This window comes from Microtetraspora glauca, from assembly GCF_040656155.1.
Taxonomy (GTDB): domain Bacteria; phylum Actinomycetota; class Actinomycetes; order Streptosporangiales; family Streptosporangiaceae; genus Microtetraspora; species Microtetraspora glauca.
On the sequence record NZ_JBFALK010000013.1, the window covers coordinates 112848 to 169552 of the forward strand.

Sequence of the window (56705 nt, forward strand, 5' to 3'; positions counted from 1 at the left end):
GCTCATGCCGATCTTCGAGACGCTCAAGCCCGAGGGGGAGGACGGCTTCGTCCACGCCGGCGAGGTCGGCGCGGGGCACTTCGCGAAGATGGTCCACAACGGCATCGAGTACGGCATGATGCAGGCCTTCGCCGAGGGCTGGGAGCTGCTTGAGGCGGCCGACATCGTCACGGACGTCCACGGGTCGTTCAAGAGCTGGCGGCAGGGCACCGTCATCCGCTCCTGGCTGCTCGACCTGCTGGTCCGCGCGCTCGACGAGGACCCGGGCCTGTCGGACCTCAAGGGGTACGCCCAGGACTCGGGAGAGGGCCGGTGGACCGTCCAGGCCGCGGTGGATCACGCTGTTCCGCTGCCGGTCATCACGGCCGCGCTGTACGCCCGGTTCGCGTCCAGGCAGTCCGACTCCCCCGCGATGAAGATGGTCGCGGCGCTGCGCAACCAGTTCGGCGGGCACGCGGTCACCGCCCAGGAGGGGCAGACCGGCAAGGGCGCGGACGCTCCCGGCGCCGACGTGACCCCGCCCGTGGAGACCCAGCACTGATCCACAGCCTGTGGACAACCGGCGCGGTCCGGGCCTGAAGGGGGCGCGGTTCTTCGCCCCCCGGACGGGTGCCGGCAGGGACTAGCCTTTCGGGGTGCGTGTGTGCCACCTGTCCCTGACCGACTTCCGGTCCTATCCGTCGGCCGAGCTCGCCCTCGACCCGGGGGTGACGGCGTTCGTCGGTCCCAACGGGCACGGCAAGACCAACCTGGTCGAGGCCATCGGGTACGTCGCGACGCAGTCGAGTCACCGGGTCGCCACCGACGCCCCGCTGGTACGGCACGGCGCCGACCGGGCGATCGTCCGCGCGATGGTCGCCAGGGACGAGCGGCGCGCACTGGTCGAGCTGGAGATCAACCCGGGCCGGTCCAACCGGGCGCGGGTGAACCGTTCGCCGGTCTCGCGGCCGCGTGACGCCCTCGGCCTGCTGCGCACCGTCCTGTTCGCGCCGGAGGATCTCGCCCTGGTGAAGGGCGACCCCTCCGAGCGGCGCCGGTTCCTCGACGATCTGCTGGTCGCCCGCGCCCCCCGTTTCGCCGGGGTCCGCGCCGACTACGACCGCGTGCTCAAACAGCGCAACACCCTCTTGCGTACGGCGGCCGCGACCAAGCCGGGACGGCGGCGCGGCGCGCGCAGGCAGGACGACGAGTCGGGGTTCGCCTCGGCGGGGGCGGGCGACGTCCTGAGCACGCTCGACGTCTGGGACGCCCATCTCGTGCGGCACGGCGCCGAGTTGCTGGCCGCCCGCCTGGACCTGGTCGAGGCGCTTCGGCCGCTGGCCGCCAAGGCGTACGCGACGCTCGCGCCGACTTCGGCCCCGGCGGACCTGGAGTACCGGACGAGCGCGACGTTGTCCACAGGCTGTGGAACATCTCGCGATGTTCTGGAAGAGGCACTGCGCGCGAGTCTCGCCGAGGCACGGCAGGGGGAGCTCGAACGCGGCGTCACCCTGGTCGGGCCGCACCGCGACGATCTGCAGCTGGCACTGGGCGAGCTGCCCGCGCGCGGATACGCGAGCCACGGCGAGTCGTGGTCGTTCGCGCTGGCGCTGCGGCTGGCCGCCTACGACCTGCTCCGCGCGGACGGCGGCGATCCCGTGCTGATCCTCGACGACGTCTTCGCCGAACTGGACACCCACCGGCGGACCCGGCTGGCCGAGATCGTCGGCCCGGCCGAGCAGGTCCTGATCACGGCGGCGGTGCCGGGCGACGTTCCCGCCGAGCTGGCCGGCGCGCGGTTCGACGTCACGGAAGGGAGCGTGTCCCGTGTCCGATGAGCCCGTGGGCGGCCAGTCTCCCCAGGGCGCGGCGGCCAAGGGGGCCGCTCTCGCCAGGGAGAAGCTGGCCCAGGCGAAGGCGGACGCGGCCAGGCGGGGGCAGCTGCCGCGGACCGAGCCGCGGCGCAGGTCCTCCGGGCAGCGGCGGGACGCCGGCGATCCACAGCTTTTCGGAAAGGCCATCAGGGATCTGCTCGCCGACCGGGGATGGGAGCAGCCGGTCGCGGTCGGCGGGGTGTTCGGGCGCTGGCGCGAGATCGTGGGGCCGGATCTGGCCGCGCACACGAAGCCCGAGTCCTTCGAGGACGGCGAGGTGTTCGTGGCGGCGGACTCCACCGCGTGGGCCACGCAGGTGCGCCTGCTCGCGGCTACGCTGGTCAGGCGGCTGAACGAGGAGCTCGGCGACGGCACGGTCAAGCGGGTCAGGGTACGCGGCCCGGGTGCGGGCCCCCGGCAGGGCGGGTTGCGCGTCCGAGGCGGCCAAGGGCCCGGCGACACCTACGGCTAGGCTCCATAATTGCGCCTGAGCGGTTGACCCCCTTCCCAAAGGGGGGGTGCCAGAAAACATGATCGTCGCGCTAGGGGGCATCACAGCGGCCGTCATTGCCACATAAGTGCTCCGAGAGCAGTAGAATGGACGCGGACTCAAGGACACGGTCCGCTTGCGCGTCACCCCGGTTCGAGGCCGGTTTCCTCTGGGTGATCGCACGGGGCTTACTCACGACGGTGACGGGCACGGCAGGGGCAGCCAGCAGGGGTCTCGCTCGCCACGTGTCCTCGGCAGGAGGATTTCGCACTTGTCCTACGACGCTAGCTCTATCACCGTTCTCGAAGGTCTGGAAGCGGTCCGCAAGCGCCCCGGCATGTACATCGGCTCGACGGGCGAGCGCGGTCTCCATCACCTGGTCTACGAAGTTGTGGACAACTCGGTCGACGAGGCCCTGGCGGGGTACTGCGACACCATCGAGGTGACGCTCCTCGCGGACAACGGGGTCAGGGTCGTCGACAACGGCCGTGGCATCCCCGTCGGTGAACACCCTGTGGAAAAGCGGCCCGCGGTCGAGCTCGTTCTCACCACGCTGCACGCCGGTGGCAAGTTCGACAGCCAGTCGTACGCCGTCTCCGGCGGTCTGCACGGCGTCGGCGTGTCCGTGGTGAACGCGCTGTCCACGCGGCTCGACGTGGAGATCCGCACGGACGGCTACTACTGGACCCAGACATACGAGCAGTCCAAGCCGACCGCCCCGCTGCACAAGGGCGAGCCGACCGACAGCACCGGAACCTCGGTCACGTTCTGGGCCGACGACGAGATCTTCGAGACGACCACCTGGAACTTCGAGACGCTCTCGCGCCGGTTCCAGGAGACGGCCTTCCTCAACAAGGGCCTGACGATCATCATCAGGGACGAGCGGCCGGACCACATCGACGGCGAGCCGGTCGTCGCGACCTACCACTACGAGGGCGGTCTGACCGACTTCGTCGGCTACCTCAACAAGAAGAAGGAGCCCATCCACGGCTCCGTCATCGACTTCGAGGAGCACGGCGACGGCATCTCGGTCGAGATCGCCATGCAGTGGAACGCCTCGTACTCCGAGTCGGTCTACACCTTCGCCAACATGATCAACACTGCCGAGGGCGGCACCCACGAGGAAGGCTTTCGCGCGGCGCTGACGAGCATCGTCAACCGTTACGCGCGCGAGCAGAAGTTCCTCAAGGAGGGCAAGGACGACAACCTCACCGGTGACGACATCCGTGAGGGACTCACCGCGATCATCTCGGTGAAGCTCGCCGACCCGCAGTTCGAGGGTCAGACCAAGGCCAAGCTCGGCAACACCGAGGCCAAGTCGTTCGTGCAGAAGGCATGCAACGACCACCTGCGCGACTGGTTCGAGCGCAACCCCGGCGAGGCGAAGGACATCATCGGCAAGTCGCTCCAGGCCTCACGCGCGCGCATCGCCGCGCGCCAGGCTCGTGACCTCACGCGGCGCAAGTCGCTGCTGGAGAGCGGGAGCGGCCTGCCGGGCAAGCTGGCCGACTGCCAGTGGTCCGAGCCGGAGAAGTGCGAGCTGTACATCGTCGAGGGTGACTCGGCCGGCGGCTCCGCCAAGGGCGGACGGGATCCGAAATTCCAGGCGATCCTGCCCCTCCGCGGCAAGATCCTCAACGTCGAGAAGGCACGCATCGACAGGGTCCTCAAGAACAACGAGGTCCAGGCGATGATCACCGCGCTCGGCACCGGTGTGCACGACGAGTTCGACATCACCAAGCTCCGCTATCACAAGCTCATCCTGATGGCCGACGCCGACGTCGACGGCCAGCACATCACCACCCTGCTGCTGACGTTGCTGTTCCGCTTCATGCGGCCGCTGATCGAGGCAGGGCACGTCTATCTCTCCCAGCCTCCGCTCTACAAGATCAAGTGGGACCGTAAGGGCGAGGACGCGTCGTACGCGTTCTCCGACCGGGAGCGCGACGCGATCATCGAGGACGGCATCGCGCGCGGCAAGCGCGACCCGCGCATGCACGACGGCGTCCAGCGCTTCAAGGGTCTCGGCGAGATGAACGCCGCGCAGCTGTGGGACACCACCATGAACCCGCACTCCCGGATCCTCCTCCAGGTGACGCTCGACGACGCCGCACAGGCGGACGAGCTGTTCACCGTGCTGATGGGCGAGGACGTGGAAGCCCGCAGGAACTTCATCATCCGCAACGCCCGTGACGTCCGCTTCCTCGACGTGTAAGGACTGACTTTTCGTGACGGAAGTGAACACTCCGCCTGGACCGCCCGCCGACCGCATCGAACCGGTCGACATCCAGTCCGAGATGCAGCGCAGCTACATGGACTACGCGATGTCGGTCATCGTGTCGCGTGCCCTGCCCGATGTGCGTGACGGACTGAAGCCGGTGCACCGCCGTGTCCTGTACGCCATGTTCGACGGCGGCTACCGGCCCGACCGCGGATATTTCAAGTGCTCCCGCGTCGTCGGTGACGTCATGGGCTCCTACCACCCGCACGGCGACACGTCGATCTACGACACCGTCGTGCGGCTGGCGCAGCCCTGGTCGCTGCGCTATCCGCTGGTCGACGGCCAGGGCAACTTCGGCTCGCCGGGCAACGACCCGGCCGCCGCGATGCGGTACACCGAGTGCCGCCTCGCGCCGATCGCCATGGAGATGCTCCGGGACATCGACAAGGACACCGTCGACTTCCAGCCCAACTACGACGGGCGTTCCCAGGAGCCGGTCGTCCTGCCGTCGCGGTTCCCGAACCTGCTGGTCAACGGTGCCGCCGGCATCGCGGTCGGCATGGCGACGAACATCCCCCCGCACAACCTGCGCGAGGTCGCCGCAGGGGTGAAGTGGTGCCTGGAGAACCCCGAGGCGAGCGAGGAGGAGCTGCTCGAAGCCCTCGTCGCCCGGGTGAAGGGGCCCGACTTCCCGACCGGTGCGCTGATCGTCGGCCGTAGGGGCATCGACGACGCCTACCGCACCGGCCGCGGCTCGATCACCATGCGGGCGATCGTGGAGGTCGAGGAGGACGCCAAGGGCCGGCAGTGCCTGGTCGTGACGGCCCTGCCGTACCAGGTGAACCCCGACAACCTCGCCCTCACCATCGCGGAGCTGGTCAAGGACGGCCGGATCACCGGCATCGCCGACGTCCGCGACGAGACCTCCTCGCGTACCGGCCAGCGGCTGGTGATCGTGCTCAAGCGCGACGCCGTGGCCAAGGTCGTGCTGAACAACCTGTACAAGCACACCCAGCTGCAGACCACGTTCGGGGCGAACATGATCGCCCTGGTGGACGGGGTGCCGCGCACGCTGCGGCTCGACCAGTTCGTCAAGTACTACGTCGAGCACCAGATCGAGGTCGTCGTCCGGCGGACCAGGTTCCTGCTGCGCAAGGCCGAGGAACGCGCGCACATCCTGCGTGGTCTGCTCCGGGCGCTCGACCGGATGGACGAGGTCATCGCCCTCATCCGGCGGTCCCCGTCGGCGGCCGAGGCCCAGGGCGGCCTGATGACGCTGCTGGAGATCGACCAGGTCCAGGCGCAGGCCATCCTCGACATGCAGCTGCGCAAGCTGGCCGCTCTCGAACGGCAGCAGATCCAGGACGAGTACGACGGCCTGATGGCGCAGATCGCCGACTACCAGAGCATCCTCGCCTCGCCCGAGCGGCAGCGGAGCATCGTCTCCGAGGAGCTCGGCGAGATCGCGGCCAAGTTCGGCGACGAGCGGAAGACCGAGATCATCGCCTACGAGGGCGACATGTCGATCGAGGACCTGATCGCCGAAGAGGACATGGTCGTCACGATCACCCGTGGCGGGTACGCGAAGCGCACCAACATGGACCTCTATCGCGCGCAGAAGCGCGGCGGCAAGGGCGTCAGGGGCGCGCAGTTGCGCCAGGACGACATCGTCGAGCACTTCTTCGTGACCACCACGCACCACTGGCTGCTCGCCTTCACCAACAAGGGGCGGGTCTACCGGGTCAAGGCGTACGAGCTGCCGGACTCGGGCCGGGACGCGCGCGGGCAGCACCTGGCGAACCTGCTCGCCATGCAGCCCGACGAGCACGTCATGGAGATCCTCGACCTCCGTGACTACGACGTGGCGCCGTACCTGGTGCTGGCCACGCGCAGCGGTCTGGTGAAGAAGACCCGGCTCTCCGAGTACGACTCGCCGCGCTCCGGTGGTCTCATCGCGATCAACCTGCGCGACGACGACGAGGTGATCGCGGCCCGGCTCGTCTCCGAAGACGACGACCTGCTCCTCGTCTCCAAGGGCGCGCAGTCGATCCGGTTCACCGCCTCCGACGAGGCGCTCCGCCCGATGGGCCGCGCCACCAGCGGTGTGATCGGCATGCGGTTCCTCGACGGTGACGAACTCCTCGCGATGAACGTCATCGGCGACGGCGACGATGTGCTGGTCGCGACCGAGGGCGGCTATGCAAAGCGCACGCCAGCGAGTCAATATCCGGTTCAGGGCCGTGGCGGCAAGGGCGTGCTTACGGCGAAAATCGTCAGCGCTCGTGGCAAGCTGGTCGGAGCCGTCATGGTTCGTCCTGAGGATGAGGTTTTCGCGATCACCTCTGCCGGTGGGGTGATCCGGACCAGTGCCGGTGAGATCAAGCAGTCCGGCCGGCAGACCATGGGTGTGCGCCTGATGAACCTCGCCGAAGGCGACAGCGTCGTGGCCCTTGCTCGGAATGCCGAGTCGTTGGAGACCGAGGAAAACGGGGCAGGAGACGAGGCATGAGCAACTCCAGCGGCGGGAACGCGGCCGGCGCGCCCAAGAAGAAGCCGGGAGGCGCCCGTCCCGCATCTTCTCCGATGCGGGATCAGGTGACCGAGCGGGTCGGCGAAAGCGGTAGCGTCGCTGGGGTGGCGCGCGATGCTGATGATGTGACACCTCCCGGCAAGGACAACAAATCCGGGGACACCGTCCGCGTCCGGCCCGCTGGGCCGGACGCGTCGTGGAAGCCGTCCGGTGACGGCGCTCCGCGTCCCGGCGGCAATCCCGGCGGCGGTAACCCCGTCGGTAAGCCCGGCGGCAATCCCGGCGGCCCGCAGCGTCCCGGTGGCAATCCGGGACCGGGCGGCCCCGGCGCCAACGGCCCCGGTAACTCCTCCTCAGGTAGGCAGGTGGCCGGCCCCGGGCCGACCGCCGCCTACCCCCGGCCTTCCATGGGCGCCCCGCCGAAGCCGGGAGCCGGTGCGGCCACCGCGGCCGGCGGCTCCGAGCCGGTCGTGCGGACCGACCCGGCTCCGGACAAGCCCGGCATCCGCGCCCCGCGCAAGGCCCACCTGGTGCTGCGCCGGGTGGAGCCGTGGTCGGCGATGAAGTTCAGCTTCGTCCTGTCGCTGGTCTGCTTCGTGGTGCTGTTCGTCGCCGTGGCCGTGCTGTACGGCGTGCTCTCGGCGCTCGGCGTCTTCGACACCATCACCGACGCCGTCACCCAGTTGACGTCCGGAGACGGCGGCAAGGCGACGAGTGATCTCGCCCAGAGCATCGACGCCTGGTTCGACCCCGTCCGCATCCTCGGCTACACGGCCCTGCTCGGTGCGGTCAACGTCGTCCTCATCACCGCGCTGTCCACCCTGGGCGCCGTCATCTACAACCTGTCGTCTTCGCTGGTCGGTGGCATCGAGGTCACCTTCAGCGAGGCCGAATAGCCCGCGGTACGGCCGCCGCCCCGGCGGTGGCCGTACTGACCGGAGGCGCGAGCAGCCTTCGAAACACGGTAAGCTTTTCCTCGTTCGAGCAACGGAATTCGCCTCCGTCCAGCGGATGCGGTAACGTTCGTGGCGCGTGCAAGGGGCTATAGCTCAGTCGGTTAGAGCGCTTCCCTGATAAGGAAGAGGTCCCAGGTTCAAGTCCTGGTAGCCCCACCACAGTTCACAGGCCGTTTTCCGATCGTCGGAGAACGGCCTTTTTGATCTCTGCGTGCCTAACTGCGTGACTAATGCTCTCAATAGCAGCGGTGAGGAGAGACATGGTCGGCCTTCCGAAGGACCGACCTGAGCTTGATGGCTCCCCAACCGGGAGCGAGATCACCGAGACAAACGGGCCTCAGCCCCAGCACGTGACACGACATGTGTTCCTTGAAGACAGCGCTACTGCCGAGGAATCCATGGTCATCGACGGTCGAGGTATCGATGGCAGCGCAACCATCCGCGTGTTCCGCAGCGGCGTCGATGGACGAACCGCGAGCGCGGACGTCGATACGAACGGGCTGCTTCTTGATCGTATCGGGGGCAGGGCCTCTCAAAAGGAATATAGGGAACTGCGCGCGGCTCAAGGTCTCCTGCGTCGGCTCAACCAGTTCGGACAGAACTGGCGCGATCCCGAGGTGCTGAGCGCGGGTGCTCGGGATGAGCGGGGCGTGGACTGCATTGCCCATAACGACGCTGGGCAGAGTTTCATGATCCAAGTCACCACGGTAGAGAGAGTGGCGTGGGCTGTGCTGGCACGCCAGCCCTCTTTGGAGCGGATCCGCACTCAAGCAGAGGCCGTCGAGGAGATCCGAGACGCTATCGGAGCCAAGAGAACTCGCGCTGATCGAAGCGTGATCCTTGTCCTGGACGCCACCGACAGCGTGGGAGGCGCACTGCAACCGGTAGTCAACGCCTTCCGCGAGCAGTATGGCGAGTGGGCGGTCGGCATCGGATTCCAGCAGATCTGGGTTGTTGGTCCCACAGTTGACCTTGTCCATCGTCTAGATAGCCCCTAAGACGGACTACTTGAAGATCTGGTCCATCACCACCGCGCCACCTTGGAGAACGGGCCGGATCTGCTTGCGGTAAACGAGTTCCGTCACGGCCGTACTGCTGTGCCCGACGAGACGCCCCGTCCTACCGGTGCGGTGGGCGTGGACCGGCCCGAACGACGGCGCGGTCAGCGTGACCAGGGCGCGGGGATGCTCGCGCACCGAATCCGGGACTCCCTTGTCTCCCCCGAGCAGACCGGCGCGGATCAGGTGGAAGGTGTCGGCCCGGTACACCTCAGCGCAGGCAGGACAACGCGATGCACGGCGGTTGCCGCAGGCGACCAGGAGAACGCCGCCGATCTCACCGCGGGTGCTGTAGACCTTGCGTTGGATGCCGTCGGCACCGACGTGGGACATCTCCCCACGGACGCGGATCGGCTGGACGCAGCCGCCCAGGCGGGCCAGGTCGCGGTATCGGCGACGAAGCCCGCCCGGAAGGTGATGGAAGTACTCGGCCCGCTGCGGAGCGGGATCCAGAGTGGTTAAGCGGCCACCTCCACCGACGAGCGGTGACGCGCGATCAGACGGGGACGCCGGGCGACGACCGCCGCGACAGCCGAGCGGACGCGGGCGAGGAAGCCGGGCCGCGACTGCGGACGGGGGCGAAGACCTGGAGCCAGGCCGTTCGGACGGAGGAAGGTCTGCGGGAGCTGGTCAGCCTTGGCCTGGTTGCAGGCGTAGCAAGGCGCTGTGATTGTGGAGTGAAGACCTTCGCCGCCTCTGTCCTATCGTGTCAGGGAGGTGGAGCCGGGGGGCAGCCTGATCCGGGTGGTGCCGGGAAGGGCGGGAGCAGCCCTGACAAAGCCGGGACGTGCCGGTACCGGCAGATGGTGCGGGTCTGGTGAGAGCTACTCCGCTGGATGAGCGAGGGTGATGCGCTGCTGACGAGTTGCGGCGCTTCCCCGCGCGAGACGGCGTGCCATACCGCTGATCGCGGCCCATCGGATCATGGCCTCGGCTGTGGCTGGCTGGCGCTCATAGTCCCGGGCCAGGCGGCGGTGGGTGGTCAGCCAGGCCAGCGACCGTTCGACGACCCACCGCCGCTCGATCACCGCGAACCCGATCTGCCCGGGGGCCTTGCGGACGATATGCGGCACGGTCCGCAGCACGCGCTGGGTCCAGTCCACCAGCATCCCGGCGAAGCCGGCGTCGGCGAACACGTACCGGACCGGCGTGACCAGGTACATGCTGAGCAGAGTGGTCTTGGCTCGATCGCGGTCCTGGACGGAGGCGGCCATCACGCAGACGACCAGCAGCAATCCGAGGGTGTCGGTGACGATGAACCGCTTACGCCGTTGACCTTCTTTCCCGCGTCGTAGCCGCGGGACCCGCGGCCGACGGTGTCGGCGCCCTTGACGCTCTGGGAGTCGATGATGCCCGCCGTTGGTTCCTCGGCTCGCCCTTGCGCCGCCCGGACCCGACGCCGCAGCACGGTGAGCATCTGCTCGGTGACCTTGGCTTCTTCCCAGCGGACGAAGTACCAGTACACGGTCTGCCAGGGCGGGAAGTCGACCGGCAACTGCCGCCAGGCGCAACCCGTCCGCACCACATACAAGATGGCGTCCACGATGTCCAGGCGCGGGTGCTTGTCCGGCCTCCCTCCCGTGTTCGGCGCGGGTAGCAGCGGCTCGACCAGCGCCCATTGGGCGTCGGTCAGGTCGGAGGGGTAGCGACGTTCGCGGGGCACCCAGTCATGATCGCGATCTGACGGTGGTCACGGCGGCGAGATGCGCAGACCGCTATCGACCCTTCTCAAACACGCTCTGACAGTGGCGGTGAATATGGTCAAAACGGCACTTTCCAACTGGGGAACAGTGTGAAGTCGACCTCGTAGTCAGCGCCCTGGGCCAGGCGTATCCTTGTCTGCACGGGGCTGGTCAAGGGGTCGAGCTTGATGGGCACCCGGACGAGGCGTTCGTGATCGCTGAAGATGTCGTAGTCCCAGATTTCGATGTAGGCCCAGCCGCCGATGGCCAAGAACACCGGCTTTGTATTCAGCTGGCTTGCGGCTGTATTCCCGATAGCGTTAGTGCCCGACGGGCATGGAGCCCCCTCGGTGCTGAAGCAGTCCTTGGCCTTGGCCGTCATCGTAAACCAGCCGTCCGCGCCTGGGGACCCTTGCTTGGGGAAGACAATGACGTCCCGGGGCATTATCGGGAACGCAGTGGGGCCGACCATCCGCACGTACAAGTCGTCACCTCCGCTCTCCGACGGCTGCCAGGAGGTGACCGTGTTAAGGACGATCTGGACCGAGGGGGCGGTCTCGGCGGAGGCGGCGGCAGCGGTGGCGGGGACGACGATCGGCCCCAGGAGGGCCGCCCCGACGAGGACCCGGAACAGGCTCTTTGAGAGGTTCATGCCGCCATCATCATCATGACCCCTTGTGTCCGTCTTGTACCGACTTAAAGCGACACCTCACACACGCCCGAACCGGCTGTTTAGACAGCGTGCGGCGACTGACGGTTGGATGCGCTCGGCACATTGATGGACAACCATGGACGCTTGTGGACGAAAGGAGACGATCCCGGCAGGTGGAGACGCTATAAGACCAGCTCCTACACCCATCGCCGTTGACTGACAAGAAGCGAGGGCAGGGCACAGTCAGGGCACATAAGCGCGAAAAGCAGCGCGAAACGAAGAGAACCAGCGAACGCTAAAAGCCCAGCTCAACGTACAAGGCAGGCAGTCACCGAAGGTCACCCGCCATGACGGAGCAGATCTCGATGATCTGACATGCACAGCGAGGCCGCAGCCAGCTGAACAAAGGTCTGGTGCGTGACGGACTGCGTGACAACGGTGACGGACAACCTTGGACACGTATGGACGGCGATGGACAGTCACCGCAGGTGAAAAGTCAGGAAGGCCAGTTCGGCCGCCTGTCGTCGTTGCCTGATGAGGAAGAGGTCCCAGGTTCAAGTCCTGGTAGCCCCACCACGAAGCATCAGCTCAGAGGCCAGGTCCCACGATCAGGGATCTGGCTTTTGATCGTTTGTTGGCCATTCGTCAGCGGGTCGGCCCCGACCAGGTGACAGAGATCAATTCGCATCGACGGTCGGTCTCGCCGGCGGCAACCGCGGCGATGTCACTCAGCCCATGCCGCTGCTCGACGGCATCCCGCCGGTGCGGGGCAGGCGGGGCCGGCCGACATACGCGAGGAGCGCCAGCTTGTCGGCACTGTCGGTGCCGGGGTCCGGGTGGAGGACGACGAGCGTCTGACCTGTCGCGCCGCTGACGCCCAATCTCTCCCGGTTCAGCCAGAGGCCACCGACCTGGGGGTGGTCGATGTGCTTGGGTGTGCCTTCACACGTGTTCACGTCGTGGCGGGCCCAGAGCCTGCTGAAGCGAGGGCTGGCGAGGGAGAGTTCGCCGACGAGTTCGATGAATCGGGGGTCGTCCGTGTCGGTGCCGACGGACTCGCGGAAGCCGGCGACCATGCCCTGCGCGGCGTCCTCCCAATCCGGGTAGAGGGCCTGCTCGGCGGGGTCTAGGAACACGTCCCGCAGGCGGTTGCCCCCCGCCACGAGTCGCGGCGACAGAGCGGTCGCCAGCGCGTTGGCGGCGAGGACATCGAAGTAGCGGCCCTCCACGTACGCGGGGAGCGGGAGCGTGACGACGAGCTTGGCGACGCCAGGGGGGACGGTTTCCTTCCGGGGTCGCCGTCGCCGCCGGGGTTTTCCCGCCCCGAGGCGTAGCAGGTAGGCCGTCGCGTCATCGTCGAGCAGCAGCACGCGGGCGAGGGACTCGAGGACCTGCGCGGAGGGGTTGCGGTCGCGGCCCTGTTCCAGGCGCAGGTAGTAGTCGGCGCTGATGCCGGCGAGCATCGCGACCTCCTCCCGGCGCAGGCCCGGCACGCGCCGTACGCCCACGGAGGGGATGCCGGCCTGTTCAGGAGCGACGAGCTCCCGGCGGGCGCGTACGTAATCGCCCAGAAGGTTGGATTCGTCCCTCATGTCCCCACTGTAATTCGCGCACTTTCGTGCGTGCCTGGTCCTGTCACCCCCAGGATCGCGGGGGCTCTGGCTCTGTCAGCGGGTGAGCGGAAACCTCGCTTCCGGGACGAACGCTGGCGAAATCGGCTGGTGGTCCCTTCCGCAAACAAGGAGCTACACCATGTCAACATTTTTGCTCGTACACGGGGCCTGGCACAGCGGGCAATGCTGGGAGCGGGTGGTCCCGTTGCTGGCATCGGCCGGGCATCGGGTGGTCGCGCCGTCGCTGACCGGCTACGGCGACAAGGCGCATCTGCTCGGCCCCGAGGTAGGGCTGGACACGCACGTCGACGACATCGTCAGGCTGATCAACGAGGAGGACCTCACCGACGTGATCCTGGTGGGCCACAGCTACGCCGGGCTGGTCATCTCGTCCGCCGCCAACCGGATCCCGGATCGGATCGCCCATCTGGTCTATCTCGACGCGATGGTCCCGGAGGACGGCGAGAGCGCGGTCGATGTGCATCCCGTGACCCAGGCCCTCATCGACCGCGCCGCGGAGTCCGAGGTCGGCTGGCGGATCCCGCCGATGCCCGAGTTGCCGCCGCCCCTGGGCCTGTTCGGGGTCACCGACCCGGCGGACGTGGCGTGGTTGCGGACGATGTTGTCGGATCAGCCGGTGCTCTGCCTCCGGCAACCGGTCCGGCTGGACAACCCGGCCGTGCGCACGATTCCGCGGACGCACATTCACTGCGTCGCCGGCGTACCGGAGGGCATCAAGCGGCGGCCCGTCCCAGAGATACAGCCCAACGGCAGCCCGGCACAGGTGTGGGAACTGGAGACGGGCCACGACTGCATGATCACCATGCCGGCCGAGCTCACCGAACTGCTGCTCAAGCTCGGCTGACCCGCCCACTCGAGCCGCGTGGGCCGCTTCCGGCAGCCCCTGATAAGGAAGAGGTCCCAGGTTCAAGTCCTGGTAGCCCCACCATCGTTGATCATTCAGAAGGCCGCTTCCCGATCATTGGGAAACGGCCTTTGTGATGTTCGGAGTGGCGCCGCAGCGGATGCTCGACCCGCCGGCACGGTGTCGAGCACGGGCTGACCGGGTCCGTCAGCCGGTCCCGGCCATCGCCGCGAGGCGGCGGGCGAGCAGGGCGGCGGCCTCCCGCAGCTCCGGAGGCTCCAGCACCTCAGCCTCGAAGCCCAGCCGGGCCACGTGCACGGCGATCCGGTCCAGGTCCTCCCCGCCGACGACGAGCACGCACCACCCGTCGCGATCATCCTCGACGCGCCCCACCTGGGGCGGCACCAGCTCCCGAACCCGATCGGGCCGGGCGTGCACCCGCACCCGGGCGAGATACCGGTACGGCGCCTCGGTCACGGACCGCTGCACGTAGGCGACCGGGTCCGGATGCTCCCTCGCCCGGAAGCGCCAGGTCGTCGCCGCCACCTCGCGCATCCGGTCCAGCCGGAAGGTGCGCCAGTCGTCGCGGTCGACGTCCCAGGCCATCAGGTACCAGCGGCGGCCGGTGGCGACCATCCGTACCGGATCGACCGTGCGCTCGCGCTCCCCGCCGTCGCGGCCGGCGTACCGGAACCGCACCCGTACGGCGTCGCGACAGGCCCGCGCGAGTGTCACCAGCAGCTCCGCGTCGATCTCGACTCCGGGGCCGAGCAGGGTCTCGGTGGCGCCGTACACCGCCCGCACCTCGGCGCGCAGCCGGGGCGGCATCACCTGGTCGAGCTTCGCGAGCGCCCGCAATGCCGCCTCGCCCGCCCCGGCGACCGTGCCCCCCGACGCCAGCCGCAGGGACACCGCCGTCGCGATCGCCTCCTCGTCGTCGAGGAGCAGCGGCGGCAGCCGGGTGCCCGCGCCGAGCTGGTAGCCGCCGCCGACGCCCGCCGTCGCGTGCACGGGGTAGCCGAGCGCGCGCAGCCGCTCCACGTCGCGGCGCACCGAGCGGTCGGTGACCCCCAGTTCGGCGGCGAGCTCGGCGGCGGTCCAGGACGGCCGGTGCTGCAGCAGCGCCAGTAACCGCAGCACCCGCTCGGTCGTCGCCTCGACTGTCACGCGCTCATCGTTCCACAGATCGCGGAACGATCCTGTCCGCTATATGCGGCAGGGTGGACACCATGACCGACCAGACCTGGAGCCCCGTGCTCCGCGACCTCCACCCGCACACCCACCAGCAGACCCGGCGGGAGGCGAGCTGAGATGGCCCGCGACGTGCAGATCACCTTTGACTGCGCCGACCCGGCCGGGTTGGCGGCGTTCTGGGCCGAGGCCCTCGGCTATCGGCTGCAGGACCCGCCCGAGGGGTTCGAGTCGTGGGAGCAGGCCCTGGAGGCGATGGGCGTGCCGCCCGAGAGCCGCAACGACGCCTCGGCGGTGGTCGACCCCGAGGGCTCCGGGCCGCGGCTGTTCTTCCAGCGGGTGCCGGAGGGCAAGCAGGCCAAGAACCGCGTGCACCTCGACGTGCGGGCCGCCCCCGGCCTCGTGGGCGACGCGCGGATGGCGGCCATGGAGGCGGAGGCCGAGCGGCTCGTCTCCCACGGCGCCACCCGGCTCCGGCGCTATGAGCCCGCTCCCCCACTCGGCGCCGGTCACATCATCATGGCCGACCCCGAGGGCAACGAGTTCTGCCTCGACTGATCAGCCGCGCGGCGGGCCGGCGAGTCGCCGGCCCCGATGATCGTGCCGGAGGCCCGCCGCGCGGCGCCGGCCACCGCCCGATCTCCGTCACATCCCGCGCGAACCGTACGAACCTGGTTGACTCGGGGGATCGTTGTGCGGGTGGGAACGGATCGAGGGATGGCCGTGGACGGGTTCGGCACGCGGATCGACGAGCATCGGCGTGAGCTGCACGTGCACTGCTATCGGATGCTCGGCTCCTTCGACGAGGCCGAGGATCTGGTGCAGGAGACGTTCCTGCGGGCCTGGCGCGGACGGGACACCCTGCGGGACGAATCCGGCCTGCGCGCCTGGCTGTACCGGATCGCCACCAACACCTGCCTGGACCACCTCAGGGCGCATCCCCGGCAGCCGCAGCCGCGCTCGGCGCCGGTCGTGTCCGATCCCGGGCTCGACGTGCCGGCCTCGGACGCGGTGCCGTGGCTCCAGCCGTACCCTGATGTGCTGCTGGACACGGCCGACGTGGTGATCGACCGCGAGACGATCGAGCTCGCCTTCCTGGTCGCGATCCAGCATCTGCCGCCCCGGCAGCGCGCCGTACTGATCCTGCGCGATGTGCTCGGCTGGTCGGCGCAGGAGACCGCCGAGTCGCTGGACCTGACCGTCGCGGCGGTGAAGAGCGCGCTGCAGCGGGCCAGGCCGACGGTCAAGGAGCACCTGCCGGAGCGGCGGCTGGAGTGGGGCGCCTCCACCGAGCCCACCAGCGAGGAGCGCGCCGTCCTGCAGCGTTACATCGAGGCGGTCGAGCAGGCCGATCCGTCCGTGCTAGCGACGGTGCTCCGGGCCGACGTGTGGCAGACGATGCCGCCCGAGCCGATCTGGATCCTGGGACGGGAGGCGTTCCTGGCGTCGTGGACACCCGCGATGGTGGGCCCGGAGGCGTGGGGCGACTGGCGGCTTCTCCCTGCCTGGGCGAACCGGCAGCCCGCCGCCGCCGCGTATCTCCGCAAGCCCGGCGAATCCGTCTTTTCGCCTTCCTGGCTGGGTGTCCTGCGGGTCGAGGGCGGTCTGGTGACCCAGATCACGACGTACGGGGGCGAGATGGCCGCACGGTTCGGCCTTCCGGCCTCGCTCTGAGGCGCGACCGATTCCTTTTTCGCGCTCCCCTCGTCTCATGAGGGAGTCATCGAGAGAGGAAACCACCATGACCGATCTTCAGCGGGACGTGCAGGCCGTCATCGACGAGCTCGTCGAGTCAGGAGCCGAGCGTGGGGTGCAGGTCGCCGTCTACCGGCGCGGCCAGCTCCTGGTCGACGCCGTGGCGGGCGTCGCCGACCCGGAGACGGGCCGCGCCTTCACGTCCGGCACCCCGGTCTACGCCACCTCGACGGGGAAGGGGGTGACCGCGACCGTCGTCCACGTGCTCGCCGAGCGTGGGGTCCTCGACTACGACACGCCCATCGCGGACGTGTGGCCGGAGTTCGGCGCCCACGGCAAGGAGAAGGCGACCGTACGGCACGCGCTGACGCACGCGACCGGCGTGCCGGGAGTGCCCGTCGGCACCACTCCGGAGGACCTGTGCGACTGGGACGCGATGTGCGCCGCGATCGCCGCCGCCGTGCCGTGGTGGGAGCCGGGCACCCGGTTCGGGTACCACCCCCAGACGTACGGCTACGTCCTCGGAGAGGTCGTACGCCGGGTGACCGGCAGGACGATCTCGCAGGTGCTCCGCGAGGACGTGGCGGGCCCGCTCGGTGTGGCCGGTGAGCTGTTCTTCGGCGTGCCGCGGGACGAGCTCGGCCGGTTGGCCAGGATCGAGGACGCCGGGCCCGCCATGGAGCTCCCCGCCGAGATGCTGGCCGAGATCCCGTTCTTCCGGGTGGTCGACGGGTACACGGCGGCTCCGATGGCGGCGCTTCCCGATGCCGCGTTCAGTAACCGCGCCGACGTGCTGAGCTCCGACATCCCGGCGGGCGCGACGATGACCGCCCGCGCGGTGGCCCGCATGTACGACGCGCTGCTGGGCGGGACGCTGGTCTCCCCTGACCGGCTGCGCGAGCTGTCCTCGGCGGCGGTGACGGGCATGGACGAGGTCACCGGTGCCCCCGCCACCTGGGGGCTGGGGTTCTCGATCGGGCTGACCGAGACGCTCGACGCGCCCACCCTGTTCGGGATGGGCGGCAGCGGCGGAACCGCGGCCTTCGCGGACACCGCCACAGGGACCAGCGTCGGCGTGATGAAGAACCGCGTCTCGGCGGGCGACTTCACCACCGTCGAACGGATCGCCCGGATGGTGCTCCAGGCGAGCTGATCATCGGCTATCCCTGGTCGGGTTCGGATTCGGGGGATCTCACGGCGTCCAGGACGAACAGGCCGACCAGCCTGCCGTCGGGCAGGGTCACGACCATCTGATGGATCTTGGCCCGGTCCATCCGCCTGACCAGGGGTTCCATGTCCTCGCTGAGCCGTACGGTGGTGACGCCGAAGCGCATGGCGTGCTCCGCGGTCGCGCCAGGGGGCACGCCCTTCAGCTCGTCGGGGCCGATGACGCCCTGGACGACGCGGTCTCGGTCGACCACCACGGCGAGTCCGGCCGGGTCGTCGATGATCCGTTCGGCGACCTCGTCGGCCCGGTCGTCGAGGTAGGCGATCACCGGGTCGCGGCGGACGGCCTGCGCGACCAGGACGGCGTGCCCCTCGAAGGGCAGCCCGGCGGAGATCCAGTCCATCTTGCCCTCGGCGTAGTCGAGGACCCGGTCGAAGCCGATCCGTTCGAGGCGGCGGGCGGCGCGCGGGCTCATGTCGCACATCCGGTCATGGCAGTAGACGATCACCGGTCGCGATGCGTCCAGCCAGGTGGCCGACTCCTCGTCGAGTCCCTTCAGCGGCAGGTGCGCCGCGCCCGGGAGGTGCGCCCATTCGTATTCCTCCAGGGGCAGCACCTCGACGAGCTGGGCTCGGTGGTTCGCCAGCAGGTCCTGTACGGTGTCGCGGTCGATCGTGTGCGCCATGAGTCAGCCCTACCCTCCGGCCGGGAAACGGCACTCCTGAGGGGACGTCGGGCGGTTCGGAAAATGACGTTCTCGGGGCGGGAACAATGCCCGGCGGCCGGTGGTTACATGACACGTGGCCGGTGTGCAGGTGTCCCCGGGCCTCACCTAATTTAGCCTTCGCGGACTACCGTTCGGCTGGAGCCGCGTTGTGCCTTTCGCCGAGAGGCGACCCGGCACCGGTTACACACACGTCGAGACCCCGTCAGGAGCGATCCTGGCGGGGTCTCGTCTTGTCCGGCCTCCTCCGGACGCGGGCCGTCGCCCGCATCGGGGCGGCGCTCGCGGGTAGGCGATCCTCGTCGAAGGGGGACACATGACCGAGAGTTCCGACCCCGAGGTGGATCTCCTCTGGGAGGAGTTCCACGAGGTGGTCAACATGACGTCGGCGGAGCTGCGCTCATGGCTGCTCACCTCCGCGTCCGGTGAGAGCGCTTTCCCCGCTGATCCCGACCTGGGCGTCCAGGAACTGGGGCGTGGCGTCCTGCACGTGCTCGGGAAGCGCAAGGGTGATCTGACGGGCGAGGATCTCGAGGTGATGCGCCACGTCGTCGACTTCGTGCGAGGGAAGGTGGCCGGCGCCCCCGCGACGGCGGCCAGGGACGAACGCTGGCGGCACTCCCTGATGTCCGTGGGGCACGATCCGCTCGGGCCCGCCCCGACCGGAGGCTGAGCTCATGTGGGGAAACCGGCGAGGGACCGAACCGACGGAGGCGCGCAGCGCGCTCCGCATCCGGGCGGTGCTGTCCGGTGTGGCGCTGCCCATCGCGCTCGCGGCCACGATCTTCTTCGCGTACGCGGCCGCCGCGACAGGGCTGACGGTCTGGGCCGTGGAGGCCGGCATCGCCGCCTTCATCGCCCTTGTCGCGGCGATCGACCTGCTCGTCGTCTGGTATCGGATCAGGCGTGCTCGACGGCCGCCTCCGTGACCTCGCCGACCGGTTGGCCGCCCGACGCCGCGGCCAGGGGACGCGGACGCCCGACCTCGGCCAGGACCCGCTCGATGCGGTCGGCCGCGGCCGTGATGTCGGCCACCGGGCCGATGGGGGTCTGCCAGGGGAACCAGAACCAGAGGTCGCCCTCCTCGTCGGGGGCGGTGAACACGCTCTCCGCCAGCGCGGGGGCCGCGACGTTGGTCACGTTCAGCGTGGCATGGCCCTCACGGGCCCGCACGCGTACGGCGAAGCGCCGCTGTTCCAGTTCCGAGCCGAGCTTCTCCAGATGGCCGATGGCGTCGATGCTCATGTTGGTCCTCGCTGTTCGAACCGTTGGTGGAACAAGGTGGGTGGCACCGGCCGCCACGGGGGCCGCGACGGCCGGTGCGCGCCGCTTGCGCGGGGTCAGCCGAGCCGCTGCCAGAGGGCGGGAACGTTCGGCGGCTCCCAGCCCGTCTGCGCCGTGTGTCCCTGGAGGCACCGGTAGGAGACGCCGGCGTAGGTCACCTGGGCGCCCGCCGCGTACGCCGTGCCGGCCTGCCAGGAGGTGGAGCCTCCGGTGGGGCTCGGGCTGGGGCTGGGGTTGCCGCCGCCGCCCTCGACCGTCAGGGTGAGCCCGTAGGCCGAGAGGATCTCGCCGACCGGCTGGAAGTAGGTGATGCCGCCGCTGCCGCAGTTGCCGGTTCCGCCGGAGGTGACGCCCTGGGCCTGGTCGCCCGAGATGAAGGAGCCGCCGGAGTCGCCGGGCTCGGCGCAGACGTTGGTGCGGGTCACCTCGTAGACGGTGCCCTCCTGGTACGTGACGCTGCTGTTGCGCTGCTGGACGGTGCCGCAGTGCCAGCCGGTGGTCGATCCGGATCGGCAGACGGAGGCGCCCTCGATCGCCACGGTGGAGCCGCGTACGGGCAGGTTGCTCCCGTTGCTGTACACCCACGGGCGGGAGGTCCAGTTGCTGTTGGCCGCTACCCACGCGTAGTCGTTGCCCGGGAAGGACGAGCCCTGGAAGGTGCCCTGGGCGACCCGGTTGGAGCCGCTGGTGGAGCTCGCCACGGCGCAGTGACCGGCGGTGACGAACCCGTTCGTGGTGCCGCGGGTCACCGGGAAGCCGATCGAGCAGCGGGTGCCGCTGCCGATGTAGTAGGCGTCGCCGCCGCGCAGGTCGTAGAAGGGGCGGGGCCGCTCGGCCGACTTCTCGATCCGGACCAGGGCGCGGTCCGCGCCGCTGGCGGCGACGAACGCCTCGGCCCCGGCCGGCTGGGAGGACAGCACGACGACGCTGTTGCTCCGTACGTCCACATACCAGACGGGTGTCGTGCCGGGCGCCTTGGCGGCGGCCCGGTCGAGGGCCTCCTTGGCGGCGGTCAGCGAGGCCAGGGTGTGCTCGACGACCGTGGCCTCGGCGCCCGCGGCGACGATGGAGGGCACCGCGGCGGCGTCGGTGGTGGCGACCACGAGCGTGGCGGTGGGGCCGTTCAGCCAGGAGCCGGCGAAGTGGTCGGCGAGGCCCGCGCGCAGCGCCGCCTCGGTACGGCCGGCCTGCTGCTCGTTGGCCAGACGGGTTCTGGCCTGTTCCGCGCTGAGTCCGAGGTCGCGCTGCATCGCCTCGGCCACGCCGGGGGGCGGCTGCGGGGCGGACTGCGCGGCGGAGGGTTCGAGGGAGGGGGAGCCGGGTTGCGCGAGCGCCGCGGTGGCGGGGAACGCCAGGGCGGCGAGGGTCAGGACGCATCCCGCGATGACGGAGGGTCTGCGGAGCATGCCGTTTCTCCTTGGGGGGTGGGGAACGCCCTCAAGGTAACGGCCATCACATCGGCCGTGTATCTACCGCTTTTCCCCTGTCCAGGTGTTATGGAATGTCGTGGAACTGCGGATTCGCGGCGAGCCATTCGGCGCATCGGGGGCTGCGTTGTACGGCGTCGGCGTGCGCCGCCATGGCGTGGTCGATCATCATGGCGGCCGCTCGGGCGACGGGGGCGTCGGCGTGCCAGCCGATCCGCTGCCGCCAGTGCAGCGGCGCCCCGGCGAGCGGGACCATGACGATCCCGGGCACGAGCTGGAAGGTCGCCTGGCACAGTACGGCGGCGCGGCCGAGCTGGGCGAGGTGGACGCAGGTGGCCAGATCGGTCTCGTACATCGTGGCCGGAGTGAAGCCGGCCCGGGCGCAGGCGGCGGCGAAGCAGTCGCCGAAGCAGCCGTCTCCGGGGGTGACCGCCCAGCTCTCGTCGGCGAGCTCCGCCAGCTCGACCTCCTCGGCGCCGGCGAGCGGATGGTCCTCGCTGAGCAGGACGAACACCGGCACGGTGCCCACGGTGCTCCACAGCACCGGGTCGCCCGCGGGCGGCGGGCTCTCGCCGCAGGTGCCGACGAGTGCGAAGTCCAGCCGCCCCGTGACCAGCATGTTCGTGAGCTCCCGCGCTGACCACGAGGTGTAGGTGCTCACCGGCGTCTCGGGGCAGTTGGTGGTCAGCCGCGCGACCAGCCCGCCGAGGATCGGCCCGTTGGTGGCGCCCATGCGGAAGGAGGTGATGCCGTCGTAGGTGTTGGCGAACCGCACCGCCTCTTCCTGGAGCTCCCGTACCGCGGGCAGCACCACGCGGGCCCGGCTCAGCACCAGCTCTCCGAGGGGCGTGGGGCGGGCGCCGTAGCGGTCGCGCTCGAACAGGGCGCCGCCGAGCGTGCGCTCGATCCGCTTGAGCTGCGCGGTCAGCGCGGGCTGGGCCAGGCCGAGCAGTGTGGCGGCCTTGGTGATGCTTCCCGCCTCCGCGACCGCGGTCACGATCTTGAGGTGACGCAGCTCGAGATCCATAGCCGGAAAGTACGGCGCTTGTCCTTGTCCGTGCAATCAAGCTATGTCATGAAATTAAGACGTATTTCATTTGGAGCGTGACATTTCGGATTCGGAGAGTGAAGTGGTGGGCGGCTCCCCGCTGCCGCCCACCTGATCACGGCAGGATCAGATCCGCTGCCAGAGAGCGGGGACGATCGGCGGCTCCCAGCCAGGCAGCGCCGTGTGTCCCTGCAGGCATCGGTACTGGACCCCGCCGTAACTCACGACGTCGCCCGCCGCGTACGTGGTGTAGGGCGCCCAGGTGTCGCCCTCACCTCCGCCGACGGTCAGGGTGAACGTCGCCGAGTGGTTGGCCGACGTGCCGGTCCCGTTGAGGTTGATGGTGTACGTGCCCGCCGTGGTGCTCGCCGAGGTGGCGATCGTCACCGCCGAGGACTGGCCCGCCGTGACGGTGGCCGGGCTGAACGAGACGGTGATCCCCGAGGGCGCGTTGGACGACAGCGCGACGCTCTGCGCGCTGCCGCTGGTGACCTGTGTGCTGACGGTCGCGGTGACCGACTGGCCGGGCCGCGCCGAGGCCGACGACGGGTTCACCGAGAGCGAGAAGTCGTTCACCGGAGGAGGCGTGTCCCCCACGGCGAGCTTCCACAGCGCGGCGGCGATGGCGTCGCTGTTCCGGTCGAGCGCGGTCGTGCTGACGTTGGCCGGATACCGGTCGCAGGACGAGTGGTAGCACGAGTCGTACGCCTGGCCCGCCGTGCCGCCCCATTTCTGTGCCTGGGCGGCGGACTTGACGCCCTCCGCGCCGGTGAACAGGCCACCGACCCGAACGCCCGCGTTCTTGAAGGGCGCGTGGTCGCTGCGGCCGTCGGCACCGGTCTCCGGCTCCGTCTGCACGTTGATCGAGGTGAAGTAGTCGGTGAACACCTTCTGCAGGGCGGCGTCGTCCTGGTAGACGAAGTATCCGGCGTTCGGCGAGCCGACCATGTCGAAGTTCAGGTACGACTCGACCCCGGCGGCGCCGCCGTTCTGGACGTAGTACGTCGAGCCGCGCATGCCCTGCTCCTCGGCGCCCCACCAGGCGAACCGTACGTGCTTGGTGAGCGTGGGGTTACGGGAGGCCAGGGTGAGCGCGACCTCCAGCAGCGCGGCCGAGCCGGAGCCGTTGTCGTTGACGCCGGGCCCGGCGGCGACGCTGTCGAGGTGGCCTCCCAGCATCACGGTCGGGCTGCTGGGCCCGCCGGTCCAGTCGGCGATCAGGTTCGCGTGGGTCGCCCCGTTGTAGGTGAAGTTCTGGATCCGTGTGGTGTAACCCACCGCGTCCAGCTTGCCCTTCACGTAGTTCAGCGAGGCGGTGTAGCCGGCCGTCGCGGAGGCACGGCTGCCGCCGTTGGCGGTCGCGATCGATTGGAGCTGGTTCAGGTGCGCGGTGACGTTGTTGACCGCGATGTCCGGCGTGCCGGACGGCGGCGAGCCGACCGTGAGGGAGAACGTCGCCTCCTTCTCCACCGACCCGCCGGTGGCGATCACCGTCACCGGGTAGACGCCGGCCGCGGTGCTCGACGCCGTGCTGAGCGTCAGCGTCGACGACTGGCCCGCCGTGATCGTCGACGGGGCGAAGGTCGCGGTCACGCCGGTCGGCAGCGGGGTACGGGTGCGCAGCGTGAGCGACGGGGCGCTACCGCTGACCACCGCGCTGGTGACCGTGGTGGTCGTCGACTGGCCGGGCTGGACGCTCCCGGAGGCCGGGCTGACCGAGATCGAGAACTGGCCGCCCGAGGAGGTGCAGGTCGGCTCACCGGACTGCGCCGGGACGCTCACCGCGTTCCAGGCGGCCTTGGTCGCGTCGAACTCGGCGCAGCTGCCGGGGAAGAGCGACTTCGCGGCGTTCAGCGTGGCGACCCGCGCCTTCGCGTGCGTCCACGGCACCGTCTTGGTGCCCAGGCCGCCCAGGAAGATCTTGCCGGCCTTCTGGATGCCGATGCCGGTGATCGCCGTGTTGTTGCAGGTCGGGCTGGTCGGCTTGCCATCGCCCGGGTTGCTGCCCTCGGCGAGCAGGTAGAACCAGTGGTTCTGCGGGCCCGCCGCCTTGTGCACCTCGGTGCTCGGGATCGAGGAGCTGTAGCAGTTCGGGTCGCCCAGCGCGCTCGGGTTGTACATGTTGCGGATCGGGCCCGACCCGGTGAGGTTGAGATCCTCGCCGACCAGGTAGTCCGGCTCGTCATAGGTGGCCGGCTCGTTGACGTAGTGCTCGGTCAGCGCGCCGAAGATGTCGCCGGTGGACTCGTTCAGCCCGCCTTCCTCGTTGGCGCTGCTCTGCTGCATGCTGCCGGAGTACTGGAAGATCGCGTGGCCGTACTCGTGGGCCACCACGTCGATCGAGGTCGCCTGCTTGCTGTTCGCCGAGTTGTGGCCGAAGTTGGTGTACGACCCGTTCCAGTAGGCGTTGACGTCGTTGAGCCCGACCCGGGCGGGGAACGCGCCCCCGGACCCGTTGAAGCCGCTGCGGCCGAGCCAGTCGCGCAGCATGTTCCATTCCTGCTGTGCGGCGTACAGCGCGTCGACGCAGGCGGTCTCCAGGTTGGTGCCGGACCCGTTGCCCCAGCTGTCGGTGGACTTGGTGTAGGCCGTGCCGGTCTGGCCGCCGCACCGGAGCCCCGGCCGGGTCGTGTCGGTCATCGAGTACGAGCCGGCGGATCCGGAGGTGGCGATCGTCACCTGGCCGTGGTAGTTGCTGCTGCCGGTGCCCTCCCGGACCTCGTCCCAGGAGTCGAAGACCGAGCCGTCAGTGGCGTCGACGTACACGTGCAGGACGCTGGGAGCCTTCTCGCCGCGGCCGGTGACCACGACCTCCCAGGCCAGCCTGGGCCGCTCGCCCGCCGCGTGCACGAGCAGCGTCGGCTCGCCCACGGTGTCGACCCGGGCCAGCTCGGCGCGGGCCTTGGTGGCCGCGGCGTCCGCGGTCACCGTGGTCCGCGGGTCGATCTTCAGGGTGGCCCGCTGGCCGGTCGTCACCGAGTGGACGACCTGGCCCGACCTGTCGGTGGCGACCACGACGTCGCCGCCGTACACCGGCAGGCCCTGGTGCGTGCGCCGGTAGGTCAGGTACTGCAGGCCGTGACCTCCGGCGACGGTCCGGGCGAGCTCGAACGTGTCGTCGGCGGACGTGTGGAGCGCCGCCGCGTCACCGGCGAGCGCGCCTCCCGCGCTGCTGATCGCGCTCCTGCGCTCCTCGGAACTCGGCGGGCTGAAAGCGGGCGTGGGGTCGGGGGCGGAGGCGCCCAGCGCGGATCCGATCGGACTGGATCCGGCTGGGAGGGACGATGTTCGTGCGGCTGAGGCACCGGGGGCGGTCGCCAGCGTGGCGGCGGCCATCGCCGTCGCGAGCACGGCGACGACACCGGGCCTGACCTTGGGATTCACTCTCGTGACTCCTCTTCAGGGGGGTGAGGGGGAGCCCGCGGGCGGGCTGCGTAAAGCTGACACCGAGAGCGGGAGGGCCGGGTACCCTCCAAAAATCCATAGCGCTGCGATATGGAACCGTCCGCGCGGGTTCGTCCGCTGTTCGCCCCGTGCGGTCTCCGCCGTTGGTCCCGGTGTCCTTCTCGGCCGTTCGTCCTGTGCCTTCTCCGCCGTTCGTCCCGTGTCCTTCTGGGCCTCCGGACCCGTGAACGCCGACGTCCCGGCCGCGTTAAATGAAGCGACAGCTCCATGCCGTGAACGGCACTATGGATCCGTTTCGGGGGTCTTCCAGCGAGGAGTCGCAGGTGCACAGTGTCCGTCGCGATCTCGGTATGCTCCGGGATCGGCGCTTCGCCCTGCTCCTCGCCGTCCGGACCATCTCGGTGCTCGGCAGCGGGTTCGCGCCCGTCGCCCTCGCTTTCGGCGTGCTCGCGCTCCCGGGGTCGACCGCCACGACGCTGTCCGTGGTCCTCACCGCCGAGGCGCTGCCGATGGTCGCGTTCATGCTCGTCGGCGGCGTCATCGCGGACCGGTTGCCCAGGCATCGCGTGATGATGGCGGGTGAGGGGCTCAACGCGGCGGCGTACCTGTCGCTCGCCGCGATGATGCTCACCGGCTGGGCCCCGGTTCCCGCCCTGGCGACCGCGGCGGCCGTCAGCGGCGTCGCGACCGCGATCTTCTTTCCCGCGCTGACCGGGATCGTTCCCGACGTCGTCCCCACCGAGCGGTTGCAGACGGCGAACGCCCTGCTGGGGCTCGGTACCAACATCTCCCGTGTCGCGGGCCTCGTCCTGAGCGGGGGCGCGGTGGTCCTGCTCGGCGCCGGCTGGTCGCTCGCGGTCAGCGGCGCCATGTTCGCCGTGGCGGCCACGATGGTGACGGCGCTGCGCCTCACCCCGGCGGAGCGCGCGGCGGCCGAGCGGCACTCGGTGCTCGCCGACCTGCGCGAGGGGTGGCGCGAGTTCGCCTCCCGGCAGTGGCTGTGGGTGGTGGTCGCGCAGTTCTCCATCCTCGTGATGGCGGTGCAGGCGGCGCACGGCGTCCTCGGCCCGCTGGTGGCCAAGGAGAGCCTGGGCGGTGCCCCCGCCTGGTCGGCCGTACTCGCGGGCGAGGCCGTCGGCATGATCGCCGGCATCCTGGTGACCCTGCGGCTGCGGCCGCGTCGCCCCATCCTGGTCGCGACCCTGCTCACCCTGCCGACGGCCCTGCCGTACCTGCTGCTCGGGTCGTCGGCTCCGCTGTGGGCGGTGGTGGCGGCGGCGGTCGTGATGGGGATCTGCTTCGACGTCTTCGGCGTGCTGTGGAACACCACCATGCAGCGGGAGGTCCCGCCGGAGGCCCTGTCGCGGGTCAGTTCCTATGACGCGCTCGGCTCGCTGATGTTCGGCCCGATCGGCCTGCTGGTGGCCGGGCCGGTCGCCATCGCGATCGGGCCGCGCCCCGCGCTGCTCGCCTGCGCGGTGATCGTCGCCGGAGTCTCCCTGCTCGCGCTCCTGTCCCCGGGCGTACGCGGCCTGCGCGCTCCGGTCGAGGAGACGGTGGAGGAGCCGGTCGCCGCGGCTCCGGACGGAGCCCCGGCGGAGGCCGGCGCCTAGCTAGTGCCCCTCCGGCACCCTGGGGCGGGGAGGCCAACCCCTTGGAGGACTGGGTCCGGAGGGGGTTGCGGGGGTCTGGATCGACGGTGCGAGCAAACTTAGACGGTTCCAATCCCAAATCCGTGCCATCTTCTTGATGTGATTCACGTCACATATTTCCCCTTGACTTGGGCGATTCGGACTGGTCAGGCCGCGTGGCCAGATATCGCGTTTGACCTGCGTAAACGCCGTTATCTCGATCTGATCGTCTTTTAGGTAACGAAACGGTCACTCGTCCGACCTGGGAAAACGATGCCCTCAAACGGCCTTACGGACAGTTGGTGTGGCTTGTAGGTTCTTGACCTGTCCTTAACTGACGGATGGGACGCAGATGACGTCCCACGACAGCGCAAGGAGCTTTTCCCTTGAAGCGCACCCTCGCCATCGGCGGAACCCTCACCGGCCTCCTGGCCGCCGGCCTGGTGGCCACCCCGGCCCAGGCAGGCAGCTACAGCGTCAAGGAGACGCTGGCCGGCACCTCACAGGCCGCACAGCAGGTCGCCTTCTTCTGGTCGGCGCAGATGCTGAAGCAGGCCACGCCGTACAACGTCGAGACCACGGTCTCGGCCAAGCACATCTCCACCGGCGGACCGTCCGCGAGCAGCAAGGCCGGTACGGTCCCCGCCATCGGGGACGAGAAGAAGTCGTCCTCGACGTCCAAGAACGTCAACCTCCCGAAGACCACCGGCAAGGTGTTCTTCCTCGGTGCTGACGGCAAGGCGCACTGGTGCACCGCCACCTCCGTGCAGTCGAACTACCGCAACCTGGTCGCCACGGCCGGGCACTGCGTGTACGACACCGTGAGCAACAAGGCCACCCTGGACAAGTGGGTCTTCGTGCCCGGCTACTACCAGGGCAAGACCCCGTGGGGCATCTACGTCGGCAAGCAGGCCTTCACGCACTACGACTTCGACGTCTACGAGGACGGCGACCGCGACTACGCGTTCGTCACCGTCTACAACGGCATCAAGCTCGCGGGCGACAAGGAAGTCGACAAGAAGACCTACGACGCCTACACCGGTGACAAGCAGACCATCTCCGAGGAGGTCAGCGCCTCCGAGTTCGCCGCGAAGTACACCGAGGGCGGGCCGTACTGGAAGAAGGTCCTCGACCCCGAGAGCGTGCAGGTCGACCCGCCGGCCGACGGTCACGCCAAGCACGAGGAGTACTACACCAAGGGCATCGACGGCATCAAGCTGACCGCCGTCGAGGTCAAGGCCGCCGACTACAAGGCCGCCCCCAACGGCTCCGACGCCATGAAGAACGGCGAGAAGTGCCCCTCCTGGTGCGGTAACAGCAGCGACCAGTGGACCCGCATCTCCTGGATCGAGTACCACAAGCTCAAGAAGGACAAGAACTTCCTGGGCGACCTCAAGGTGACGCGCGGCAAGCGCTTCGCCGAGGCGTACAAGAAGCAGTACTTCGTCAAGAAGTGGATCAAGACCTCCAGCCAGGAGAAGTACTACAAGGACCACTACTACGTCCGTAGCGTCTCCGACGCCGGTCGCCTGGGTGACAACGTGGGCGGCCAGGGCCTGGCCTACAACCAGAAGGTCGGCAAGAACGTCTACGTCTTCGGCTACCCGAGCGGCTCCCACCCGGACGGCAACCACGCCTACACGGGTCAGACGCTCAAGTGGTCGTACGGCAAGACCTTCGCCGCCAAGGCCCCGGCCATCAAGGGCGAGGAGCTCCTCGGCGTCAAGTCGTCCTTCACCGGCGAGGGCTCGCTGGGCTCCGCGTGGCTGCTCAACTACAAGAACAGCCGCCGCCTCGGCTACCTGAACGGCGTGACCATCGCCGTCGCGGACCGTGACGGCAACAAGCGCATCGACACCAGCATGTCCCCGTACTTCGACGGTGAGACGTACGGCGTCTACAAGAAGGCCGCGAACGTCTGGTCCGGCTCGATCATCTAAGACCGCTCCTGCGGAAAAGGGATGCCGATCGGGGTCCGGCGGCGAACGCCGGGCCCCGATTCGGTCTCATCCGGACGAGATCCGGTGGCACGCGGGCGTGGGCCGTGCCGTTCGGTCAGCCGGGGCCGAGCCGTTCGCGCAGCCGGGAGCAGGCCCGCGACTCCAGCCGGGACACGTGCACCTGGGACACACCCAGCTCGCAGGCGATCTCCGACTGGGTGTGGTTTCCGTAGAAGCGCATCAGCAGGACGGTGCGCTCCCGGTCGGGCAGGTCCGCGAGCAGCGGCCGCAACGACTCCCGGTCCACGATCAGATCCAGTTCGCCGTCTTCCGTGGCGATATGGGAGGTATCCGGCCGTTCGGCGTCCTCGCTGATCATTAGGTCGAGGGACAGGCAGCTGTACACGCTGTCGGCCGCCATGCCCTCGTCGGCCTCCTCGACGCTCACGCCGAGAGCGGCGGCCAGCTCGGCGGACGTGGGGCGGCGGCCGAGCCGCTGGGTCAGGGAGTCCACCGCCTCGTGCACGAGGATCTTCAGGTTCTGCGCCCGCCTGGGCACGTGGACCGCCCAGCCCGCGTCCCGGAAGTGCCGGCGGATCTCCCCCAGGATCATCGGTACGGCGTACGCGGTGAAGACGTTCCCCCGGCTCAGGTCGAACCTGTCGATGGCCTTGACCAGGCCGACGTTCCCCGACTGGACCAGGTCCTCCACCGGCTCTCCGCGGTAGGTGAACCGCCGAGCGAGCGCCTCGACGAGTCCCTGATGGCGGCGGGCGAGCTCCTGGCGGAGGGTCTCCCGGCGTGAGTGGCCTGGCGGTAGCTCCGCGAGGCGCTCGAACATCCGTTTTTCTGCGGGATCGTTCCACTCGGGTGCGGCAGAGTCTCGTGCGGCAGAGCTGAATGAATCGGGCATCACGCCCCCCGTCGCGCTGTCCTTGCATTATCCATCTCGCCCGTATGGGGCCGCCTTCCCCGGGTAGCGGCCGGACCAGGAGGTGAGGGACATGGCGCGCAGAAGGTCTCGGGTGGTCGTGGTCACGGGGGCGAGCGCCGGTGTGGGCCGCGCGACGGCCCGCGCGTTCGGCGCGCGCGGCGACTCGGTGGCGCTGCTCGCGCGCGGAGAGGCGGGTCTCGCCGCCGCCGCCGAGGAGGTCGAGGCGGCCGGCGGCCGGGCCATGGTGATCCCCGTCGACGTGGCCGACCACCGTGAGGTGGAGGACGCCGCGCGCCGGGTGGAGGAGGAGCTCGGTCCCATCGACGTGTGGGTGAATGTCGCGTTCGTCGGGGTTTTCGCGCCCTTCAACCAGATATCGCCCGACGAGTTCCGCCGGGTGACCGAGGTGACCTACCTCGGTTACGTCTTCGGCACCCGGGCGGCCCTGGACCGGATGTTGCCGCGGAACCACGGCACGATCGTGCAGGTCGGCTCGGCCCTCGCCTACCGGGCCATCCCGTTGCAGTCGGGCTACTGCGGCGCGAAGCACGCGATCAAGGGATTCACCGAGTCGCTGCGGTGCGAGTTGCTGCATCGGCGCAGCGCCGTACACGTGACGATGGTGCAGCTGCCCGCCATGAACACGCCGCAGTTCGACTGGGTGCTCTCCAGGCTGCCGCACCGGCCGCAGCCGGTGCCGCCCATCTACCAGCCGGAGGTGGCGGCCAGGACCGTGGTCTTCGCCGCCGGACATCCCCGGCGCAAGGAGTTCTGGGTGGGCGCCTCGACCGCCGTCACGCTGCTGGCCAACAAGGTCGCCCCCGCGCTGATCGACCGCTATCTGGGCAGGACCGGCTTCTCCTCCCAGCAGACCGACGAGCCGTACGATCCGGGCGGCCCGGTCAACCTGTGGGAGGCCGCGGACGGCAAGGACGGGCACGACTTCGGCGCGCACGGCCGCTTCGACTCCCGCGCCCGCGCGACCAGCGCGGAGGCGTGGCTGTCGCGGCACCGCGAAGCAGTGACCGTCGCGGCCCTCGGCGCCGGGCTGGTCGCCGGGGCTCTCACCGCGCTGGTCAGAACCCGGGCCGGAGGCCGCGTCACAGGGTGATCCACGGTTCCACCCGGAGCGGCTCAGTCGCCCACGCCGCCGTACGTACGGAATTTCTCCACGTCCGCCTCACGCAGATCGAGACCGAGGCCGGGACGGGACAGATCGGGTCGCAGCACACCCTCGACCGGCTCGCGGAAGCCGTCGAAGAACATCGACTCGATCCTGACGTGGTCGTGGAACCACTCCAGATGGCGCACGTTCGGCGTGGCCAGCGCGGCGTGCAGGTGCAGCTGCGGGGCGCAGTGGCCGGACACCTCCAGGCCGCGCGCCGCGGCGACGGCGGCGGCCCTTCGCCACTCCAGGATGCCGCCGCAGCGGGTGACGTCGATCTGCAGGCAGTCGACCACCCGGACCAGCCGCCGGAAGTAGTACAGGTCGCACCCGTACTCCCCCGCCGCGACATCGGCCCGCACGGCGTCACGGACCCGGCGCATCCCCCGGATGTCGTCGGAGGAGACGGGCTCCTCGAACCAGCGGACATCCCACTCGTCCATGGCATGGGCCATCCGGATCGCCTGCTTGGCCGTGTAGGCGCCGTTGGCGTCCACGTACAGCTCGGCGTACGAGCCGATGGCGTCGCGGGCCTGCCGTACCCGGTGCAGGTCCCGTTCCTCCCGCGTGCCCCGGCTCTCCCCGATCTTGATCTTCACGCGCGGGATCCCCCGGTCGTGTACCCACCCGCCGAGCTGCTCGGCCAGCAGCGCGTGTGGATAGGTGGTGAAGCCGCCGCTGCCGTAGACGCGCACCCCGTCCGACGCCTGGCCGAACAGCGCGCAGAGCGGCACGCCGAGCAGCCGCGCCTTCAGGTCCCACAGCGCCGTCTCGATCGCCGACATGGCGTACCCGGCCGCGCCCGCCCGGCCGATGTTGCGCACCTGGCGCGCCATCGCCTCGAACGCCGCGGGAACGTCGAGCGCGCTGCGCCCGCGCACCACGGGCGCGAGGTCGTCGCGGACGATCGCCGCGCAGGCGGCGGAGCCGTACGTCCAGCCGAGGCCGGTCTGCCCGCCGCCGGTGGCCCGGACCAGTACCAGTGTCGTACGGTCCCAGGCCAGCGTCCCGTCGGCCTCCGGCCGGTCCGTCGGCACGGTGTAGGCGGTGGCGGTGAGGCCGCGGATCGGCGTCATCGCGTTCCGGTGGTCCGATCGACGGGCGCGGGGGCCCGCCGCGCCTGGCGCGGGAGCGCGCCGGACACGGCGGCACGCCACGCCTCGTCCAGGGCCTCGGCCAGATGGACCGGCCGCCGCCCGATGCCCGCCTGCTCGATCTGGGTCCGGCAGCTGAACCCGTCGGCGAGGACGAGCGCGTCCTCCGGGGCGGCGCGGAGCGCGGGCAGCAGGGCGTCCTCCGCGCAGGCCATCGAGACGGCGAAGTGGTTGTCCTCGAAGCCGAAGTTCCCGGCCAGGCCGCAACATCCGGCGTCGAGCACGGTCAGCCGTGCCCCGGCCGCCTCCAGCAGCCTCCGGTCGGCGTCGAACCGCATGATCGCGTGCTGGTGGCAGTGGGGCTGGGCGACGATCTCGCGGTCCAGCGGAGGCGGCTCGACGCCGTGCTCGTCCAGCAGCTCGGCGAGAGTGCGCGTCTGGTCGCGCAGCCGCCATACGTCCAGGTCGTGGGGCATCAGGTCGGGCGCGTCCGACCGGAACACGGCGGTGCACGAGGGTTCCAGCCCCACCACCGGGATGCCTGCCCTGATCTCCTCGCGCAGCACCCGCGACGTCCGCTCGATCACCCTGCGGGCGACGCCGAGCTGCCCGGTGGAGATCCAGGTCAGGCCGCAGCACGCTGCCGCCCGCGGCAGCCGTACGGAGAATCCGGCCCGTTCGAGGACCCGGACCGCGGCGACGGCGACACCGGGATGGAAGTTGTCGGTAAAGGTGTCCGGCCACAGCAGCACCTCACCCCTGTGACCGTCGCCGAGCGGCACGTGGCGGCGGAACGCGCGGCTGAACCGGGCGGGGGCGAAGGCCGGGAGCGCCCGCTCCGGCGCGATGCCGCCGAGCCGCTTGATCAGGGCGTCGAGGGACGGTGTCCGGGCGGCGAGGTTGACCAGGCCGGGGGCGAGAGCGGCGAGCCGCGCCCACGCGGGCAGCCACCCCATCGAGTAATGGGCGCGCGGGCGCAGCCGGCCGGCGTAGTGGTGGGACAGGAACTCGGCCTTGTAGGTCGCCATGTCCACGTTGACCGGGCAGTCGCTCTTGCAGCCCTTGCACGCGAGGCACAGGTCGAGGGCGTCCGCGACCGCGTCGGACCGCCATCCGTCGGTGATCAGACCGCCGTCGAGCATCTCGAACAGCAGCCGCGCCCGGCCCCGGGTGGAGTGCTTCTCCTCGCGGGTGGCCCGGTAGCTCGGGCACATGACCCCGCCCGCCTCGTGGCGGCACTTGCCGACGCCCACGCACCGCAGCGCCGCGCGGGCGAAGGAGCCGCGATCCTGGGGGTAGGCGAAGTGCGTCTCCGGGTCGGCCGGGGCGTAGTCCGCGCCCAGGCGCAGGTTCTCGTCCAGCCGGTACGGCGGCGCACCCGAGAGGCGGATCAGCTTGCCGGGGTTCATCCGCTCGCGCGGGTCGAAGACGGCCTTGAACTCGGCGAAGGCCGGCATCAGGTCGGGTCCGAACATCGTCGGCCACAGCTCGCCACGGGCCTGGCCGTCGCCGTGTTCCCCCGACAGCGACCCGTTGTAGGAGACGACGAGGTCGGCCGCCCGTTCCATGAACTCCCGATATTTCCTGATCCCATCCGCGGTGACCAGGTCGAAGGAGATCCGCGTGTGCAGGCATCCGTGCCCGAAGTGGCCGTAGAGCGCCGACGCCTCGGCGTAGCCGTACTCCTCCTGGAGCCGGTGCAGGTCGCGCAGGTAGGAGCCGAGGCTCTCCGGGGCGACCGCGGAGTCCTCCCAGCCGGGCCAGGTGTCGTGCTCCAGCGGCACCCAGGCCGTGGCGCCCAGCCCGGCCTCGCGCACCTGCCAGAGCTCGTCCTCGTGCGCCGGGTCGTCGAAGTACCGCACCGCGTGCCCGAGCTCGTCCGCGAGCGCCTGCGCCTTGCCGTGCGCCTCCTCCTCGGTGTCCCCGCCGAACTGCACGATCAGCCAGCCCGCGCCCTCGGGCAGCAGCCGCAGCGCCTCGGCGTTGAGGTGCTTGCGCTTCTCGAAGCTGATCAGCTTGTCGTCCACCCCTTCGAGCGCGAGCGGGCGGTGCGGCAGGATGGTCGGCACGGCGTCGGCCGCCTCGAAGATCGAGGGATAGCCGAAGACGACGAGCGCGCGGGCCTTGGGCTCCTCCACCAGCCGCAACCGCGCGCGCAGGATCGTGACCAGGGTCGACTCGGAGCCGACCAGGGCGTTCGCCAGGTCGAACCCGTTCTCGGGCAGGAGCGCGTCCAGGTTGTAGCCGGAGACCCGGCGCGGGATGTCGGGGAACCGCCGCCGGATCTCCTCGCCGTATCGCTCCCCCAGATCGCGCAGCCGCGCCTTCATCTCGTACGGCAGGCCGTCCCCGCCCCCGGGACCGGCCCAGAACCGGGCGCCACCGTACGTCAGCACGTCGAGGCCGAGCACGTTGTCGGACATCTTGCCGTACGCCTGGGCGGTCGAACCGCAGGAGTTGTTGCCCAGCATCCCGCCGATCGTGCAGTGGTCGTGCGTCGCGGGCTTCGGCCCGACCATGAGTCCGTACTCGTGGGTCCGCGCGTTGAGCACGTCCAGCACGATGCCCGGCTCCACGATCGCCGTCCTGCTCTCCGGGTCGATCTGGACGACGCGGCGGCAGTACTTGGACCAGTCGATCACGACGGCGGCGTTGCAGCACTGCCCGGCGAGGCTCGTGCCCCCGCCGCGGGACAGTACGGGAATGTCCTGTTCACGGCACACCGCCACCGCCTCCACGGCGGCGTCGACCGTACGCGGGACGACGACGCCGGTCGGCACCTGGCGGTAGTTGCTCGCGTCCGTGGAGTAGATCGCGCGGCTGCCGTCGTCGAACCTGACCTCGCCGTCCACGCGGCGGCGCAGCTCGCGTTCGAGCAGAAGGTTGCGGGAAGCCATGATCTAGTCGCCCATCTGCTGGATGCGGTCCTTGAACAGGGTGGTGGCGATCGACGCCTTGTGCGGCTGGCCGCGCAGGAACGCCTCGGTGAACTTCTTGGCCTGCTGGTACGTCACCTTGCCCGGCATGGGCGGCTCGTTCGGGTCGACGTTCACGTCCACGAGCGCGGGCCCGTCGTGCGCCAGCGCCTCGCTGACCGCCGCGGTGAGGTCGGCGGCGCGGGTGACCTTCGCCCCGAAGCCGTGGCAGGCGCGGGCCCACACCGAGAAGTCGGGCCACGGCTCGTTGAAACGCACGCCGTGCTCGGGATAGCCGAGCACCATCTGCTCCCAGAGGATCTGGCCGAGCGAGTTGTTGTCGTTGATCACGACCTTGATCGGCAGGTTGTGCTGCGCGGCGGTGAGGAACTCGGCCATCAGCATGGCGAACCCGCCGTCCCCGACGAAGGCGATCACCTGCCGTCCCGGGAACGCGTGCTGCATCGCCACCGCGTACGGCAGGCCGGGTGCCATCGTGGCGAGGTTGCCGGACAGGTAGAAGCCCCGGTTCCCCCTGATCGTCCAGTGCCGGGCCGCCCAGGTGGCGATGGTGCCGCTGTCGCAGGTGAGGATGGCGTCGTCGGTCGCGAGGTCGTCGATGACCGACATGAGGTACTGCGGGGCGATCGGGTCCCGCTTCGGGTTCTCCAGCGCCTCCATGTTTGACCGCCAGGACCTCATCTTCTCCTGATATTTCTGGAGATGAACGTGATCGTGCGGGGTGAGCAGCGGCAACAGTGCCCGGAGCCCCTCCTTCGCGTCACCGATGACCGGCACGTCGGTGGGAATGCGGACGCCCGCCCGCGACGGGTCCACCTCGAGCTGCACCACCTTGACCTTTCCCGGCGGCGGCAGGTGCTTGGTGTAGGGGAAGTTCGTACCGACCATGAACAGCACGTCCACGTCGTCGACCAGTTCCTCGCTCGGCCGCGTGCCGAGCAGCCCGATCCCGCCCGTCGTGTACGGCGAGTCGTCCGGGATCACCGCCTTGCCCGGGAGCGTCTTGATCACCGGCGCCCCGAGCCGTTCCGCGGTGGCGATGACCTCCTCGCGCGCGTGCAGCGCGCCCGCGCCGACCAGCATCGCGGGCCGTTCGGCGGAGTTCAGCACGGCCGCGGCCTGCTCCAGATCGGCCTCGCGCGGCCGGGCCGGCGGTTTGAGATAGACGGGCGCGGTCTCTGGCGGCCGGGCCGGCGCCACATGCTCCCAGGGATCCGCGTCCGCGGGCGCGACCTGGATGTCGTTCGGCACGGTGAGGTGGGCCACCCCGCGCCGCGCGTATGCCGTCCTGATCGCGATGTCCACCAGCGCGGGGAGCTGCACCGGGTTGTAGATCATCTCGTTGTAGACCGTGACGTCCTCGTACAGGCGCTCCAGGTGCACCTCCTGCTGATAGCCGGTGCCGAGTACGGAGGTCTCCTGCATCCCGGTGATGGCCAGCACGGGCACGTGGTCGAGCTTCGCGTCGTACAGGCCGTTGAGCAGGTGGACGCCTCCGGGGCCAGAGGTCGCCAGACAGACGCCGATCCGGCCGGTGGCCTTCGCGTGGCCGGTGGCCATGAAGGCCGCTGCCTCCTCGTGGTGGACGAGGAGGAACCGCACCTTGTCCTGGTGGCGTCTCAGTCCTTCCATGATCCCGTTGATGCCGTCACCGGGCAGGCCGAACACCGTGTCAACGCCCCAGGCGGCCAGCCGTTCGATCAGGGATTCCGACGCTATGCGAGCCATGAGCCCGCAATTACCCCGGGTCGGTCAGGTCATACCCGTGCGAAGGTTCGCCGGTACACCGTGGGAGTGGTCCCGACCGCGCGGAGGAAGTGGCGGCGCAGCATCGTGGTGGTCCCGAAGCCGCACCTGGCGGCGATCTGCTCCACGGACAGGTCTTCGGTCTCCAGTAGGCGTTGCGCCTCGGCGATCCGCTGCGCGACGAGCCAGCGTGCCGGGGTCGTCCCGGTCGCCTCGGTGAAGTGCCGGGCGAACGTGCGCGGCGCCGACCGGGCCCGCCTGGCCAGCTCCGCGACGGTCAGCGGCCGGTCGAGGTGGCTCCTCGCCCAGTCCATGGTCTCGGCGAGCGCCGACCTCGTCGTGGTGACCGGTGGGATCGGGCGCTCGATGAACTGCGCCTGCCCTCCGGTCCGGTGTGCCGCGGTGACCATGCGGCGGGCGATGGCGTTGGCCACCCCCGCGCCGTGCGACCGCCGTACGAGCTCGAGACAGAGGTCCACACCGCCCACGGTGCCCGCGCCGGTCCAGATGCCCCGGTCCTCGGTGAACAGCACGTCCGGTTCGACGCGTACCTCCGGATGGCCGGCGGCGAGCCGGTCGGCGAGCGCCCAGTGCGTCACCGCTCTGCGCCCGTCCAGCAGCCCGGCCGCGGCGAGGACGAACGCGCCCGCGCAGAGCGATCCGATCGGGACTCCGCGCGCGTGCGCCCCGCGCAGGGCGTCGAGCACCGCGGGCTCGACCGGGGCGAAAGGGGTGTCCCGGCCGGGGACCACGACCAGGTCGGCGCCGTCGAGCCCGTCCAGGTCGTGGGTGGCCGACACCGTCGCACCGGGGAACATCCGGACCGGCCGCGCGCCCGCCGAGCACCGGCGCAGCTCGAAACCGGGCAGGCCGCCGCTCACGCGGTCCATCCCCCAGACCTCGCTGATCACCCCGAAATCGAAGGCCCGGACATCGTCGTACAGAAGCGTCGCCACGGTGAACATGGCAGGAAACTATCGCAGGATGACATTCCTGCCACTCACGGTCGCGGCGGGGCAGGGATCAGGCTTGGGGCATGCGAGAGATCGACCACAACGCCGCCCTGATCGTCATCGACGTGCAGAAGGGCTTCGAGCATCCGTATTGGGGGCGCAGGGGTAACCCCGCCGCCGAGGAGAACATCGGCGCGCTGATCCGCGCCTGGCGGGCCGCCGGGCGGCCGATCGTGCTCGTGCGGCACGACTCGGCGCAGCCGGGTTCGCCCCTGCTGCCGGGAACGCCGGGCAACGAGTTCAAGGACGTCGTCGCCGAGGCGATGGGCGGCGCCGAGGCGGACCTGTTCGTCAGCAAGACGGTCAACTCGGCGTTCTACGGCACTCCGGACCTCGCCGGCTGGCTGCGCGGACACGGCGTCGGCCAGATCGTCATCGCCGGGATCCAGACCAACATGTGCAACGAGACCACCGCCCGGATGGGCGGAAACCTCGGCTTCGACGTGCTCTATCCCATCGACGCGATGCACACCTTCGACGCCGTCGGGCCGGACGGCGAGGTGGTCACCGCCGAGGAGCTCACCCGGGCCACCGCGGCGAGCCTCCATCACGGGCGCTTCGCCACCGTCCTCCGTACGAGCGACCTCACCTAGGTCGTGTTCTAGCTGGCCTGCTTCACCGTCCAGATCGTCACGCGATGATCGGTCGGGCGATGACGATCTTCCCGAGTTCTCCCCTGGCCGTCGGCATCGGAGTGCTGCCGACGGCCGTTCTTGTCGTGATCCGCGCGCACTTCACGCTGACCGTACGGCGAGACCTCTCTGCCCTGCCCATTCGGTATAGGTCGGGAATTTACGTATGCATGTACGGATGCACGTGCAAACGTAAAGAGTCATATTCTTGCCCATGATCAAGAGAGAGTGAGGCATGGATGACCGAGGTATACAACGGGATGCCGTCCGCCGAGCTGGGCGACGTTCCGTGGCGCAAGAGCCGGCACAGCAACCCGAACGGCAACTGCGTCGAGCTCGCACCACTCCCCGACGGGAGCGTGGCGATGCGGAACTCGAGGCATCCCGAGGGGCCCGCGCTGATCTACTCCGCCTCTGACCTGCTCCTGTTCGCCCGCGCGGTCAAGGCGGGGGAGTTCGACGATCTCGTCGGCGGCTGAGCCTTCCCGCGTGCTTTCCTCCGCGAATTGGCCGGAAGACGTGTCAGCCCCGCATCGGCGGTAAGTAGAAGTGAGGAGCGAGGGAGACGAGCGCGGCAGACGCAAGAGGCGGTGATGATGTGTCGGGCACCCTGCTGAGCCTGGAGTTCGACCGCAGCGCGATCACCCTGGTCCGGCACATGGTCACCGAGTCGGCGCGCAACGCCGGTCTGGTGGGTATGGCGCTGGAGGACTTCGTTCTCGCCGTCCACGAGGCGGTCACCAACGCGGTCCGGTACGGCATCGCGCCCAGGGGGATCGCCATGTGGCGAGAACCCGGCCTGCTCCGCTGTGAGGTCACCGACAGCGGCCCCGGGATCCCGGACAGGACGCTGCATCGCAAGCGCATGGCCCGGTTCGATTTCGGTGGCCGCGGGATCTGGCTGATGCACCGCCTCGCGGACGTCACCATCCGGACCGGACCAGATGGTACGACCGTCCTCCTCTCGGCCGCCATCCCCTGAGAATCGTTTTTGCTCAGAGCGGAGTCGGTGATGGTTGTCCGAAAGTCCAGGTGTTCCGCTCGCCCTCCCGGGATTAGCGAGCCTGTGACCTGGGAAATCTGAGGTAGTACACCGCGCGTCGCCAGTCGTGCGGCCTGCTATACGGGCCGGTCGGTCCTTTGATTGGGTCCAACCGGTTCTATCGTGAGCAGGGCTGAACGCCGATCCCTTGCTAGGCTGCAGGGAACCGTAGAACCGGGCGTTGTCTCACCCGGCAGGTGAGACCGTCATAGAAGTGGGGTCACACCGTGAAGAAGCTGCTCGTTCTCGCGCTGGTCGCTCTTGGGGGACTGCTCGTCTGGCGCAAGGTGCAGGCGGACCGCGCCGAGCTGGACCTGTGGACTGAGGCCACCGGCAGCGAGAACTGACCACCGGGGATGGACCTTGATCGTGGGGAAGGAACGGGCATGACACCCGTGAGGCTGGCCTGTCTTGATCTGGCCGGCACCACGATCGGCGACATCGCCATGGTGGAGCGGGCGTTCGCTGAGGCGATCGCCACTCAGGGCATCGTCCCCGGGACCAGTGCGTACGCACGCGCCATGGTGCACGTGCACAGGTCCCGGGGATGCCCGACGATCGAGGTCTTCAGGGGCATCTTCCCCGGCAACGAGGCCCAGGCGCAGGCGGCCAACCTGACCTTCGAGCGCTCCTACGAGGGAGCCATCGAGAGGACGGGGCTGTTCCCGCTCCCGGAAGCCGTCGAGGCGCTGGAAAAGCTCCGCGAGGCCGACATCAAGATCGCCCTGATCACGGGGTTCAGCAGGTCCACGCTCGGACGTGTCCTCGGCACGCTCGGATGGGCCGGTGAGCTCGACTTCGCTCTCTGCCCCGAGGACTGCGCCGGACGGGGACGTCCCTTCCCGGACATGGTCCTCACCGCCGTTCTGCGAGCCGGCATCAAGGACGTCCGAGAGGTGGCCGTTCTCGGCGACTCGGAGAACGACATGCTCTCCGGCAGGCGCGCGGGCGCCTCGATCGTCGCCGGCATGCTGTCCGCCGGCCACAGCCGCGACCGTCTCATCGAGGGCGGTGCCACGCACATCGTCGAATCGATCGCGGAGTTCCCGGGTCTGCTCACCGGCAGCGGGGTCGGCGCGCAGCACGCTGCCACTTCCGCCCGGTAGACCTTCCCTGGCCCCCGGGGTCTCGGCTCAGTTGGCAGGGCGCCTGCTTTGCAAGTCCCTGCACCTCATACGGTGTGTAACTTATGGCCAGGGCCTTATTGTCCTGGCCTTTCGTGTGTCAACGACAATCGCTGAACCTACGGTGTGCGACCCGATCAGGCGCTGTAATTCGGCATCGTCCGACGCGGTCTGCAATCGCCGGATCGAATGATCAGGTACCCCTCACCGACCGTGTGGTCGTTCAGCTCAGTTGGGGGCCGCTTGTACGCCCAGGAGGCGCTCCGGTGCGCGGGCCGGGCCACCAGCGTGTTCGGGCCCTTCGCTGTTGGGCCGACCACCCTGTCGGCCCTCGCCCCTCCCTGATGGCGGGGCCCGGCTGCAGGGCGGGAGCCTGGTCCTACTCCTCGACAACTTGCAGGACGATCTTTCCTTGGATGTGCCCTTGTTCAGCGCGGTCATGAGCCCTGGCCGCGTCAGCAAGCGGGAAGACGCTGTCGATGCCGACGCGTACGGCACCGGTGTCGATCAATCGTGCCAGCTCGGCCATCTGCGCCCCGTCGGAGTGGACCTGGCCTGATGCGAAGGTGATGCCCAACTCGGCCGCGCGGTCGTGGTGGTACTCGCCGAAGAAGACCGGACTGATCGTGCCTCCGGCCTTGACGACTGGGAGGAACCGGTGGCCTTGGAGACCGCCCACGGTGTCCAGGAGGTGGTCGACGCCGCGTACCGCCTTCGCCACGTCGGTGATGGTGTAGTCGATGAACTCGTCGACGCCCAGGCCGCGGAGGAACTCCTTGTGGCGTCCCGAGGCTACGGCGATCACGTGTGCGTCCCTGGTTTTGGCGAGTTGCACGAGGAAGTGGCCGACCCCACCGGCCGCGCCGTTGACGAGCACGGTTTTGCCGGGTTCGAGCCGTACATGGTCGAAGAGGAACTGGTACGCGGTGAGTCCCGCCATCGGCACGCCGGCTGCCCGCACGTGGTCGATGCTCTCCGGCTTACGGGCGAGGTGGGACACGGGCGAGGTCGTGTACTCGGCGTAGCCCTTGCCGCCGTTGTGGATATCGGGAAAGCGCACCAGTCCGAACACGGCGTCTCCCTCGGTCAGATCGGTCACCTCCGGGCCGACGGCGGCGACGACGCCCGAGATGTCCGAGCCCGGAGTCCATGGCAGGGAGAGCCGCGGCCGTATCTCCTCCGGGATGTTCGCGAACCCTGTGCGCCCGTACCAGTCGGGCGGGTTCAGGCAGGCGGCGTGTACGCGGACGAGCACCTCGCCGGGCCCGGGCTCAGGGCGCGGGACCTCCTCGTACACCAGGGCCTCGGGGCCGCCGAAGGCATGCACCCGCACCGCCTTCATCGTTGTTCTCGGCATCGTCTTCTCCTGATTCGCAGGTGGCTTTGGTCGACGGGACGTGTTCCCGGTACGATCCGGAGCGGTGCTCCAGATACTAACCGGAGCGCCGCTCCGATTGTCAATGCCGAGGAGTCGCGCATGACCGGGAAGACGGCGTCCGATCCGGATCCGCAACGCGCGCAGCGCGCCGACGCACAGCGCAACCGCGCCCGCATCCTCGATGCGGCCAGAACCGTCGTCGATGAGCAGGGCACCCAGGCCTCGCTCCGCGACATCGCCCGTCGGGCCGGTGTCGGGATGGGCACGTTCTACCGGCACTTCCCGACTCGCGACGCGTTGCTCCAGACGCTGCTCTGTCAGGGGTTCGACCGCCTCTCGGTGAAGGCTGATTCGCTCGCGGCCGCCGCCGCGCCGGAGGAGGCGTTGATGGAGTGGCTCCGCGACTTCACCGCGGGCTCCACCGCCTATCGCGGCCTGGCCGCGTCGATGATGACGACGCTCAGCGACGAGAGCTCGCCTCTGCACGCGTCGTGCCTGGCGATGCGTGAGGCCGGGGCCCGTCTGTTGAAGCGCGCTCAGGACGCCGGCCGAATCCGCGCCGACGTCGACGGCACGGACCTGTTCGCGCTGGTCAACGCCGTGAGCTGGATCGCCGAGCAGGCGCCTTCCGTCGCTGCCCGGCGTGAGCACCTCTTCTCCCTGGTCATGGATGGACTCACTCGCCGTCCATAGGCGACGAGCGTGCCGATGGTGCGTGCGCATGCCGGATCAGCCCACGTTCCTTGCGGGCTCTCGGGAAGGATGATTTGGCGGGCGGGGCTTCACTACGAGAGGGCCGATCGATCCGGCGAGTCGTGAGGTGAACGTCGATCCTCGGTGTCCGGATTCGTCGCCAGGGTGGCCTCGGCGACCTCCCACAGGCGCGTCCGGCGCCCACAGCCGAATTTACGGTGTGCGACCCAATTAGGCGCTGTATTTCGGTGTCGTCCGACGCGGTCTGAAATCGCAGGATCAGCCGATCAGGCGCTCTCGCCGATCGTCACTGACCGCACGTCGACCACAGGCAGCTACTCGGCGCAGCCAGCGTGCGGAGCGTCCTCGGACGGCGCTATCGACCTCCGGCGTCACGCGGAATCTCGCTGTGCGCCTTCCAGTCAGATCATGGTCAGACCGCGATCTCGGGCTTTTGTTGATCAATGACGCGACAAGAGCTGCCTAAGAACGGTATGGCGGTGTTTGTCATTGCGTGGTTCCGGAGATCCAGACGATGCGGAAATAGCCCTATCGGGGGTGATCCGGGGCATTCTTCGGCATGAATGGCGGAGATGTTCGAGCGTCTAGAGGAATCGATTCCTTTTCGGGGGAGAATCGCTATGTCCAAGTTTAAGAGTCTCGTCGGGCTGCTGGCCGTCGGCGCCGCGTTGACCGGCGGGGCGGTCGCGCTGTCCGCCGCCACCACGGCCACCGCGGCGAGCGCGTCCGTCGTTCAGGCGGGAGGCTTCGCCAGCTGGGGCGGGGGCGGCTGGGGTCGCGGCCAGCGGAACCGTAACTGGAACCGCAACCACAACCGCAACCGCCAGCACCAGCGAGAGGACCAGCGTCAGCACCAGCGGCAGCGCCAGAACCTGATCAATAACATCCGGGTCCGCCAGCCGGAGGTGCGGCAAGAGCGTGAGGTCAGGGAGGAACGGGACTTCGACATCCCGGCCGCCGCCCTTCTCGCCCAGCTCGTCGCGGCCCGCGGCGGCAATGGCGGTAACGGTGGCTCGATCGCCGGCGGCGGCAACAACAATGCCAACGGCGGCAACGGTGGCAACGGCAACGCCGCAGGCAATGGCTTCCTGATCACCTTTCCCACCCGGGATTAGGTAAGCACCCTCTCCGGCCGTAGACCGCCGGGCCGGTCGGTCTCGCCCTGGTGAAACCGGCAGGTGTGCTGTCGCAGCACCTGGAAGACCGTTTCAACGGCTTCCGCGTTCCATGGGGACGTGGTTGTTCCCGACCTGACGTTCACGAGAGCGCGGGCAGGCCGGAAGGGATCTCGAGGTCGGAGTGTCGGAACGCCGCTCCGTGAACGGCTGACGATACGCGGCCCCGCCGACCCTAAGGTCGGTGGGGCCGCCAATGGATCACGGACGCGCTGCGTGCCTAGGCTGCTTCGGCCCCGTGGCGCGGAGCGGGTCGAGAAATCGTGATCCCAGCCTCGTACAGGCGCCGCCAGATGAGTGCCTCGCCCTTCGGCGTGGCGTACGTCGTCGACCGCTCCCGGGGCGGCTCGCCGGCGAGCGTGACCTTGACCTCGAAGTGCCCGGACTGGATGTAGCGGGTTCGGCCCGGGTTGGTGTGGATAGGTCGAGTGGCGCGGAAGCCTACGCTGTTGCTACGGTGTCCATGCCGAACAATTTCGCGATCATCTGCGTTTCCACAGGTAGCGGGCTTGTTCTAAGGGGGCCTTAGCTCAGTTGGCAGAGCGCCTGCTTTGCAAGCAGGATGTCAGGAGTTCGAATCTCCTAGGCTCCACCTGCGAGAACGCCGCTTCCTCGATCAAGAGGAGCGGCGTTCGGGCCATTAACGTGCCATTAACCCTTCGAGACCGGCACATCGGTCGAGCTCTCTTCGTCGTTCTTCCGCTCGGCCTCAACGCGAGCGCTCAGCGCATGGGCGATCTTCTGGTCAGCGTCGCGGGTGGCATGCTGGTAGATCAGCGCCGCCGGTCGCTGTCGTGCTCCATCCGGGCCAGATGATGTCGGGGGCGTAGCCCTCGATGAGCTCCCGCATCTGCGGGAGCATGTAGTTCTTGACGTAGCCGCGGACCCGTGGCGCCCCGGTGTGTTGTGCCACCCCTACAGCCAGTAGTAGAAGCCCGCCTTGAGCCCGCTTGCGTCGCGTGTCGCGGTGAATAACTCCTTGGCCACCGTAGCCCCGGATGCCCTGGGTCTGCCGGATGACCCGGGTCTACGCGACGGTGGCCAAGCGCATCACGGCCGGCCGCCTTCACCACCAAGACGAGCTTGAACTTCCAACCGCCCTAACCTCGGCCTTTGACGCCCTCTAAGGGCACAGCGCAGAGGTCATCAGGGTCATGGCCGCCTTATGGGGGTCGCCGGAGAACGTGGTGATCGACAATGTGACCTGTCGCGAACCGTCGGCCGAACTGAACGCCACCACGAGGAAGCCTGGGCCACCGCCGCCGTGACCGAACGCAGTGCCGCAGGGCAGGGGTGCCACCTCCAGCCCCAGCCCGTACCCCTTCGCCGTGCCGGGGTCCTTCATCTCCTTCAGCAGACCAGGACGGAGCAGCTTGCCCTGCAACAGGGCGCGGTAGAACCGGTTGATGTCCTCGTTCGTGGAAATGATCTCGCCCGCCGCACCGGCCATCGTGGGATTGAACCGCGTGACGTCAACAGGGACGACCGTGCCGCCCCTGGTGACCGGCACATAAGCGTGGGCGTGCGGGCCGTACACCTCCGGAGAGGCCCCAGGAACGCGGGTGTGCCGCAAGCCGAGCGGCCGCAGGATCCGCTCCCTGACCTCTGTCGCGTACGGCCTGCCGGTGACCTTCTCGATCAGCATGCCGAGCACGATGTAGTTCGTGTTGGAGTACCTGTAGTCGGTCCCGGGCGGGAAATCGCGCGGAAGCTTGTCCGCCCTTTCCACCAGTTCGCGTGCCGACCAGGTGCGATAGCGCTCCTTGGGGATGCCCGCCTCGTCCATCATGCCCGTCGAGTACTCGGGAAGGCCGCTGGTGTGCTGGAGGAGGTGCCTGATCGTGATGTCGGCGCCCTTGTCCACGAGCCCCGGCAGCCACTGTTCCACGCTGTCGGACAGTCGCAGCTTTCCCTCTCCCACGAGTTGAAGCACCACGGTCGCCGTGAATGACTTGGTGACGCTCCCGGCCCGGAACCGCCCGTTCACCGGAGCCGGCTGGGCGTTGTTCAGCTTCGCCTTGCCGCTCGCGGCTCGCCAGGTCTTGTCTCCGTCGCGAACTTCGGCGATGGCGGCAACCGAGCCGTCGGCGACGGCCTTGTCCAATATCGCCTGCAAATTCGGCCGACTGCTCGGGCTCGTGTCGGCCGCCGCGGCGGTGGTCACGGCAGGTGTTGCCAGCAGTGACACGGTCACGCAGGCCACGACGGCCGCGCTGGTGCGTTTTCCCTTCACGTTTGTTCCTCCGATTTACGGAGTCCGGCTCTCGGCCTCCGCCGCATCACGATCGCCCACGAGAGGGCAGTGCGGCATCGGAGCTATCCCTGACGGAAACCCTGATCCCAGGCCGACGATCTCCGACTTGGGAAGGATGCCTGGGTTGGCCTTTTGGCCACCCACCCTTTGAATCTCGCCATCCTCAGGCCGCGCCGGGTGGCGCCCGTCCAGTCACGCCCTTCGGCCTTGCGGAGCCAACGCCGCAGCTTCTCGAATCGAGTCCGATCCCGATGTCGTGGATGAGGTTATGGCCGTCACTCGAACAAACGCGGATCAGGTGTCATTCGAGGCTATGCGCTTGCTCATTCTCTACCTCATCGATCGGCTTGACCGGCCGCCAGACATAGCGGTGCGGGTCGATCGATTCGTCTGACAGGCCGAGGGCTTCCAGGACCCAGGTACGGCGGTCGTGCTTGTGCTCGGTCAGGGTCTTGTTCGACCACTTCCGGGAGACGAGGACGCGGCGTCCGGCGTAGCCGAGGTGTTCGGGCTTGTGCGCCTTGCCCCGGCACCGGCCGGGGATCATGCCCCGCTTGGCGCCCTTGGGCTGGATGTCTCGTCGTCGAGGTCGGCTATCGCCGCGTCCAGGTCGGTGGTGTCGTCGCCGGCCTTTTCGGCGTCGTCTCGCCAGGCTTGGGCGGGGCGGCGTGATGCGCAGGAACGCTTGCGGCCTTACGGATGTAAGGATAGCGTCTGCAGCAGCCTTACAGGTGTAAGAGGCGGAGCGGCCGGCCGCGGCGACATATACGGGGAGAAGTGTCATGAATACAGCCAGGCGAGCAACTGCAATTGCCGGCGCACTAGTCATCGTGGGCATGGTCGTCGGCGTGTTCAGTGTTGTTCCCGCCATAGAGGAGCCGCACTATCTCGATCTCATTTCTGCGCATGAGAGCCAGATCATCATCGGCGCAGCTTCTCAGTTCATCATGATCCCCGCCTATGTCGGGTTTGCGCTGTACCTGTATCCAACATTGAGAATGGCGAATGAAGCGCTCAGTCTGGGCTTCCTTGGATTCAGGATGATCGCAGCGACGTTCCATTTCACAGGTGTGATTCTCTTACCGCTGTTCCTGGTGCTGGGTCAGGAATTCACCCAAGCCGGCGCTGTGGGTGCATCCCACCTCGGAGCCTTGGGCGAGTTGTTGCGGACGGCGCGCGACCTGGTCAATCATGTCGCCTTGATCATCTCGCTGAGCCTCGGAGATCTCCTGCTGTTCGCCATTCTATATCGGTGGAGATTTGTCCCTCGCTGGCTGTCTGTATGGGGAATCCTTGGGGCTGGATTGGCCATGTCGGCGAGTTTCTTGGTGCTGTTTCGTGTGACTGACGTCGTCACGCCGCTCTACCTGGCCATGAACGCACCACTAGCCCTACAAAGCTTGGTTCTGGCCGTGTGGCTGATCACAAGAGGCTTCGATACGAAATGCCTTGACGATAACCGTGCCGGATAACCGTGCGGATAGCTACGGCATGCTGTAGGCCGCAGTGGCGTCGTCCAAAGACTTCCCACGGGGCCAGCGCTTGCCGTGTATGTCTGAGTGTTCCGCCTGGCGGACTTGGCGGATGAGTTCGGCGGGGCCGCCCTGGGCGAGGATGTCGAGGGCTTGCCGCCAGGTGGCGAGGCCGAAGCGGTCGACGAGGCGGGATGCTCCATCGCTGAGGAGTGCCGCCGCGCGAATCTGGTCAGTGGGCAGTGTTCCTGTGAGCGCCTGTTCTGCAGCGAGTGGATCAGAGGCCGCGACCCAGAATCCGCCGTCGCGGTTGCGGTGCGCCCGCATGGCCTCCACGTACTCACGCAGAGCGGCAGTGTGATCGGGAGTGCCGGAGCCCAGCGCATCCATGGCCGTCCGGTAGCGCTTACCGACTTGTCCTTCTCGATCATCGGTGATGACCATCGGCGCATCCGCGCCGATCACGTCAAGTACGAGGACGGAGTCGGCCAGAACGAGGAAGTCCAACGCGTCGCCGGTACGGCGGAGCATGACGACAGTGGCTGAGGGCGAGCCGGGATGGTTCACGTCGCAGGTGAAGTCATGCAGCGACGCTGTGACGGTGAACAGCCCGCCGAATCGACCGCTTGCCGAATGCCGTACGGCGTTGGTGGCCAGTCTCACGATGAGTTCGGCCGATTGCAGGGACGGCCAGCACTTCAAGAAGGTGGTGACGAAGCGGCGGGCTTCGGTGATCGAGGCGGGGGAGCCGAGGAAGTGGCGGGACATTCGCCATACATCCATGTCGGCAGCGTATGACCAACGCTAGAAGCTACTCAAGGTATTCGACGCATAAATGCGCTAGGACTGGCTACTTGCTGGCGAGAGCGCGGTAGTCCGCCCCGATCTGCCCTAGAAGATCCCGTAGGGCATCGTCGTAGACAGCGGCAGCGGCGAACGCCTCGAAGACGTCCATGTGCGTGTCGATCTCGCCGGTCTCCGTCAGGGTGAGATCACCGGTCAGGCTCTCGACCACGCTCACCGAGCCGTCGTAGATCGTGAACCCGTGAAGAGGGAAGGCCGGCGCTTCCACGCTCCAGGGAACGACCCCGAGGCGCACATGGGGAAGCGTGGACACCTGGGCGAGCCGATCGAGTTGCGCTGGCATCAACGACGGCGATCCCGGCCACGTCCGCACCGCGCCCTCAGTCAGAACGAACGCGAACTTCCGACCAGGCTCGAACACGACGGATTGAGACTCGACCCGTACGGCCGCCGCCTTGGCCACGTCGTCCTGGTCCACATCCTGGCCGATCGCGAGAGCGAGCCGGGCGTACTCGGCCGTCTGCAACAGCGGCGGAATCATCGCCGAGGAGAACACGGCCATCCATTGAGCCGAGCGAACCCGTGCGGCGTTCGCCGCTTCTCGGCCGGCAAGCCCACTCTTCAACCGGGACACCTCATCGCGCAGCCGCAGTAGCAGCGCGTCCAACTCACGCCGCTTGTCCTCGTCGAGGTTAAGCGCTGCGGATACCCGCTCAACCGTCTCGGGAGTCGGCAGCAGTCGCCCGGTCTCCATCCGAGAGATCGTCGGCTGAGCCACTCCGGCCCGCTGCGCGAGATCCTTACCGGTCAGCCCCGCATCCTTACGCAGCCGCCGCAGCAGCTCGCCCAGCTCCCGCAACCGATCCTGCCGATCCTCCATGACCAACGGTCTACCACCGGACGTAGACAGCCCGACCGGATCATTGCCGAATTGAGCTTTTAAGGATCAAGCGGCGGCGCTGCGCGCCGCCTCGCGGCCCTGCGCCCGCTCGGCGGCCGGGCATGCGGCCTGGGGGCCGGTCCCGGCCGCCGGCAGCTCGGGCCGGTCCGCCGCACGACGGTCGTCTGATCGCTCAAGCAGGGAGCGGTCCGTATAGCAAAGACACAAGCACCTGAGCCGCGATGACGAAGACCGGCAGCGCAGGCATGGCCCATGCCGCCAGCTGTCGGATGCGAACGAGGCGCCTGGGCGCCAACCACAGAAAGAGTCCCGCCAGCAGCCAGGCAAGTGGACTGGCAAACAGGGCATAGGCCGTGACGCTTGCCCATTGGCTGACGGGAGCGCATTTCTCTGTCTCATATTCCGTGAGTGGGTCAAGGCCGCACTCGTCAAGCTCTAGGGAGAAGCTGACCAAGAACCAAGCGATGAACGCAGCAACCCACGACAGCACCGCGGCAAGCAGAGCCCACCCGACGAATGTCACTCGCAACGGGAACCTTGTAGGCGACGTTGCCGATCTGACCAGATCATCTGCCACGGCTCCGAACCTAGGCTTTCGCCATAGAGGGATCAATTCAAACCCAGCCTCCAGCGGGGCGCTCCGGCTCCAGGGTGATCGCCAAGGCCCTGCTCATCGTGGTCGGCCGTAGCTGGCTGAGGTAGGGGCCTGATCACCCCGCCCGCCATCAACCCGGCGGCCTTGGCCCACTTCCCCTTCGGGCGGGTCGACGGCGGACAGGGTGATCAGGCCGGCGAAGGCTTGCGCGCCGCGCATGGGAAAGTGACCTTGTGGTCGACCACCCTTCTGGATCCATCAACCACTGGCTCGCGGTGTGGGAGTTGAACAGCTTCTACGCCCGTCAGCCCGAGCAAGGCGAAGGACAGCGGATGTGGGCGGAGACGGCCATGTACGCGCTTGCCAGAGCCGAGGCCGCAGGTCTGGACGCCATCATCGCCAACGCGAGCCGCTTCCACCTGCGTGCATGTCTGATCGATAACCTCGGCCCCACGTGTTCACCCCTCCTGAACCCCGATGCCCTCGCCGTGGACATCCTCGCCGCCCTCCCTCTTCAGCTAGAGGACGCCGCAGAGTGGGCCACCAACTGGCAACAGCGGCCCCACGTGGAGATCTTGGCCCTCCGTCAGTGCAAGAACCTATTGGCGCCGGCCCAGGCCATCCGTAGCTATGTGTCGACGACGCCGACAGCAAGAGCGCTTGATCAGTGGCTTGCTCTCCGCGAGCAACTTCCCTAGCTGATGGGGCAGGGGTAGGGGCTTGATCGCCGCTGGGCCATTAGCGGGCTATTGAGCAGGGCAACGAGGGAGCAACCCATCGCGTAGCTGCGCATGGTGGCCAGGATCGACCGGGCCGAGGCGGTACGGACCCTGCATCGGTCCTCTCCGAGGGTGACATCCCTCAGGTAATGATCTTTGTTTTCGATCGACCATTCGCCCCTGACCAGCTCGGCCAGGCGTCGTGGGCCGGCCAGCGTCGCGGGCAGGTTGGTGACGCCCAGCACCGCGACGCTCGACAACGGCTTCCAGCGCAGGTCGTAGACGTGGCGTTCGAGGAGGAAGACTTGCTTGACGTGCAGGAAGCGGGTTGTGGCCGGGGCGGGCATGACCTGGATGGTGCGGATCTCGGTGCGGCCGTGGCCGCGGTCGTAGGTGGTCCATCCGATCGGCACGTCCTTCCAGGCCAGAGTGTCGAGCTGGTCGAACAGGGCCGGCTGGTTGCCGCCGACCGGGAAGACGTAGAAGGCCTCACGCCGGTGCAGGTAGCGGGCGTGCTCCCGCTGCGTATGGAGCCTGTCGGCTGATCACGACGTTCTTCAGGCAGCCGATTTGGTCCAGCAGCGGAGAGAAGGCAGTGATCTCGTTGGATTTGGAGCCGACGTCGATCGTCGCGACCATGAGGGCGTCGTCGGCCAACTGTGCGCCGAGTCGATGTCGGGCGGGTGTGCCGGGGGTGGTCGTCTCAACATTCGAGAACTCCGTCAGCCCTGATGCCGGGGCCGTGGCCCTGCCGCGGCAGACACCCTCGCAACTACAAGTTGGCCGTGGTCTTTTCCAGGATGCCGGCAAGTGCGTCGTAGTCGACGTTATCTCCTTCCTTGATGTCGACGGTCTTGCGTTCACCGGTGCCCATTGCCCGGAGGAATCCCTTGACCTCAGGGATGTCCGTCGCGTTGAACACCATGAACGAGACCTTGGCCTTGGCTACCGCGATGACGGCCGCGTAGTGCCCGTTCTTGAGGTAGTGCGGCTTGCCGTACTGGAGCCGTTCCTCGACACCTGGAATGGTCTCGCCGATCATCGCACGTAGTTTCTCGCACACGTCGATCTGCCACGGCTGCGTCTTGTTGATGTACTGGGTGACGTCGTCGTTCACGCTCTTCACCTTGATTTACTGTCGCTGGAAAGGACGGGCTTATACCCAGAATGTGTCGTGGCGGAGGTAGAACTCGGCGAGTTCCTCCTCGCTGGGGCGCCCGGACACGGCGAACTCGACCAGCCCTTCGAAGTAGCCCTCGCGGGGCGCGCCGGGCGAGAAGTGCAGCAGCATGCTGGCCGGTTCACCGGACTCGTTCCGGAAGCCATGGATGCCGCCCTCAGGGACGTGCACGAAGTCGCCAGGGACGGTGTCGATCCACCGGGTGCCGTCGTAGATGCGGATTGTGCCGGTGAGGACGTAGAACGACTCGGAGATCGAGCGGTGGAAGTGCGGGCTCGGGCCGCTCGGCACCGGGCCCATCTCCCACCGGTACATCCCGAACTGCCCGTTCGTCGAGGCGCCGGTGGCGAGGTAGTGCGTCACGGTGCCACCGGGGGACCGCAACTCGGGCTCGTGATCCGCGGTGCGGTAGGTGGCGTTGATCTCGCCCGTGTCGCCGAGGTAGCGGGGTTCCGGATAGCTCATGAATGTCCTGCACTCACTGTTTGGGGGTCGTCATCGGGCACCCAGGCAGCGGCATAGGTGACGTTGGTCATGGTCGCGACCGTACCGAACGGGTCTGACAAATAGTCGCTATTCGGAAGCACTGCCGCATCGAAATACGCCCCGGACTCCCAACTTATCCGACGACTCGGTACGCCTCTTGATGCGCGAGTTCCTCACTGTGGAGTACCGGCTGCCACGTTGGGGCGAACCATCGCGGCCCCAATCATCCGGCGAACGCCGTCGACGGCATGCCCACGGCGCCCAACTGATCGATGGCGTGCACGGGGTCGCCGTCGGAAAGATCGAGCCCTTCGCGGGCCGACGTGATGTACAGAACGTCGAGGCGGGATCCGCCGAACGTGCAGGAGGACGGCTGGTGCACGGGAGAGCGGGACCTCGCCGAGCAAGTGTCCGTCCGGAGAGATCCGTGCCAAGCGGTCGCCGCCCCATACCGCGACCCATAGGCCACCCTGCCGCGTCGACGGCAAGTGGCGCGCCGCGCTCGATGGCACGCTCAAACTTGTTGCAGATTTCGGCGATGAGCAACTGCGCTCTCAGGTCGGAGCTCTGGACCTTGATCGAATCGCAATCCGCGGGTTCCTGCGTCAACTCGCTCCCCAGCGTGCAGAGCGACGGCGTCCGGTGCTATCCAAGAACCTGGCGTCGTGCCCGATCGCCTACGGCTTGACTCACCAAGCTGTACCCATGCGGGGAGGTGCGGTGCAATGCCGAAGAACGTCCCAGCGAGGATATCGCCGTGCCCGTCGCGTGCCCGATGGGACGGGAAACAAGGGAGAACAGCGGGGAGTCACAGCGAAGGCGATCAGTGCGCTGAACTGGGTTTCGCTGGTAAAGAAAGATCGGTATGCGTCTTTGCAAGCAGGATGTCAGGAGTTCGAATCTTCTAGGCTCCAACGCACGTCAAAGGCCACTTCCCATGATCAGGAAGTGGCCTTTCGATCTTGTGAGGCGGCGAGGTACGGAACCGGCGCGGGCAATCGGCGTCCGGCGGATTGCGTTTCCGCTATCAACAGGCCGGTTCTGAAAGTCACCCTGCCTTGAGGAACTGCTCGAATGCTTCTCGGGCCAGTGCGGACACCGTCTTTCCCTCTTGCTCGGCCCGAGCCTTCGCACGTTCGCGTAGTTCTTCGGGTACCCGGAAGGAGACTCTTGGTGAGTGCGTCCCTTCGCGTGTCAGTGAGGGACGCCCGCCGCGGCTGGTCGGGACGGGTACGTGGCCCTCGTTGATCGCACGGTGAACATTGGCGATCGCATCATCCACATAATTGTCGGTGATCCGATTGCCCTTGCTGTCGTAGATCTCTTCGACGTCACTATCGATCTCGGAGTCGTGATCCAGGACCAACTCGATGTCGTCAGGCGGCCACGCTTCTCGGTGCTCGGTCATGGCTTCCTCCTCCTCAACGCGGTCGGCATCACGTGAATGATCACCAGGTACTTATCGGTGAGGATGCCGATCACTTCCAGTTCCACGCCCCTATCATCTGGGCCGATCCACACCCATCGGTCCTCCAAGTTGGGGTCGGCAGCCGGAACGATGGCCGGCGGTCCGGATCAAACCACGTGAAGAACACGCGCCTGCCCGATGCGGTGCTTGCGTGCCGACCGGTAGAAGCGCAACTTCCTCATGCCCATATTATGTCCGACACAACAACGATGGGTAGGGCGTTCCGTAGACACGCGCACATGGTGGGCGTGCGCGTCCCGGCGGTGACTCGAAACGAAGGAACCCCAGACTGGCATTTCTGCTGGTCAGGGGCTATTTCCTTTTGGTCTGGTTGATCGCGCATGTGAGGATCAGGTTGTGAAGTGTGACGTGTGTGAACATGCGATGCGGCAGTGGCCGATGCAACCGAATCAATTCGAAGAACAAATCTGGTCCTGCGCCTGGTGCTATGCGGTAACGCATCTGGGTGGCGAGTGGTTCGAAATCGCGCGACCGCCGTACATGCCCGTGAACATGCGGTGGGAGAGGGCCGTCTCGGACGACCTGCCGGCTGACATCGCCCATGCCTTCGGTTCGTTCGGTCGCACACTGTGCGGCAACGAGTTGGCAGGCATGTCTCCGTCTGACTACTTGTGGTTCCCAGAACGAGCCAACGCCTGTCGTGCCTGCCGAGAGGCCGCAGACCTTATTGATCAGCGCTGGCCGCAGCGTATGCGAAGCATTGACGCAAGAGTCAGCGTGAAAAGGCGGTCTACTGAGTGACCGACTGCGTGACAACGCCGACGAACGACACTGGACGCTGGCGGACGGCAGTGGACTGCCTCCGCAGGTAGAGGCCACGCAAGGCCAGTTCGAACACCTGTTGCCGTTGCCTGATAAGGAAGCGGTCCACCAGGACTTGCGGCCGGGCACGGCGACGTGTGATTCACGGCCCGGGCCGCCGTTGATCTCGACCAGTTCGGCATTCATGTCGGCAGGCTCGACGCCCCTGGTAAGTGACCTTGCCGATGGCTGCGAACCAGGCGGCCACCGTTTGTGCGCCCACGACTGGACGCAGGGCCTGGCGGACCTTGCCGCCGCCGTCGGTCCACAGTGTGACGTCCGGGGACAGCTCGCGAGCACGTGCGGGCCCAGCGGCCACGCTTTACCGTGGACCGGTCGCGGCAGCGCGACGTCACCGGGCGGTTCTTCGACTTCGACGCTGACGGCCGCATCACCGCCATCCACAACGTCGCCAACCCCGACGAACTCCAGGCCATCGCCGACAGAACCACTCGCGACGTCGGCATGCCCTGAGTGTTGTGGACGTTCGAGGACGTTGCCAGTCAAGCTTGCCGCCAAAGGCTAGAAGAACGGCCGCAGCCATGATCGGGCTCGGGGTGTTCCGTGGAGTCGCTCTGGAGCAGTCCACGAAGGTGCGAAGATCTGGCCTGGCCGCTTCTGCGGCTCCCCCTCTCTCCTCCCCATCAGGCTCCGGATGATCTCTGTCGCGGGGACGCCATCACTGCGGCGGACCGCGTACCGTCCCTAGTGGAAAATGACCGCGCAGCCAGTCGCGATGCTGGCCCGGCACACCTCATGCAAAGCGAGCCACACCACAGATTCGATCTCGAACGGTGCGCTCTCCGGAAGCGCGAACACCCGGGAGGCTTCGGCATCCGACAGGGCCCCGTCCTCCTCGATCTGGATGCCGATCATCGGAGCGCACTCGTGCAATTCCGCCAGAAGACGGTGACTCGACCCGACCATCCCGCCTCCGATGCTCCCCGCGCCATCGGACAGGAAGAGCGGGTCGTAGAAGTCGACCGGAACGTAGTAGCCGTCGCAGTCGGAGTGGCAGAGCAGGTGTGAGGAGAACGTTAAGGTCTCGTCTTCGACCTTGTAGTCGTCCCGGGAGAGTTCTTCCTGGCTGAAGACCGGCGTCACCGGCTCCTCCCTCCTCATGAGGGCGAAAACTCTGCGCAGGTAGTGGAGGTACCCGTAGGGGAACGAAGCCGCATGGCTGCGCATGAACGGCGGCGTGCTCTCCGGTCCGCGCCAGACCGGTTCCTCCGGCTGACGCCACGTCACCCCTTCCTGCATCAGGGCCGTGCTCAGCCTGTCCATCTCCGCGCGGTAGTGCGTGAGGCCTTCTTCATCGCTCGCCCACGACTCGATTCCCACAGATACGCCCAGACCCATGCGGTAGAACGTAGCTCCCCCGAGTGAGCCGTACGTGAACCGCCCTGAGCCCGCCTGCCTTGGTGTAGCCCGAATCGTCGGGCGGCATCGAGGAGAATGGAGGCGGACCAGGGGACGCGCCGCACATAGCACGCCGCCGCAGGTCTTGTGCGGGATCATCGCGCCATATCCCAGCCTGGCCAACGCATTCACCGCCAGGACCGGTCTGGACTTCCAGTCGCCCTGAGCTCAGCTTTGAAGTTCTCTAGCCGGTCTGGTT

General features: G+C 68.3%; 52 protein-coding genes, 2 tRNA genes and 3 pseudogenes (2 of these 57 cut by a window edge). 29 read left to right on the plus strand and 28 right to left on the minus strand.

Features of this window, described 5'->3' with window-relative positions; all coding sequences use genetic code 11:
* The 8 genes from gnd to AB0I59_RS23520 form a co-directional block, all read left to right on the plus strand.
* Positions 1-541, plus strand: the 3' portion of a protein-coding gene (gene gnd, locus AB0I59_RS23485; protein ID WP_358135995.1) for a phosphogluconate dehydrogenase (NAD(+)-dependent, decarboxylating). The gene continues 404 nt to the left of window position 1, outside the view; only the last 541 of its 945 coding nucleotides appear in the window; its start codon lies beyond the left edge, outside the window; the stop codon is at positions 539-541.
* A 94-nt stretch (positions 542-635) separates the two neighbouring features.
* Positions 636-1817, plus strand: coding sequence for a DNA replication/repair protein RecF (gene recF / locus AB0I59_RS23490; protein WP_061256070.1), 1182 nt, complete (start codon positions 636-638; stop codon positions 1815-1817).
* Positions 1807-2325, plus strand: a complete 519-nt coding sequence (locus tag AB0I59_RS23495) for a DciA family protein (RefSeq protein WP_061256068.1) — start codon at positions 1807-1809, stop codon at positions 2323-2325. The genes recF and AB0I59_RS23495 overlap by 11 nt, the downstream gene beginning before the upstream one ends.
* Before the next feature lie 289 nt (positions 2326-2614).
* The gene (gyrB, locus tag AB0I59_RS23500; RefSeq protein WP_082776918.1) at positions 2615-4558 is read left to right on the plus strand and encodes a DNA topoisomerase (ATP-hydrolyzing) subunit B; all 1944 of its coding nucleotides are present in this window, start codon (positions 2615-2617) and stop codon (positions 4556-4558) included.
* Between the two features lie 13 nt (positions 4559-4571).
* The gene (gene gyrA, locus AB0I59_RS23505) at positions 4572-7073 is read left to right on the plus strand and encodes a DNA gyrase subunit A (protein ID WP_061256064.1); all 2502 of its coding nucleotides are present in this window, start codon (positions 4572-4574) and stop codon (positions 7071-7073) included.
* The gene (locus AB0I59_RS23510; protein WP_358136000.1) at positions 7070-7990 is read left to right on the plus strand and encodes a DUF3566 domain-containing protein; all 921 of its coding nucleotides are present in this window, start codon (positions 7070-7072) and stop codon (positions 7988-7990) included. Before gyrA ends, AB0I59_RS23510 begins: the two co-directional genes overlap by 4 nt.
* Before the next feature lie 142 nt (positions 7991-8132).
* A tRNA-Ile gene (locus AB0I59_RS23515) sits at positions 8133-8209 on the plus strand.
* 101 nt (positions 8210-8310) lie between these two features.
* Complete coding sequence (locus tag AB0I59_RS23520; protein WP_358136003.1) at positions 8311-9048, plus strand: hypothetical protein; 738 nt, start codon at positions 8311-8313, stop codon at positions 9046-9048.
* Positions 9049-9054: 6 nt separating this feature from the next.
* Here AB0I59_RS23520 and AB0I59_RS23525 read toward each other — a convergent pair whose 3' ends face one another.
* The 3 genes from AB0I59_RS23525 to AB0I59_RS23535 all read right to left on the minus strand — a co-directional run bounded on the left by AB0I59_RS23525 (position 9055) and on the right by AB0I59_RS23535 (position 11442).
* The gene (locus tag AB0I59_RS23525) at positions 9055-9561 is read right to left on the minus strand and encodes a replication initiator (RefSeq protein WP_358136236.1); all 507 of its coding nucleotides are present in this window, start codon (positions 9559-9561) and stop codon (positions 9055-9057) included.
* A 371-nt stretch (positions 9562-9932) separates the two neighbouring features.
* Positions 9933-10771, minus strand: a protein-coding gene (locus AB0I59_RS23530; protein ID WP_358136006.1) for an IS5 family transposase whose coding sequence is annotated in 2 segments (ribosomal slippage) — positions 9933-10381 and positions 10381-10771 — 840 coding nt in all. Because the reading frame shifts where the segments join, the coding sequence is not laid out codon by codon here.
* 98 nt (positions 10772-10869) lie between these two features.
* Positions 10870-11442 carry a hypothetical protein gene (locus tag AB0I59_RS23535; protein ID WP_358136009.1) on the minus strand — a complete coding sequence of 191 codons (573 nt, stop codon included), beginning with the start codon at positions 11440-11442 and terminating at the stop codon, positions 10870-10872.
* Between the two features lie 633 nt (positions 11443-12075).
* Between AB0I59_RS23535 and AB0I59_RS42130 the strand changes: the two are divergent.
* Positions 12076-12228: pseudogene (locus AB0I59_RS42130) on the plus strand (IS5/IS1182 family transposase); the annotation flags it as partial.
* On the opposite strand, the gene AB0I59_RS23545 reads toward AB0I59_RS42130, so the two are convergent.
* Complete coding sequence (locus tag AB0I59_RS23545) at positions 12171-13034, minus strand: helix-turn-helix domain-containing protein (protein WP_435831047.1); 864 nt, start codon at positions 13032-13034, stop codon at positions 12171-12173. The pseudogene AB0I59_RS42130 and the gene AB0I59_RS23545 overlap by 58 nt on opposite strands.
* A gap of 160 nt (positions 13035-13194) precedes the next feature.
* Here AB0I59_RS23545 and AB0I59_RS23550 point away from each other — a divergent pair, with 160 nt between their 5' ends.
* Positions 13195-13920, plus strand: coding sequence for an alpha/beta fold hydrolase (locus AB0I59_RS23550; protein WP_358136012.1), 726 nt, complete (start codon positions 13195-13197; stop codon positions 13918-13920).
* Positions 13921-14127: 207 nt separating this feature from the next.
* Here AB0I59_RS23550 and AB0I59_RS23555 read toward each other — a convergent pair whose 3' ends face one another.
* Positions 14128-15087 (minus strand): helix-turn-helix transcriptional regulator, encoded by a 960-nt coding sequence (locus AB0I59_RS23555; protein ID WP_358136015.1) that lies wholly within the window; start codon positions 15085-15087, stop codon positions 14128-14130.
* A gap of 144 nt (positions 15088-15231) precedes the next feature.
* Here AB0I59_RS23555 and AB0I59_RS23560 point away from each other — a divergent pair, with 144 nt between their 5' ends.
* From AB0I59_RS23560 to AB0I59_RS23570, 3 genes are all read left to right on the plus strand, one after another.
* On the plus strand, positions 15232-15669 hold the full coding sequence (locus AB0I59_RS23560; RefSeq protein ID WP_061256050.1) for a VOC family protein: 438 nt from the start codon (positions 15232-15234) through the stop codon (positions 15667-15669).
* A 141-nt stretch (positions 15670-15810) separates the two neighbouring features.
* A complete protein-coding gene (locus AB0I59_RS23565) occupies positions 15811-16785 on the plus strand; it encodes an RNA polymerase subunit sigma-70 (protein WP_358136018.1) in 975 nt (324 codons plus the stop codon).
* 67 nt (positions 16786-16852) lie between these two features.
* Positions 16853-17959 carry a serine hydrolase domain-containing protein gene (locus AB0I59_RS23570; RefSeq protein ID WP_358136020.1) on the plus strand — a complete coding sequence of 369 codons (1107 nt, stop codon included), beginning with the start codon at positions 16853-16855 and terminating at the stop codon, positions 17957-17959.
* Positions 17960-17966: 7 nt separating this feature from the next.
* Here the strand turns inward: AB0I59_RS23570 and AB0I59_RS23575 are convergent, their stop codons facing one another.
* Positions 17967-18659 carry a rhodanese-like domain-containing protein gene (locus AB0I59_RS23575; protein ID WP_061256043.1) on the minus strand — a complete coding sequence of 231 codons (693 nt, stop codon included), beginning with the start codon at positions 18657-18659 and terminating at the stop codon, positions 17967-17969.
* 355 nt (positions 18660-19014) lie between these two features.
* Between AB0I59_RS23575 and AB0I59_RS23580 the strand changes: the two genes are divergently transcribed.
* Both AB0I59_RS23580 and AB0I59_RS23585 read left to right on the plus strand, forming a co-directional pair.
* On the plus strand, positions 19015-19371 hold the full coding sequence (locus AB0I59_RS23580) for a DUF3140 domain-containing protein (RefSeq protein WP_061256041.1): 357 nt from the start codon (positions 19015-19017) through the stop codon (positions 19369-19371).
* 4 nt (positions 19372-19375) lie between these two features.
* Positions 19376-19627, plus strand: a complete 252-nt coding sequence (locus tag AB0I59_RS23585) for a DUF6343 family protein (protein WP_061256039.1) — start codon at positions 19376-19378, stop codon at positions 19625-19627.
* On the opposite strand, the gene AB0I59_RS23590 is transcribed toward AB0I59_RS23585, so the two are convergent.
* The 4 genes from AB0I59_RS23590 to AB0I59_RS23605 all read right to left on the minus strand — a co-directional run bounded on the left by AB0I59_RS23590 (position 19599) and on the right by AB0I59_RS23605 (position 25841).
* Positions 19599-19943, minus strand: coding sequence for a hypothetical protein (locus tag AB0I59_RS23590; RefSeq protein ID WP_061256037.1), 345 nt, complete (start codon positions 19941-19943; stop codon positions 19599-19601). The genes AB0I59_RS23585 and AB0I59_RS23590 overlap by 29 nt on opposite strands.
* A 95-nt stretch (positions 19944-20038) precedes the next feature.
* Positions 20039-21388, minus strand: coding sequence for an alpha-lytic protease prodomain-containing protein (locus AB0I59_RS23595; RefSeq protein ID WP_358136026.1), 1350 nt, complete (start codon positions 21386-21388; stop codon positions 20039-20041).
* A gap of 88 nt (positions 21389-21476) precedes the next feature.
* On the minus strand, positions 21477-22436 hold the full coding sequence (locus AB0I59_RS23600) for a LysR family transcriptional regulator (RefSeq protein WP_358136029.1): 960 nt from the start codon (positions 22434-22436) through the stop codon (positions 21477-21479).
* Between the two features lie 147 nt (positions 22437-22583).
* Entirely contained in the window at positions 22584-25841 is a 3258-nt protein-coding gene (locus AB0I59_RS23605) for a M28 family peptidase (protein ID WP_358136032.1), read from the minus strand.
* Between the two features lie 344 nt (positions 25842-26185).
* On the opposite strand from AB0I59_RS23605, the gene AB0I59_RS23610 reads away from it, so the two are divergent.
* Together AB0I59_RS23610 and AB0I59_RS23615 are read left to right on the plus strand one after the other, a co-directional pair.
* A complete protein-coding gene (locus AB0I59_RS23610; RefSeq protein WP_358136034.1) occupies positions 26186-27475 on the plus strand; it encodes an MFS transporter in 1290 nt (429 codons plus the stop codon).
* A 404-nt stretch (positions 27476-27879) separates the two neighbouring features.
* A complete protein-coding gene (locus AB0I59_RS23615) occupies positions 27880-29433 on the plus strand; it encodes a trypsin-like serine peptidase (protein WP_063818772.1) in 1554 nt (517 codons plus the stop codon).
* A 115-nt stretch (positions 29434-29548) separates the two neighbouring features.
* Here AB0I59_RS23615 and AB0I59_RS23620 read toward each other — a convergent pair whose 3' ends face one another.
* Positions 29549-30274, minus strand: coding sequence for a SigB/SigF/SigG family RNA polymerase sigma factor (locus AB0I59_RS23620; protein ID WP_061256028.1), 726 nt, complete (start codon positions 30272-30274; stop codon positions 29549-29551).
* A gap of 163 nt (positions 30275-30437) precedes the next feature.
* On the opposite strand from AB0I59_RS23620, the gene AB0I59_RS23625 reads away from it, so the two are divergent.
* Positions 30438-31478 (plus strand): SDR family oxidoreductase, encoded by a 1041-nt coding sequence (locus AB0I59_RS23625; RefSeq protein ID WP_358136039.1) that lies wholly within the window; start codon positions 30438-30440, stop codon positions 31476-31478.
* Positions 31479-31501: 23 nt separating this feature from the next.
* Here AB0I59_RS23625 and AB0I59_RS23630 read toward each other — a convergent pair whose 3' ends face one another.
* Genes AB0I59_RS23630 through AB0I59_RS23645 form a run of 4 tightly spaced genes read right to left on the minus strand, consistent with a single transcriptional unit; the run spans position 31502 to position 38273 of the window.
* Complete coding sequence (locus tag AB0I59_RS23630; RefSeq protein ID WP_061256290.1) at positions 31502-32608, minus strand: enolase C-terminal domain-like protein; 1107 nt, start codon at positions 32606-32608, stop codon at positions 31502-31504.
* The gene (locus tag AB0I59_RS23635; RefSeq protein WP_061256025.1) at positions 32605-35523 is read right to left on the minus strand and encodes an FAD-binding and (Fe-S)-binding domain-containing protein; all 2919 of its coding nucleotides are present in this window, start codon (positions 35521-35523) and stop codon (positions 32605-32607) included. Before AB0I59_RS23635 ends, AB0I59_RS23630 begins: the two co-directional genes overlap by 4 nt.
* Positions 35524-35526: 3 nt before the next feature.
* Entirely contained in the window at positions 35527-37290 is a 1764-nt protein-coding gene (locus AB0I59_RS23640) for a thiamine pyrophosphate-dependent enzyme (protein ID WP_061256023.1), read from the minus strand.
* Between the two features lie 29 nt (positions 37291-37319).
* Positions 37320-38273 (minus strand): GlxA family transcriptional regulator, encoded by a 954-nt coding sequence (locus tag AB0I59_RS23645; RefSeq protein ID WP_358136044.1) that lies wholly within the window; start codon positions 38271-38273, stop codon positions 37320-37322.
* Between the two features lie 71 nt (positions 38274-38344).
* Between AB0I59_RS23645 and AB0I59_RS23650 the strand changes: the two genes are divergently transcribed.
* The 5 genes from AB0I59_RS23650 (at position 38345) to AB0I59_RS23670 (ending at position 41101) form a co-directional block, all read left to right on the plus strand.
* Positions 38345-38914: a cysteine hydrolase family protein gene (locus AB0I59_RS23650; protein WP_061256019.1), complete on the plus strand. Its 570-nt coding sequence runs from the start codon at positions 38345-38347 to the stop codon at positions 38912-38914.
* A 278-nt stretch (positions 38915-39192) separates the two neighbouring features.
* Positions 39193-39432, plus strand: a complete 240-nt coding sequence (locus AB0I59_RS23655) for a DUF397 domain-containing protein (RefSeq protein WP_061256017.1) — start codon at positions 39193-39195, stop codon at positions 39430-39432.
* 119 nt (positions 39433-39551) lie between these two features.
* A complete protein-coding gene (locus AB0I59_RS23660) occupies positions 39552-39935 on the plus strand; it encodes an ATP-binding protein (protein WP_061256015.1) in 384 nt (127 codons plus the stop codon).
* A 287-nt stretch (positions 39936-40222) separates the two neighbouring features.
* Complete coding sequence (locus tag AB0I59_RS23665; RefSeq protein WP_211264163.1) at positions 40223-40342, plus strand: DLW-39 family protein; 120 nt, start codon at positions 40223-40225, stop codon at positions 40340-40342.
* A 39-nt stretch (positions 40343-40381) separates the two neighbouring features.
* Entirely contained in the window at positions 40382-41101 is a 720-nt protein-coding gene (locus tag AB0I59_RS23670; protein ID WP_358136048.1) for an HAD family hydrolase, read from the plus strand.
* A 397-nt stretch (positions 41102-41498) separates the two neighbouring features.
* On the opposite strand, the gene AB0I59_RS23675 is transcribed toward AB0I59_RS23670, so the two are convergent.
* Positions 41499-42476 carry an NADP-dependent oxidoreductase gene (locus tag AB0I59_RS23675; RefSeq protein WP_358136051.1) on the minus strand — a complete coding sequence of 326 codons (978 nt, stop codon included), beginning with the start codon at positions 42474-42476 and terminating at the stop codon, positions 41499-41501.
* A 120-nt stretch (positions 42477-42596) separates the two neighbouring features.
* Here AB0I59_RS23675 and AB0I59_RS23680 point away from each other — a divergent pair, with 120 nt between their 5' ends.
* The 3 genes from AB0I59_RS23680 (at position 42597) to AB0I59_RS23690 (ending at position 44978) form a co-directional block, all read left to right on the plus strand.
* A complete protein-coding gene (locus AB0I59_RS23680; RefSeq protein WP_061256009.1) occupies positions 42597-43190 on the plus strand; it encodes a TetR/AcrR family transcriptional regulator in 594 nt (197 codons plus the stop codon).
* A gap of 641 nt (positions 43191-43831) precedes the next feature.
* Positions 43832-44326, plus strand: a complete 495-nt coding sequence (locus AB0I59_RS23685; protein ID WP_358136054.1) for a hypothetical protein — start codon at positions 43832-43834, stop codon at positions 44324-44326.
* A gap of 579 nt (positions 44327-44905) precedes the next feature.
* Positions 44906-44978 (plus strand) — tRNA-Ala (locus AB0I59_RS23690).
* Positions 44979-45131: 153 nt separating this feature from the next.
* Here AB0I59_RS23690 and AB0I59_RS23695 read toward each other — a convergent pair.
* From AB0I59_RS23695 to AB0I59_RS23705, 3 genes and pseudogenes are all read right to left on the minus strand, one after another.
* Positions 45132-45299, minus strand: a complete 168-nt coding sequence (locus AB0I59_RS23695) for a hypothetical protein (RefSeq protein ID WP_358136057.1) — start codon at positions 45297-45299, stop codon at positions 45132-45134.
* Between the two features lie 210 nt (positions 45300-45509).
* A complete protein-coding gene (locus tag AB0I59_RS23700; RefSeq protein WP_061256005.1) occupies positions 45510-46619 on the minus strand; it encodes a serine hydrolase domain-containing protein in 1110 nt (369 codons plus the stop codon).
* Positions 46620-47013: 394 nt separating this feature from the next.
* A pseudogene (locus AB0I59_RS23705) lies at positions 47014-47511 on the minus strand (replication initiator); the annotation flags it as partial.
* Between AB0I59_RS23705 and AB0I59_RS23710 the strand changes: the two are divergent.
* Complete coding sequence (locus AB0I59_RS23710; protein ID WP_358136060.1) at positions 47423-48112, plus strand: DUF4386 domain-containing protein; 690 nt, start codon at positions 47423-47425, stop codon at positions 48110-48112. The pseudogene AB0I59_RS23705 and the gene AB0I59_RS23710 sit on opposite strands and share 89 nt — an antisense overlap.
* 12 nt (positions 48113-48124) lie before the next feature.
* Here AB0I59_RS23710 and AB0I59_RS23715 read toward each other — a convergent pair whose 3' ends face one another.
* Together AB0I59_RS23715 and AB0I59_RS23720 are read right to left on the minus strand one after the other, a co-directional pair.
* The gene (locus AB0I59_RS23715; RefSeq protein ID WP_358136062.1) at positions 48125-48880 is read right to left on the minus strand and encodes an integrase; all 756 of its coding nucleotides are present in this window, start codon (positions 48878-48880) and stop codon (positions 48125-48127) included.
* 82 nt (positions 48881-48962) lie between these two features.
* Positions 48963-49796, minus strand: a complete 834-nt coding sequence (locus AB0I59_RS23720) for a helix-turn-helix domain-containing protein (RefSeq protein WP_358136064.1) — start codon at positions 49794-49796, stop codon at positions 48963-48965.
* Positions 49797-50645: 849 nt separating this feature from the next.
* Here AB0I59_RS23720 and AB0I59_RS23725 point away from each other — a divergent pair.
* On the plus strand, positions 50646-51110 hold the full coding sequence (locus AB0I59_RS23725; protein WP_358136066.1) for a hypothetical protein: 465 nt from the start codon (positions 50646-50648) through the stop codon (positions 51108-51110).
* On the opposite strand, the pseudogene AB0I59_RS23730 reads toward AB0I59_RS23725, so the two are convergent.
* The 5 genes and pseudogenes from AB0I59_RS23730 to AB0I59_RS23750 all read right to left on the minus strand — a co-directional run.
* Positions 51107-51664: pseudogene (locus tag AB0I59_RS23730) on the minus strand (ISAs1 family transposase); the annotation flags it as partial. The gene AB0I59_RS23725 and the pseudogene AB0I59_RS23730 overlap by 4 nt on opposite strands.
* 239 nt (positions 51665-51903) lie before the next feature.
* A complete protein-coding gene (locus AB0I59_RS23735) occupies positions 51904-52248 on the minus strand; it encodes a DUF1801 domain-containing protein (protein WP_061255993.1) in 345 nt (114 codons plus the stop codon).
* Between the two features lie 39 nt (positions 52249-52287).
* Positions 52288-52776: a cupin domain-containing protein gene (locus AB0I59_RS23740; RefSeq protein ID WP_061255991.1), complete on the minus strand. Its 489-nt coding sequence runs from the start codon at positions 52774-52776 to the stop codon at positions 52288-52290.
* A 244-nt stretch (positions 52777-53020) separates the two neighbouring features.
* Positions 53021-53179, minus strand: a complete 159-nt coding sequence (locus AB0I59_RS23745) for a hypothetical protein (protein ID WP_358136068.1) — start codon at positions 53177-53179, stop codon at positions 53021-53023.
* Between the two features lie 666 nt (positions 53180-53845).
* Complete coding sequence (locus AB0I59_RS23750; RefSeq protein ID WP_358136071.1) at positions 53846-54205, minus strand: hypothetical protein; 360 nt, start codon at positions 54203-54205, stop codon at positions 53846-53848.
* Between the two features lie 1209 nt (positions 54206-55414).
* On the opposite strand from AB0I59_RS23750, the gene AB0I59_RS23755 reads away from it, so the two are divergent.
* Entirely contained in the window at positions 55415-55561 is a 147-nt protein-coding gene (locus AB0I59_RS23755) for a hypothetical protein (RefSeq protein ID WP_358136073.1), read from the plus strand.
* Positions 55562-55792: 231 nt separating this feature from the next.
* On the opposite strand, the gene AB0I59_RS23760 is transcribed toward AB0I59_RS23755, so the two are convergent.
* Both AB0I59_RS23760 and lepB read right to left on the minus strand, forming a co-directional pair.
* Entirely contained in the window at positions 55793-56446 is a 654-nt protein-coding gene (locus tag AB0I59_RS23760; protein ID WP_061255987.1) for a putative DNA-mimic protein, read from the minus strand.
* 244 nt (positions 56447-56690) lie between these two features.
* A protein-coding gene (gene lepB / locus AB0I59_RS23765; protein ID WP_358136076.1) for a signal peptidase I crosses the window boundary here: on the minus strand, positions 56691-56705 show its 3' portion. Its footprint extends 609 nt past the window's final position; the window shows 15 of its 624 coding nt (coding positions 610-624); its start codon lies beyond the right edge, outside the window; it ends in the stop codon at positions 56691-56693.

What these genes read in the sequence shown, in the direction of transcription:
- AB0I59_RS23510 (WP_358136000.1), top strand. Translation starts at nt 7,070, where the DNA reads ATGAGCAACTCCAGCGGCGGGAACGCGGCCGGCGCGCCCAAGAAGAAG.
- AB0I59_RS23715 (WP_358136062.1), bottom strand. Translation starts at nt 48,880, where the DNA reads ATGTCCCGCCACTTCCTCGGCTCCCCCGCCTCGATCACCGAAGCCCGC.
- AB0I59_RS23650 (WP_061256019.1), top strand. Translation starts at nt 38,345, where the DNA reads ATGCGAGAGATCGACCACAACGCCGCCCTGATCGTCATCGACGTGCAG.
- AB0I59_RS23675 (WP_358136051.1), bottom strand. Translation starts at nt 42,476, where the DNA reads ATGCCGAGAACAACGATGAAGGCGGTGCGGGTGCATGCCTTCGGCGGC.
- AB0I59_RS23760 (WP_061255987.1), bottom strand. Translation starts at nt 56,446, where the DNA reads ATGGGTCTGGGCGTATCTGTGGGAATCGAGTCGTGGGCGAGCGATGAA.
- AB0I59_RS23585 (WP_061256039.1), top strand. Translation starts at nt 19,376, where the DNA reads ATGTGGGGAAACCGGCGAGGGACCGAACCGACGGAGGCGCGCAGCGCG.
- AB0I59_RS23680 (WP_061256009.1), top strand. Translation starts at nt 42,597, where the DNA reads ATGACCGGGAAGACGGCGTCCGATCCGGATCCGCAACGCGCGCAGCGC.
- AB0I59_RS23630 (WP_061256290.1), bottom strand. Translation starts at nt 32,608, where the DNA reads ATGACGCCGATCCGCGGCCTCACCGCCACCGCCTACACCGTGCCGACG.
- AB0I59_RS23750 (WP_358136071.1), bottom strand. Translation starts at nt 54,205, where the DNA reads ATGACCGAGCACCGAGAAGCGTGGCCGCCTGACGACATCGAGTTGGTC.
- AB0I59_RS23580 (WP_061256041.1), top strand. Translation starts at nt 19,015, where the DNA reads ATGACCGAGAGTTCCGACCCCGAGGTGGATCTCCTCTGGGAGGAGTTC.
- AB0I59_RS23625 (WP_358136039.1), top strand. Translation starts at nt 30,438, where the DNA reads ATGGCGCGCAGAAGGTCTCGGGTGGTCGTGGTCACGGGGGCGAGCGCC.
- AB0I59_RS23620 (WP_061256028.1), bottom strand. Translation starts at nt 30,274, where the DNA reads ATGTTCGAGCGCCTCGCGGAGCTACCGCCAGGCCACTCACGCCGGGAG.
- AB0I59_RS23535 (WP_358136009.1), bottom strand. Translation starts at nt 11,442, where the DNA reads ATGAACCTCTCAAAGAGCCTGTTCCGGGTCCTCGTCGGGGCGGCCCTC.
- AB0I59_RS23575 (WP_061256043.1), bottom strand. Translation starts at nt 18,659, where the DNA reads ATGGCGCACACGATCGACCGCGACACCGTACAGGACCTGCTGGCGAAC.
- AB0I59_RS23600 (WP_358136029.1), bottom strand. Translation starts at nt 22,436, where the DNA reads ATGGATCTCGAGCTGCGTCACCTCAAGATCGTGACCGCGGTCGCGGAG.
- AB0I59_RS23740 (WP_061255991.1), bottom strand. Translation starts at nt 52,776, where the DNA reads ATGAGCTATCCGGAACCCCGCTACCTCGGCGACACGGGCGAGATCAAC.
- AB0I59_RS23645 (WP_358136044.1), bottom strand. Translation starts at nt 38,273, where the DNA reads ATGTTCACCGTGGCGACGCTTCTGTACGACGATGTCCGGGCCTTCGAT.
- AB0I59_RS23595 (WP_358136026.1), bottom strand. Translation starts at nt 21,388, where the DNA reads ATGCTCCGCAGACCCTCCGTCATCGCGGGATGCGTCCTGACCCTCGCC.
- AB0I59_RS23570 (WP_358136020.1), top strand. Translation starts at nt 16,853, where the DNA reads ATGACCGATCTTCAGCGGGACGTGCAGGCCGTCATCGACGAGCTCGTC.
- AB0I59_RS23655 (WP_061256017.1), top strand. Translation starts at nt 39,193, where the DNA reads ATGACCGAGGTATACAACGGGATGCCGTCCGCCGAGCTGGGCGACGTT.
- AB0I59_RS23550 (WP_358136012.1), top strand. Translation starts at nt 13,195, where the DNA reads ATGTCAACATTTTTGCTCGTACACGGGGCCTGGCACAGCGGGCAATGC.
- AB0I59_RS23640 (WP_061256023.1), bottom strand. Translation starts at nt 37,290, where the DNA reads ATGGCTCGCATAGCGTCGGAATCCCTGATCGAACGGCTGGCCGCCTGG.
- AB0I59_RS23710 (WP_358136060.1), top strand. Translation starts at nt 47,423, where the DNA reads ATGAATACAGCCAGGCGAGCAACTGCAATTGCCGGCGCACTAGTCATC.
- AB0I59_RS23685 (WP_358136054.1), top strand. Translation starts at nt 43,832, where the DNA reads ATGTCCAAGTTTAAGAGTCTCGTCGGGCTGCTGGCCGTCGGCGCCGCG.
- AB0I59_RS23560 (WP_061256050.1), top strand. Translation starts at nt 15,232, where the DNA reads ATGGCCCGCGACGTGCAGATCACCTTTGACTGCGCCGACCCGGCCGGG.
- AB0I59_RS23590 (WP_061256037.1), bottom strand. Translation starts at nt 19,943, where the DNA reads ATGAGCATCGACGCCATCGGCCATCTGGAGAAGCTCGGCTCGGAACTG.
- AB0I59_RS23545 (WP_435831047.1), bottom strand. Translation starts at nt 13,034, where the DNA reads ATGAGGGACGAATCCAACCTTCTGGGCGATTACGTACGCGCCCGCCGG.
- AB0I59_RS23520 (WP_358136003.1), top strand. Translation starts at nt 8,311, where the DNA reads ATGGTCGGCCTTCCGAAGGACCGACCTGAGCTTGATGGCTCCCCAACC.
- AB0I59_RS23670 (WP_358136048.1), top strand. Translation starts at nt 40,382, where the DNA reads ATGACACCCGTGAGGCTGGCCTGTCTTGATCTGGCCGGCACCACGATC.
- AB0I59_RS23720 (WP_358136064.1), bottom strand. Translation starts at nt 49,796, where the DNA reads ATGGAGGATCGGCAGGATCGGTTGCGGGAGCTGGGCGAGCTGCTGCGG.
- AB0I59_RS23635 (WP_061256025.1), bottom strand. Translation starts at nt 35,523, where the DNA reads ATGGCTTCCCGCAACCTTCTGCTCGAACGCGAGCTGCGCCGCCGCGTG.